The following is a 56,175-nucleotide window of genomic DNA, read 5'->3' as shown; positions in this document are numbered from 1 at the left end:
CAAGCCCCTCCCCTACACCCAACAACGCAAGAAATTCGGCAATGTTCAGGGGCTTTTTGCGCCCGGCCCCCGGCAACTGGGAACAGTTGCTGGCCAGGGTAAGGCCCTGAGAATAGAAGTACTATTGTACAGAGAAGTAAGCACGACCCACAGAATTTCCACGCTATCTATGTGACCCCACCGGGCCAAGGGCTGAAACAAGGAGAACGCAGGCACACCCAGTACCGCGGGGTGGATTCCACAAGGCGGGGGAAGGCCCCGCCTTTGGCGATTCTTTCCCCGATTTCTCATCGGGGAGAAATCGGGCCCAGCGGAGCGTCCCCGGCGGGGGCGCTGGTCTGCGCCAAGGAAATCGGAGAAGGACAAGCCCTCCTCAGCCAGGCGGCTATCCGCCTTCTTCCCCGAGGGAGGCTTTCCCCGCGGAGCGCCCCACTTGACAAAATCGAACAAATGTATTATCATACTCCTAGAACATTGGTTCGACAAATTTCGAGGAAGAGTCGTTTATGGGACTGTATTTGTGAGATACTGGACACAAATACAACAAGGAGGATTGTCTATGGAGACCACATTTTACACCGTACCTGCCCGGAGAGTGACCATGAGCAGCGTCGCCCCGGCCTATGAGAATGCCCCCACCCGGGAGCTGGTGTGTCTGTCCCGGCAAGCCCCCGCCCACGCTGGCAAGACCGGACAGATCATCGACTTTACCGCCTGGAAGCAGGACCACGACCTGGACGTGGACCAGCCCCAGGAGGTCCTGGAACCCCAGGCTCCCCGCCCCGCTGGCCGGGCCTCTGGGCTGTGGTGGCTCATACAGCACGGGGAGTGGGTGGCCACCCTGTCGGTGATCGGGGCCATGCTGCTGCTGAGCCTCCGCATTCTGGTGGCATAATCACCAAAGTTGACAGAAAATAAAAAAATCAGGAAAAATGCCTTTACAATTGGGGTATGATTATGATATGCTATTCGAGCATTTTGATGCACACCCGTCAGCTTAGTTTCGGGACATTGCCCGCTTGTTACGCGGGGGATTCACCCGCCCGATACTCAGCGTCCGGGCAGAATACAAGAAAGGTGGAAACTACCCATGATTCGTAAGGACCAGAAGACTGCCGTCATCGAGGCCAACCGCACCCACGAGACCGATACCGGTTCTCCCGAGGTTCAGATCGCCATCCTCACCGCCCGCATCCAGGAGCTCACCGAGCACCTGAAGGTGCACATCCACGACAACCACAGCCGTCGTGGCCTGCTGAAGATGGTCGGTAAGCGCCGCAAGATGCTGGACTACCTGGCTAAGAAGGACATCGAGCGTTACCGCGCTATCATTGCCAAGCTGGGCATCCGTAAGTAAGTTTTTTCAAATAGGGCGGCGTGAACCTCACGCCGCCCTTGCCTCTATTCCCCGCCATCTGCTGGAGCCTATCCTTTTAGCAGTTGAACATGGGTCTCACCAATAGGAGGGGCCTGTGTTCAAGTGCTAAAGTGTGATCGCTCCAGCTGGGCCCAAAGAAAAGGAGTGTATCAACCGATGTCTACCATCATCAAGCACAAGGAATTTGTCAACCACAAGGTGTATGAGACTGTGGTGGCTGGCCGTCCCCTGAAGATCGAAGTGGGCAAGATGGCCGAGCTGGCCAACGCTGCCGCCATGGTCACCTACGGTGAGACCAGCGTTCTGGTGGCTGTCACCGCCTCCCCCCGTCCCCGGGACGGCATCGACTTCTTCCCCCTGTCTGTGGACTTCGAGGAGAAGCTGTACGCCGTGGGCCGCATCCCCGGCTCCTTCATGCGCCGGGAGGGTCAGCCCTCCCTGCCCGCCGTGCTGGCCAGCCGTCTGATCGACCGGCCCATCCGCCCCCTGTTCCCCACCGACCTGCGCAACGACGTGGTGGTCACCTGCACCGTCATGAGCGTGGACTACGACTGCTCTCCTGAGGTCACCGCCATGATCGGCGTGTCCGCCTGCCTGTCCTACTCCGACATTCCCTGGAACGGCCCCATCGGCTGCATGGAAGTGGGCTATGTGGACGGCCAGATCGTCATGAACCCCACCCGTGAGCAGAAGCACGCCTCCCAGATGGACGTGACTGTGGCCGCCACCATGGACAAGGTGGTCATGATCGAGGCCGGCGCCAAGGAGATTCCCGACGAGATCATGTACGAGGGCATTGTCAAGGCCCACGAAGAAATCCGCCGTCAGGTGGAGTTCATCAACGGCATTGTGGCCGAGATCGGCAAGCCCAAGTTCGAGTATCAGCACGCCTCCTTCAACCAGGAGCTGTTTGACGATATCGTGGCCAACTTCATGGACGAGGCCAAGGCCGCCATGGACACCGACGACAAGAACGTCCGGGAGCAGCGCTGGAACGCCATGATCGACCACTGGCACGAGAAGTATCTGGAGACCTATCCCGATATGGACCAGTACCTGGAGGAGTTCACCTACAAGTTCCAGAAGAAGATCGTCAAGGCCTGGCTGCTGGAAGGCCACCGTGTGGATGGCCGTGCCAAGAACGAGATCCGTCCTCTGGCCGCCGAAGTGGGCGTTCTGCCCCGTGTCCACGGTTCCGGCCTGTTCACCCGTGGTCAGACTCAGGTGCTGTCCGTGTGTACCCTGAACACCCTGGCCGCCTCCCAGAAGCTGGACACCATCTGGGAAGAGGAAGAGAAGCGCTACATGCACCACTACAACTTCCCCGGCTACTCTGTGGGCGAGGCCCGCGGCGCCCGTTCCACCAACCGCCGCGAGAAGGGCCACGGTGCTCTGGCTGAGCGCGCTCTGGAGCCCGTGATTCCCAGCGTGGAGGAGTTCCCCTACGCCATCCGTGTGGTCAGCGAGGTGCTGTCCTCCAACGGCTCCACCTCTCAGGGCTCCATCTGCGGCTCCACTCTGGCTCTGATGGACGCCGGCGTGCCCATCAAGACCCCCGTGGCCGGCATCTCCTGCGGCCTGATTCAGGACGACGACGGCTCCTTCACCACCTTCATCGACATCCAGGGCGTGGAGGACTTCCACGGCGAGATGGACTTCAAGGTGGCCGGTACCAAGAAGGGCATCACCGCCATCCAGATGGACCTGAAGAACGACGGTCTGTCCCACGCCATCATCAAGGAGGCCCTGGAGATCACCCGGGACGCCCGTTTCGCCATCCTGGACGAGATCATGCTGCCCTGCATCTCTGAGCCCCGCGCTGAGGTCAGCGAGAACGCCCCCAAGATGATCAAGATGAAGATCGACGCTGACAAGATTCGTGAGGTCATCGGTTCCGGCGGTAAGGTCATCCAGAAGATCTGTGCCGACACCGGCGCCAAGATCGACATCGAGGACGACGGCACCATCTTCATTGCCGGTGTGGACAAGGCTTCCTGCGAGGCCGCCAAGAAGACCATCGAGACCATCGTGTTCGTCCCCGAGGTGGGTGCTCTGTACTACGGCAAGGTGGTGCGCATCCTCCAGTTCGGCGCCTTCGTGGAGCTGGCTCCCGGCAAGGACGGCATGGTGCACATCTCCAAGCTGGCCAACCGCCGCGTGGAGAAGGTGGAGGACGTGGTGAACATCGGCGACATGATCTGGGTCAAGGTCACTGACATTGACGAGAAGGGCCGTGTGAACCTGTCCTACAAGGACGCTCTGCGGGAAATCGAGGCCAAGAAGGCCGCTGGCGAGCCCATTAAATAAAAAATTCCAAGGCGCTGTGGAGCAATTTCCACAGCGCCTTGAAATTTTTGAATGAATAACGAAGAATGAAAAATGAAGAATGCAGGCCCTTTAGCGTCTGCCAATCCCAGGCCCTTCCTCTGGGATGGAGCCATACGCCCATTCTTCGGTCTCTGCCTCAGATTAGAATCCGTGCCGCTTGCGGCACACCACAATTATTCATGATTCATTTATCATTATTCATTCCTCTGCGCTGGGCGCAGAGGAAAAATTTTTCTCCCCGAAATCTGCTGACAACGACACCCCGGTTTGCTATACTAGAGGTGGAAAGATGTCAACCCTGTGTTTATAGAGATAGGAGGTTTTTTCCTATGTGGATATCACCCCACGCAGAGGAGTTTTTCGGGTGCCTGGCTCCTCTGCTGGCCTCCAAGGAGGTCAATGCCATGCGGCAATGGCGGCACCACTTCTCCGTGACCTGCTATGAGCACTCCCTCTTTGTGGCCTACATGGCCTACCGCATCGCCCAGCGCTTCGGCTGGGACTGCCGGGCCGCCGCCCGGGCGGGACTGCTCCACGACCTGTACCTCTATGACCCCGCAGACCGCAACGCCCATCCCGGCAACCAGTGCCTGGACCACCCCGTGTTTGCCCTGCGCAATGCCCGGGCCCTGTGCCCCGACCTCAGCGACCGAGAGGCCAACGCCATCGTCTCCCACATGTTCCCCCTGGCGGTGCATCTGCCCCGCTCTCGGGTGGCCATTGCGGTAAACCTGGCGGATAAGCTGTGCGCCACCATCGAAGTGGCCCAGCTGTATCGCATCATTCCCCTGCGCCGTCGGCTGATGGCCCGGGTGGGTTGCTGCTGAGTTTTCCAGAAACTGTATTTTATCTGTGTTAAATTTTCCCCGGTCTGTTGCCCATTTCACAGGCCGGGGGGAAATTTGTATGCTTCTTTTGTGTAGAAGGAAGGATTTTGGACAAATTTCAATTTCCCTCTTCAAAAACCGGTGGATTCTGATATAATATTTTAGATGCATTTTGTCAGCGATTGTGGTGGGCGGGCAACGCCCCGTCCCGGCACTGGATGCCCCTACCATACATCACACACAGAGAGGAAGTACAACAATGATTTCTCACGGTAAAGATCTGAAAATCTTCTCCGGAAGCTCAAACCGTGCTCTGGCCGAGGCCATCTGCCAGGACCTGAGCATTCCCCTGGGCAGTGCCGAGGTGGGCGCCTTCTCCGATGGAGAGAACTTTGTCTCCATTCATGAGACCGTCCGTGGCTCCGACGTGTTCGTGGTTCAGTCCACCAGCTCCCCCGTCAATGACAACCTGATGGAGCTGCTGATCATGATCGACGCTCTCAAGCGCGCCTCTGCCGGCCGCATCACCGCCGTCATCCCCTACTTTGGCTACGCCCGTCAGGATCGTAAGACCAAGCCCCGTGACCCCATTTCCGCCAAGCTGGTGGCCAACCTGATCACCCGGGCCGGCGCCGACCGTGTGCTGACCATGGACCTGCACGCCAACCAGATTCAGGGCTTCTTTGACATCCCCGTGGACAATCTGCTGGGCTCTCCTGTGTTTGTGGACCACTTCCTGCGCCGCTTCGCCGCCGTCCACGACGAGACCATGGTGGTCTCCCCCGACGTGGGCTCTGTGGCCCGTGCCCGTGCCTTCGCGCAGAAGCTGGACATGCCCATGGCCATTGTGGACAAGCGCCGTCAGAAGGCCAACTCCTCCGAGGTGATGAACATCATCGGCGAGGTGAAGGACAAGCACGTCATCCTGCTGGACGACATGGTGGACACCGGCGGATCTCTGTGCCACGCCGCCCAGGCTCTGGTGGACATTGGCGGCGCCAAGTCCGTCACCGCTGCCGCCTCTCACGGCGTGCTCTCCGGCCCTGCCATTGAGCGCATCAATGCCTCTGTGCTGGACGAGGTGCTGTTCCTGGACACCATCCAGCCCCGGGAGGACATCGCCGAGGTGTGCCCCAAGATCAAGTATCTGTCCGTGGCTCACATGTTCGCCGAGGCCATTGCCCGCATCTACGAGGAGCGGTCTGTGTCCAAGCTGTTCCAGTAATCACGCTCATTTGGGGGCTGTTGCAGGCTGTGCCTGCAACAGCCCTTTTTCTTCTCTTTTGGGAAAGAGGGTTTGACCCTCTATCGGTTTCCCTGTTCCGGCTTGCCAGCCTGGTGGGGACGCTACCCGCTGGGGGTTCCTTTCTGCTGCCAGAAAGGAACCAAAGACCACCAAAGGCGGGGCCTTCCCCCGCCTTGTGGAATCCACCCCGCGGTACTGGATGGAGTGTGCACCTTTCTCTTTTCGGCCCTTGGACTGGTGGGGTCACATAGATGGCATGGCAATTCTTTTGTGAGTGCCAGCTTCTACGACAAATAATACTCCTATCCCCAGGGCCTAACCTTGGTATGCAACTGTTCCCAGTTGCCGGAAGCCAGGCTCCCGGCGGCGGGAACGCCGCTGCACCAAGGTAGGCCCGGATGTGAAAATCGCCCGGCCATAGGGCCAGCTACCCAGGGCAGCCTGGTGTGGTGGCAGTGACAGGGGCCACAGCAAGGGTGACGGGCCGAACACCAGCTTGACGCATTCCCAGCCTGGTACCCCAGGGGGGTACTTAGGGGGGAACGCCCTAAGCGATTCTTTCCCCGATTTCTCATCGTGGAGAAATCGGGCCCAGCGGAGCGTCCCCGGCTGGGGCGCTGGTCTCCGCCTGACAAATCGGAGAAGGACCCTTCTCCAAAAATGAAATAAGAAGGAGTTTTCCCCATGTTTTTTGGTAAAAAGCTGCCGGTGACCTGGCTGGTGGTGGGTCTGGGCAACCCCGGCGACAAATACGAAAACACCCGGCACAACGCCGGGTTTATGGCCATTGACCAGCTGGCCGACCGGGGAGACTTCCCGGTGCAGCGTCTGAAATTCCACGCCCTCACCCACCAGGCCACCATCTCCGGCCAGGGGGTGCTGGTGATGAAGCCCACCACCTACATGAACCTGTCCGGTGACGCGGTGGCGGAGGCCGCCGCCTTCTATAAAGTGTCCGAGGAGCATATTCTGGTGCTGTGTGACGACGTGTCCCTGCCGGTGGGTAAGCTGCGCATCCGCACCAGTGGCTCCGCCGGAGGCCACAACGGCCTGAAGAGCATTATCCAGCGCCTGGGCACCGACAAATTCCCCCGGGTGAAGATTGGCGTGGGGGGCAAGCCCCACCCTGACTACGACATGGCCGACTGGGTGCTGGGCAAGTTTGTGGGCCCGGACAAGACCGCCATGGACGAGGCCACCCTGCGGGCGGCCCAAGCGGTGGAGTGCTATCTCAAGGACGGGCCCCAGAAGGCCATGAATCAGTTCAACTAACTTTGGTGGAAAAAGGAGCCGCTATGAAGGAATTACTCCACATTCTCCAACAAGTGCCCCAGTTTCCCGCCCTGGTGCAGGCCCTGGAGACGGGCCAGTCCCCGGCGGCGGTGTCGGGGCTGTCCCGCATCCACCGGGCCCACTTTGCCGCCGGACTGGGCACCGCCCTGGACCGCCCGGTGGTGATGGTGTGCGCCGACGAGGACGAGGCCCAGGCCCTGGGCCGGGACATCACCGCCTTCACCGGCTGGAGCGTGACCCTGATTGGAAGCCGGGAATTCAACTTCTACAACGGCGCTGTGGCCTCCCACCAGGGGGAACACAGCCGCCTGGCCGCCTTCTACGCCATGGCCCAGGGGGAGTGCAAGGTCATCACCGCCACGGTGGAGGGCCTGCTACAGCGCACCCTCTCCCCTGAGGAGCTTCTGGAACATGTGGTGACCATCTGCTCCGGCGGCTCCTATGACCCCACCCAGCTGGCCGACGCCCTGTCTGCCCTGGGCTACACCCGGTGCGACCAGGTGGAGGGCGTGGGCCAGTTTGCCCTGCGTGGCGGCATTCTGGACGTGTTCTCCCCCGCCCAGGACCACCCGGTGCGGGTGGAGTTCTGGGACACCGACGTGGACTCCATGGGCCTGTTTGACCCCGCCACCCAGCGCCGGGTGGGCCATCTGGACAAGGCGGTGTTCCTCCCGGTGCGGGAGGTGCTGCCCCAGCGGCAGGAAGACGGGACCTGGCAGCAGGTGCCCGACCATCAGCTGCCCCAGCGCTATCCCGTGGCCCACACCGCCGTCCACCACCTGCCCCCCGACGCTGTGGTCTGCCTGTCCGAGTCCACCCGGGTCTCCGAACGGGGGAAAAACTGGCTGTGGCAGCTGGACGAGGACCTGAAAACCCTGGTGGAGAGCGGGGTGCAGTTGGGCAAACACGCCACCTTCGCCCTCACCTTCCCCCAGCTCATGGAGGAGCTCCAGCAGTTCCCCCTGTGCTTTTTGGACTCCTTCTCCACCTCCACCCTGCCCCTGCCTCCCAAGGCCCTGTTCAACGCCCAGGGCCGCCAGCTGTCCACCTTCGGGGCCAATCTGGACTCCGCCGCCGCCGACCTCACCCAACTGCAAAGCGCCAAGACGGGCACGGTGGTGCTGGTGGGCAGCGAGCAGCAGGCCCTGAATTTACAGGCTCTGCTGCGGGAGAAGAAAATCCGCTCTGCGGTGGACTTCCAGCTCCACGAGCTGCCCGCCCCCGGAGGCATCACCATCGCCGTGGGGGGGCTGTCCGCCGGCTTTGACTACATCGGCTGCCCCTTTGCGGTGCTCACCCAGGGCCAGAGCCAGGGCAAGCGAAAGGGAAAACGGCTGAAACACGCCGCCGACCGCCGCCGGGTGGACTCCTTCACCGACCTGACCCCCGGCGACCTGGTGGTCCACGAGCACCACGGCATTGGCCGCTTTGTGGGCATGACCAAAATGAAAGTGGACGGCATCGACAAGGACTACATCAAGCTGGCCTATGCCGGAACCGACACCCTCTACCTCCCCGCCACCCAGCTGGACTCCATCTCCAAGTATATCGGCGGCGGAGACGACACCCAGCACAAAAAGCTGTCCAAACTAGGCGGCACCGAGTGGGAACGGGCCAAATCCCGCACCCGGGCCGCGGTCAAGGACCTGGCCAAGGGGCTCATTCAGCTCTACGCCCAGCGGCAGCGGCAACCGGGGTATGCCTTTGCCCCGGATTCCGCCTGGCAGCGGGAATTTGAGGACGACTTCCCCTACCAGGAGACGGAGGACCAGCTGCGCTCCATCGCCGAGATCAAAAAGGACATGGAGGCCCCCCGGCCCATGGACCGCCTGCTGTGCGGGGACGTGGGTTATGGTAAAACCGAGGTGGCCCTGCGGGCCATCATGAAGTGCGTGCTGGACGGCAAGCAGGCGGCCATTCTGGTGCCCACCACCGTGCTGGCCCGGCAGCACTACCTCACCGCCAAGGCCCGGTTTGCCAAGTACCCGGTGGAGATTGAGGTGGTGTCCCGATTCCGCACCCAAACCCAGATGAAAAATGCCCTCATGGGGGTGGAGGACGGCTCGGTGGACATTCTCATCGGCACCCACCGCCTGCTGCAAAAGGACGTGCACTTTAAAAACCTGGGTCTGCTGGTGGTGGACGAGGAGCAGCGGTTTGGGGTGACCCACAAGGAGCGGCTGAAAGAGCTGGCCCGGCAGGTGGACGTGCTCACCCTCTCCGCCACCCCCATTCCCCGTACCCTCAACATGGCCCTGTCCGGCATCCGGGACATGTCCGCCATTGAGGAGCCCCCCTCCAACCGCCAGCCCGTGCAGACCTACGTGCTGGAGCACAACTGGTCGGTGCTGGCCGACGCCATGCGCCGGGAGCTGGAGCGTGGCGGCCAGGTGTACTACCTCCACAACCGGGTGGACACCATCCACGCCACGGCGGTGAAAATTCAGGATATGTTGGGCGAGGATGTCACTGTGGCGGTGGGCCACGGCAAGATGAGCCAGGAAGAGCTGTCCGATGTGATGACCCGCATGGGGGACGGCGAGGTGGACGTGCTGGTGTGCACTACCATCATCGAGACGGGCATTGACATTGCCAACGCCAACACCCTCATCATTGAGGACGCCGACAAGTTAGGGCTGGCCCAGCTCCACCAGATTCGAGGCCGGGTGGGCCGCTCCACCCGCAAGGCCTACGCCTATATGACCTACCGCACGGGGAAGGTGCTCAGCGAGATTGCCACCAAGCGGCTGTCCGCCATCCGGGAATATGCGGAGTTTGGCTCCGGCTTCCGCATTGCCATGCGGGACTTGGAGATTCGAGGGGCAGGCAACCTGTTGGGCCCCGAGCAGTCCGGCTTCCTCATGAGCGTTGGCTATGATTTGTATCTAAAACTGCTGGAAGAGGCGGTTTTGGCGGAAAAGGGAGAGGTTCCGGTGCAGGTGCGGGAGTGCACCGCCGACCTGTCCGTGCCCGCCTCCATCCCCGAGCGGTATGTGCCGTCGGCCCAGCAGCGCATGGACCTGTATCGCCGCATTGCCCGCATCCGCACCGAGGAGGACGGGGACGACGTCACCGACGAGCTCATTGACCGCTTTGGTGACCCGCCCCGTGGGGTCAACAACCTCATTTCCATTGCCCTGCTGCGCTCCCAGGCCGCCAAGTGCGGCATGGTGGATATCTCCCAGAAGGGGGCCACCCTGCGGTTTACCCTGGAGGAATTTGACCTCCAGGCCATCGCCAACCTGGGGGGCCAGTACCCCGCCCGGCTGCTGTTCACGCCGGGGCAGGACAAGGGCCTGCTGACCTTGAAGCTGAAACAGGGGGAGGACCCGCTGCGGGTGGCGCAGCAGCTGGTGGAGAAGTACACCGCTCCATTGCCCCAAAAAGAAGCATAAAGAACCCGGCGGGGATGATTTTCACATCATCCCCGCCGGGTTGTTATTTTTGGTGTTTTCTCAGCGCTGTTCCCGCTTCTTGCGCTCTGCGGTCACCAGGGCCAAGCCGCCGCAGGCGGTGAGGGCCACCACGGCAAAGGCCAGCAGATTGGCCTGGTCTCCGGTCTGGGGCACATCCTCCCCGTCCGGGGTCTGGCTGGGCTGGGCACTGGGCTGCTCGCTGGGCTCCTGGCTGGGCTGGGGCGTGGGCAGCTCGGGCAGTCGCTCCAGGGCGGCCAGCAGCGCCTCTGCCAGCTCATCCACCATGGCCTGGTCCTCCTGGGTCAGGCTGGTGTCGCCCAGGACCTGATAGGCCTGCTCCAGCAGCTGGTGGAGCTCCTGGAGGTCCTCCTGGTCATAGCCGCTGAGGTCCTGGCCCTCCACCTGGTCCACGGCAGCCTGAAGGCCGCTCAGGTCCACCTTGTCCTCCACCGGAATCTTGGCAAACTCCACCTGGATGGTGTGGTTGGCCTTCACATCGGTGAAGGTGTAGCGATGATCCTCCAGCTGGACGGCCTGGCCGTCCACCAGCACCTGGGCCACCTGATAGCCTGGCTCACAGGTGATGGTGTAGGTGATGCTCTGGCCCTCTACCACCTGGGTCTGGCCGGGGTTGCTGATGGAGCCGCCCACTCCAGCAGTGGCCTCAATGGTGTAGGTCACCGGCTCCGGCTGGGCCTCGGTGACAAACTCCTGCACCTGGGTGGTGGTGATGCCGTACTGGTCGTTGGTGACCCGGGCATACCAGCCGTACTGGGTCTCGGGCTGGAGGCCCTGCCAGGTGTGCTCCACGTCCCCGGTGCTCTGGGGATAGCTGGCGATGACCTGCTGGGTCTGCAGGTCCACGGTGAGGCGGTCGGTGGTCAAGGTCTTGTCGCTGGTGTCGAAGTCCACGTCCAGCTCGCTGATGTCGATATTCACCGCTCGGGTGCCCTCGCCGTAGCTGTCCAGCTTGGGGGTGTCGTAGTAGTTGAAGTCATCCCGGTAGGGAGAGTAGGAATTGAGGTAGATCTTGTCGTTTTTCAGGTCGAAGTACAGGAACTTGATGTACTCAGAGCCGCCCTCGGGGTCGGACTGGTAGTCGGTACAGATCTGGTACACCGTGCGCTCCTTGATGCCGTCCCCGTTGTCGTCGAAGCAATCGGTCTGGATGCTGGCCCCGTGATAGTGGCCGTTGAGCACCGCAATGACGTTGGGGTTCTGGGCCACCACCTGGTCCTGGAGCAGCTTTCCGGTGTAGTCCAGCAGGCTGTCCGCCTCCTTGACGTTGGTGTAGCGGTGGAGGGCGATGATGGCCTTGCGGTCGGAATACTGCTGGAGCACCTGGTTCATCCACTCAATTTCCTCGGTGTAGATGTCCCAACTCATGTAAAGGATGATGAGGTCCTGGCCGTTCTCGGTGAGCAGGTCATAGTGGCCCAGGTTGTTCTGGTAGGAGCCGCCATAGGTCTCCTGGTCGGCAAAGCGGTCCTCGCCGAAGTAGGTCCAGTAGTTGCCGTACCCCTCGGCGCCGGCGTACACGTCGTGGTTGCCGCCCAGCACGCCGTAGGGCATGCCCGCCTCGTCGAAGATCTGCATGGCCTCATCGGCGTTTTTCCACTGGCCCACCATGTCCACATCGTCCACAATGTCGCCGGTGTGGAGCACATAGCGGATTTTCCACTCCTGGGCGTTGTCCACAATCCACTGGTTCATGTTGGTGTAGTGGTAGGGGAAGCTCTCAGCATAGTACTGGGTGTCGGTCTCCCAGGCCAGGGCGAAGTCGTACTGCTCCGGCCGTCCGGTGCCGTCCCACTCAGACAGGCTCTGGGCCTCCAGGGCGGTGGCGGTGGAGATCTCCGGCTCCACACCCTGGGTGGCGCACTGCACCAGCAGCACGGCCTGGCCGTCCATCACATGGTCCTGGGCGGCAACGGACTTGGAAATGGTGCCGTCTGCTCCGGCCTGGCCCACCTGGTCCCAGCTCTGGGTAGTGTAGTTGTAGATGTACATGGTCACCGGGTGGGTCTGGTCGGCGTGGCTGGCGCTGCCGCTCCACTCCACGGCGAGGGTGTCGTCTGCAGCGGTGTCTCCGGTTTGGATGGTAAACAGCTGATAGGGGAAGGTGCCGTTGCCCTCGGGGTCGCCGTCGGCCACGGCAATGCTGCCATCCTCCAGGGAGAAGTTCTTACCCTCCAGGAAGGTCACGTCTGCCACCTGCTGGTCCAGCCAGACGCTGAGCTGGGCGGTGGTGGCGGTGATGCCGTCGTTGTTGGTGTCCGAGACGCTGGGGTCCACCTCCTGGGTGGTGAAGGTCACCTCAGCGGTGGACACATTGCCCGCCAGGTCCGAGGCCACCACCTTCAAGGTGTGCTCGCCCACGCTCAGCTCCCGGGGCACCAGGGTGGTGGGCAGGGTCAGGGGCTGGCCGTCCAGGCTCACCGCCAGGTGCTCCACCCCGTTGGCGTCGCTGGCCACAGTGCCCTCCTCCAGCCGCAGGGGCTGGTAGAGGACGCTGCCCTGGGCCACACCCAGGTCAAGGGCGGGAGCGGTGTTGTCCACCACCACGTTGGCGGTGGTCTGCTTGTCCCCAGAGGTGGCCACAATCTGGTGCACGCCGTCGGTGAGGGCGGTGGTGTCCAGCTGGGCGCCCACGGCGTTGACCTCAGCGGCGGGGATGCGGAAGGTGGCGTTGAGATAGGGCACCATGCCGGAGCTGTCGCCGATGGTGTGCCAGGCGTCCAGCTCGGTGCTGGGGTTGGTCTTGTCGTTGTCGGGTCCGATCTCCACCGGCAGGTAGCTGTTGCCGTTGGCCAGCACCAGCTGGAGGCCGGAGACCTCAAAGTCCTCGTGGTTCTCGTTTTTCACCACGTCGTAGATCTCCTCAAAGGGGGTACCGCTGTCGCCAGCCCAGATGGTGAGGGTCACGTCATAGGTCTGGGTCTCGGCGTTGTAGGTGAAATACTTGTTGTCCACGTGGATGGCCCGGGACAGGGGCAGCTCACACCAGGGGCTGAGAATGGTGATGATGTCCCGGCTGTCGTCGCCATAGGGGGCCGTCACCGCATTCTTGAAGTAGTTGTTCATGCCGCTGGTCTTGACCATGAAGTAGGCCCCGTCCTCCAGCACCATCTGGGTGTCCACCTCAGTGCCATCCACGGAAATGGTGGTGTTGGCGTTGTCTCCGCCGTCGTTGGCGGTGACGGTGCTCACCCCGGACAGCAGGGTGTCGTCGGCCACATTCAGCCGCACGCTGTCCCCGGTGTCGTTGAGGCGCTCAATGGCCACCGTCTCCTCCGCCGTCTCGCTCATGCCGTACAGGGTGTAGGCCCGGACCTTAAAGGTGACCGAGTCATGTCCAAAGAGCACGTCGGCGGGAATCTGCATCAGGAAGTGGCCCAGACGCCACTGGGTGGTCTGCTTGATGCTGGTCCACTGGGTATCGTCGTCCAGCTTGTAGAGAATTTCCGTGCCAATGAGGTAGGGCCGGTTCTTCAGCGCTTCGCTGCCACAGTGGTAGTCCCCCTCAAAGGCGTCCAGGCGGTCATCCCCGGTGGCGCCCACGAGCAGGTCCACGTCATACATCACCTTCAGCCAGTCCCCCTCCTGGATGGACGCGGGCACAGGCAGCCCCTCGCTCTCACACACGTTCAGGGTGGGAGCCTTGCCGTCATCGGCGGGGTAGTTGGGATAGCCCTGGAAGGGGAGCAGCTGGTCCAGCACCTGCCAGGGCTCTACCTGGCCCGGGGTGGCCTGGGAGACGGTGGCGGGAATGGAGGCGTTTTCCTCGCTGCTGCCGTGGGGGCAGGCATATTGCAGGGCGGTGCGGGCCGAGGAGAACTGGTCCGAGGCGGTGTTAAACCCTGCCACGGTGAAGGCGTCCTCCTCCGAGGTGCCCAGGCGAATCCACCGGGGGGCGCTGCCGTGGAGGCCGGAATAGTTGACCTGCACGATGTCCTTGCCCAGCTCCAGGTCGGTGCCGTAGAAGTTGTTAAACTGCTCCACGGTGGTGCCGTTGCTGGTCAGCCAGTACACCATGGTCTGGCCGGGCTGAATGGTGGTGGTGAAATCCCCCACCGTCCAGGTCTTGCCGGACTGGGCGGCGGTGCGGGTGGGGTAGTCGTAGTAGTACAGCACCTTGTAGTAGCCCAGATTGATGGGCTTGTCGGTCTGGTTGTACACCTCAAAGTAGGAGTACTGGCCGCCGTCGGGGGAGCCGGGATTGGCCGCCACCTCGGTGACCACCAGGGGGGCCGCCTGGGTGTCCTGGGGCACCACGGGGCTTACGTTGGTGGTCTGCTCCTGGGTCTGGGCGGACTTGCCGGGGCCGTAGCTGGCGGTGACATACCACTGCACCTGGTCGGCGTAGATCAGCTCGGCAGGGACCTGGCCCACAAAGCTCTGCCCATCTCCGGTGGCGGTCATGTCCACTTCCTTGTAGTTGGTGTAGGCGGTCTCCTGCTGCCCTGCCATCTGGCGGTAGTGGAGGGTCACTTTCATGGCAGAGGGGGTGCCCTCATAGGGGATCTGGGCGGTGACCGTCAGGCCGTCGCCGCCCACACCCTGGACGCTTGCAATGTCCGGCACCTGCTCCACCACGTGCACCTTCTCCGGGGGCACCTGCTCCGGGGAGACGCTGCCGGGGGTGGCGTCGGCCACGCCCAGGTTGGTGCACTCCCGGCCGGCGCCGGAGTAGCCGTACTGGATGGCCTGCTTGTCCGGGTTGCCCGTGGCGATCTCGTCGCCGTGGGCGTTGGACCAGGCGGAGACGAGGATGGAATCCTCATCCTTGCCCAGGAAATAGCCACGCTTGGCGCTGTTGTGGATGCCGCTGTAGGGAATGCGCACGATGTCCACATTCTCCACCAAATCGGTGCCATAGAACTGGTTGAACTCCTTCACCGTGCGGCCGCTGGTGCCCTCGCTCTGCCACAGCACCATGGTCTTCCCCGGCTGGATGTACAGATCCTGGCCCTGGGAGCCCCAATCGGCGGGCTTGAACACCTTGCCCGTGCCCAGACCAGCCTCATAGGCGTAGTAGAAGGTATACTCGCTGAGGTTGATGGCCTCATCGGAGTTGTTGTACACCTCGGTGTAGGTGTAGCGCTTGCCTGAGGCCTGGTCGGTGGAGACCTCGGTAATCAACAGTGGCGGGGCCTGGGTCCAGTCCACAGCCTCTGCCCCGGCCTGAGCCTGGGGTGTCTGGGCAAAGCCCGGGACGGCCTGGGACAGTGCCATGGAGGCGGCCAGAATGGACGCAGCCACAGCTCGCATGTTCGTTCTTGACATCAGTTTCTCTCTCCCTTCCTTTGTCCGCTTCACCAGGCATTATACTGAGCCCCCGGTGGGCTTTCTATCCAGGGTTTTAGAACTTTGTGTAAAGGTTTCGTGAGGTTCCATTTTTTTCCTGGTCATCAGAAAGGCGGAGATGGCAGACACCACAGGCACCGTCAAAATCACCCCAATGGAGCCGGAAATGCCCCGCAGCAGCTCAATTCCAATGGCGTACTGGTTCATAAACTCCAGATAGGGCATGTTATAGGAGTAGATGATGATGAGGGTGTTGATGGAGCCCCCGGCAAAGGCCAGAATCAGGGTGTTGGACATGGTGCCCATCATGTCCCGGCCCACGTGGATGCCGGAGCGGAACAGCCGCTGGAAGTCCAGCTCCGGGCTGTTGGCGTGGATCTCCGCAATGGTGGAGGCGATGGACATGCTCACGTCCATCACCGCCCCCAGAGAGGCAATCAAAATGCCGGAAAACAGGACGCCCGCCACATCCAGGCGGCTATTCTGGGCGATAAAGGCCAGAGTCTCCACATCGTCCACATTCAGCCCGGAGATGTGGCCCAGATACCCGAACAGGTAGGCGGTGGCCCCGGCGATGAGCACCCCGGTGACGGTGCCCAGCACCGAGCACAGGGTCTTATAGGAGCAGCCGCCAATGAGGGACATCACCACCACCGTCACGATCACCGAGGTGAGGGTGGCAGCCACAAAGGGGGACACCCCCACATACATCAGGGGCAGATAGAAAAAGAGAATGCACACGAAGGTGAACACCAGACCCACCGCAGAGCTGACCCCCTGCTTTCCGCCAATGAGGCAGAGAATGACCAGAAACAGGGCAATCAGCCCCCACAACACCATGCCACGGTCGTAATTGTACACGGTGGCCACCAGATTGCCCTCCGAGTCGGTGTTCACCAGGGCAATAACCCGCAGGCCCGGCACGCACTTGGCCCCGGATTGATTGGCATAGGGGCTGGTGGCCTCACAGGTCTGCCCCTTGTAGGCCCCGCTGGTGATGCGAAGTTCCACCGTCTGATTGCCCTGGAGCTCCACGTCGCTGTCGTTCAGGTTGCTGGACATCACCTCTTCCACCACCGCCTTGGCAAAGGTGGCCCCTCCCGTGGGGCGCAGGGCGGGCCGGTCCAACCTGCCGTTGAAGGCGATGAGCGCTCCCAAAAACATCACCACGATCACAGCCCCCACCAGCAGAAACCGCTGTTTTCTACTCTGTCCAACCATCTTCATCTCTCTGACTCCTTTTTCTTCAATTCACGGATGGTTTTTCATTTTAGAAGGTGGATATTCCCCTGTCAATCGTTCTTCCAAAGCCAAACAGAAACTTTACACCCCTCTTACATAGCGCCTCCCGTTCCCTGCCTGGGGGCAAAAAAAGTGGTGAAGGAATTTCATCCTTCACCACGTGTTTTACCAGCTCACTTGATTTAAAATCCCAGTGAGGTACGCAATGGCCACCCCGTAGTTGGTCATGGGCACCCCCTGCCCCTGGGCCTGGGCCAGGCGGGAGAGCACATAGGCCCGGTTGAACATGCACCCGCCGCAGTGGATGACCAGGTCATACCCGGTGAGGTCGTGGGGGAAGTCGTTGCCCGCCACCACGTCCACCTGGAGGCCCTGCCCCACCCGTTTCCGCAGCAAATTGGGAATCTTCACCCGTCCGATGTCCTCTTCCAGGGGCGCATGGGTGCACCCCTCGGCAATGAGCACCCGGCTGTGCTCATGAAGGGTCCCAATGGCCTTTGCCCCCTGGGCGAAGGCGTCAATGTCCCCCTTATCCGCCGCCATGAGGATGGAAAAGGAGGTGAGCAGGCTCTCCCCCGGCTTTTTCGCCGCCACCAGGGGGAAGCACTGGGAATCCGTGATGATGAGCTTGGGGGGCGCGCTCAGGGCCGCCAGCGCCCCGTCCAGGCCGTCAGCAGTGGTGCTCACCACGGTGCACTTCAAGTCCAGCAAATGCCGGATGGTGCGCACCTGGGGTAAAATCAGCCGCCCCTTGGGGGCCTGAATGTCCTGGGGCATCACCAGCAGCACCACGTCCCCAGCGCTGCACAGCCCCCGGGTCAAATCCTGCCGCCCGAAGTCCTCGGGCACCAGGGCGGTGAGGGCCGCTTGCAGCGCCTCAATGCCCTCCCCGGTGGCGGCGCTCACCGCCACCGCCCGCTGGGCAAGGTCCGGGGGCAGCTGGGCTGGGGCGGCCAAATCCCCCTTGGTCTGCACCACCAGGAAGGGGGTGTTCTTCTCTCGGAGCTGCTGGGCCCACTGCAAATCCTCTTGGCTGGGCTCTCCGGCAATCACCAGCAGGGCCACGTCCGCCCGGGTGAGGGTGTCCCGGGTGGCCTCCACCCGCAGCTGTCCCAGCTCTCCCTCGTCGTCATACCCGGCGGTGTCGATGAACAGCACCGGGCCAATGGGGTGGAGCTCCATGGCCTTTTTCACCGGGTCGGCGGTGGTGCCCGCCACGGGGGACACCAGGGCCACCTGCTGGCCGGTGAGGGCGTTGATGAGGCTGGATTTTCCCGCATTGCGCCGCCCGTACAGGGCGATGTGCAGCCGCTGGGCGGCGGGGGTCTCCTGTAATCCGCTCATGGCTTTGTCCCCCCTTAGAACCGGAAGTCCCGCATACCGCCCTCCATGTCGTGGAGGTGGCGGATGACGGTCTCCTTGACCTTGGGGTTGGTGATCTTGTCCACCTCTTTCTCAATGAGGGCCATGCCCTTGGCACGGGTCTCGGGGCTGGCGTAGTCCTCCAGGTACTCCTTGAGGGTCATCAGGGCGTTGGGGTGGCAGCAGTTGACGATTTGGCCGCTCTTACACAGGGACATGAACCGGTCCCCGGTGCGGCCCTCCCGGTAGCAGGCGGTGCAGAAGCTGGGGATATGGCCCATGTCTAAAAGCCAGCTCACCACCTGGTCCAGGGTGCGGGTGTCGCTGACCTCGAACTGGGAGGAGTCCTCCTCCTCTTCCTCGGCGTAGCCGCCCACGCTGGTGCGGCTGCCGCCGCTGATCTGGGACACGCCCAGCTCCAGCACCTTCTCCCGGCACTCCTTGCTCTCCCGGGTGGAGATGATGAGGCCAGTATAGGGCACGGCAATGCGCAGCACCGCCACGATCTTGGCAAACAGGTCATCGCTGATGCCGTTGTCGAACTGGTCGGGGTCGATGTCGTCGGCCCGGCGCAGACGGGGCACGCTGATGGTGTGGGGGCCCACGCCGTACACCGCCTCCAGGTGCTCGGCGTGCATGAGAAGGCCCACAAAGTCGTAGTCGTACAGGTTCAGGCCGAAGAGGACGCCGCAGCCCACGTCGTCAATGCCCCCCTCCATGGCCCGGTCCATGGCCTCGGTGTGGTAGGCGTAGTCACTCTTGGGCCCGGTGGGGTGCAGGTCCTCATACTGCTTCTGGTTGTAGGTCTCCTGGAAGAGAATGTAGGTGCCAATGCCCGCCTCTTTCAGCTTGCGGTAGTTCTCCACGGTGGTGGCGGCAATGTTCACATTCACCCGGCGGATGGCCCCGTTCTTGTGGTGGATGGAGTAGATGGTGTGGATGCTCTCCAGCAGGTACTCCATGGTGTTGTGCACCGGGTCCTCGCCGGTCTCCAGGGCCAGACGCTTGTGGCCCATGTCCTGGAGGGCCACCACCTCCCGGACAATCTCCTCCTGGGTGAGCTTTTTCCGGGGAATGTGCTTGTTCTGGCCGTGGTAGGGGCAGTATTTGCAGCCGTTGATGCAGTAGTTGGACAGGTACAGGGGGGCAAACATGACGATACGGTTGCCGTAGAACTTCTCCTTAATCCGGCGAGCCAGGTCGTACATCCGCTCCACCAGGTCGGGCTGATCGCACTTGAGGAGCACCGCCGCCTCCCGGTGGGTCAGGCCCTTGCAATTCTCGGCCTTTTCCAGCAACTGCTCCACCAGGGCCCGGTCATTGGCGTGTTCCTGAGCATAGGCCAGAGTGTCCCGGATTTCTCCATCGTGGATGAATTCCTGGGCGATATGGGATTTGGGATTGTACTGCATAGCTGATTCCTTCTTTCTCAAAAATCATCACAGGGGCACCCGCCCCAGGCTTCTGATCTGTTCCTCCAGCTGCTGGCGTTGGGCGGGAATGTCCGTGTCCGGCAGCTGGGCGGGATAGATTTCATACATGCGCTTGTAGCAGTTGGGGGTGATCTTCCGCATCACCACGTTGGCGCCCCCGGAAAACACCTGGCCGTTGTCCCCCCGCACGGTGAGGGCGGTGGTGGCGGGCAGGTTGGCGCTGGGCAGCATCAGCCGGGCCAGGGCCACACAGCGGCGGGTGAGCTCGGCATCTCCCGCCGTGCCATCCCGCAAGGGGGTATCTGGATGGGGCAAAAAGGGCCCGATGCCCGCCATGTCGCAGGGGATGGAGGCCAACAGCAGCAGGTCCTGGGCCAGGGTTTCCAGGGTCTGCCCCGGCAGGCCCACCATAAACCCGCTGCCCGTCTCATACCCCAGCCTCTTGAGGGTGCGCAGGCAGCCCACCCGCTTGTCCAGGCTGCTGTCCGGGTGGAGGCGGCGGTACAGGTCCGGGTCGGCGGTCTCGTGCTTGATGAGGTATCGGTCCGTCCCCGCCAGCTTCAAAAAGGCGTAGTCCTCCTCCCGCATCTCTCCGCACCCCAAGGTCACCGCCATATCGGTTTTGGCCTTGATGGCGGAGACGATTTGCCCCAGCATCAGGGGGGTATACCAGGGGTCCTCCCCGGACTGGAGCACAATGGTGCGGTAGCCCACGGCGTGGGCCTCACAGGCGGCCTGCACCACCTCCTCCGGGTCCATGCGGTAGCGGGTCAGATTTTGGCGGGGGGCCCGGAGACCGCAGTAGGTACACATGCGCCGACAGTGGTTGGAGATCTCCAGCAGGGCCCGGATGTGCACCGTATCTCCCACGGTCTCCGCCCGCACCTGGTCTGCCTGGGCGTAGATGGGGGAGAAATCCTCCAGCCCCAGCAGCTCCACCAGCTCCCCCTGGGTGAACTCAGCTCTCATGGCTCTGGGTGGCGGGGGCGTACAGGGCCTTGGCGGACACCCCGCCCAGCTGGCCCAGCTTCCCGGTGAGAGCGCTGATGACGTCGTTGGGGGCGTCCAGAATGACGCTGATGACGCTCACCCCCCGCTGACGGTAGGGCACCCCCATGCGGCCTACGATGTAGGTTCCATAGTCGTGGAGGAGATTGTTGATGTGGTCGGTGGCGGACAGGTCCTCCACAATGATGCCGATGACGGCCAGGCGTGTGTCCATAGGCGTTTATCTCCTTTTTTGCAATAAAAAATGCCTGCACAGACCCACTGTGCAGGCAAAAACAGGCGACAAAAGAGACTCCCCCGCTGTCTATTCGCGGGCGAGTATAAAACGGTATCTGTCGTCTTTCCCTTCGGGGGACACCCTTGGGGTCAGCACAGGATGGTTGGGGACCGTTGGCGGCGGGCGAGGGCCCAGCGCCGCAGGCGTTGTGTTCAGTATACCACAGTAGGGCGGGTTTGCAAGGGGGTTTTCCGCCCCCTGTGCCTCCGTTCTCCCTTTTGTAGGTGCGTTCTTCTCCACAGCCCAGGCTCAGGCTTGCCAGCCGGGGTTTGCTCCGCAGGGTGACTTTCTCCCCGATGAGAAAGTCACCAAAGAATCGCCAAAGGCGGGGCCTTCCCCCGCCTTGTGGAATCCACCCCGCGGTACGGGGTGTCCCTGCGTCCTCCTTTTTGCGGCCCTTGGCCTGGCGGGGTCACATAGATGGATCGGTAATTCTACCGAATATACCTGCTTCTCTGAAACATAATCCTTCTACTCCCAGGGCCTTACCCTGGTTGGCCGCTGTTCCCAGCGATCGGTAGCCTGGCTTCCGGCGGCGGGAACGCCGCTCTTCCAGAGTAGGCCCGGAGGTGGAAACCACCCAGCCATAGGGCCAGCTGCCCAGGGTAGCCTGGTGTGGTGGCACGGCTAGGCGCCACAGCAAGGGTGACGGGCCGAACTTAGGCTTGACGCATGGACAGCCTCGTACCCCAAGGGGGGTCCTTAGGGGGGAACGCCCTAAGCGGGTTTTGGTTCCTTTTGCCCGCTCAAAAGGAACCCCCAGCGGGTAGCGTCCCCACCAGGCTGGCAAGCCGGAACGAGGCCTTTTAGAAGAACAACTCCTCAGTCTGCTTCGCAGACAGCTCCCCTTACACAGGGGAGCCTTTGAGCCAGGCAGTCACCGGGAGCCTGGCTTCCGGCAACTGGGAACAGTTGCACACCAGGGTGAGGCCCTGGGGGTAGAAGTTTTATTTTCCGTAGAAGCTGGAACTTACAAAAGAATTGCCATGCCATCTATGTGACCCCACCGGGCCAAGGGCCGAAAACAGGAAGACGCAGGTCCAGCCTCGCACCCCAGGGGGGTCCTTAGGGGGGAACGCCCTAAGTGGCTTTTCGTCCATTTTGGCCACTCAAAATGGACCCCAGCGGAGCGTCCCCGGCTGGGGCGCTGGTTTCCGCCGGGGAAATCGGAGAACGGCAAGCCCAGCGGAGCACTCCCGGCTGGGGCAAGTGAAGAGTGAAGAGTGAAAAGTGAAGAAGTGCAGGGCTGCCGCCCTGCGCCACAAAGGGTTTGCCTTTTCTCCCATTTGGTGATACAATGTCCCCTAGACTGTGCCGGGCATTTCCCGGCACCTGAAAAAGGAGTTACAACATGATGACTATGAAAAAGCGCATCACGTCTTTGCTTTTGGCCGCCGGGATGACCTTCTCCCTGGCCGCCTGTTCCACCCCCGCCGCCGAGCCCACCGACTCCCCCGCTCCCTCTGAGGAGATCGTGGCCGACCTGTCCCGAGACATCCTGGACTTCTCCGCCGGGCTCAAGGGCGACGAGACCATGCTCACCGCCAACGGCGAGGTGATTCCCGCCGACCTGTACCTGTACTTCCTGGCGGTGAACTGCGCCTATCTCACCCAGATGTACCAGGCCGATGTGGCCGACTACGCCGACCAGCTCAAGGAGGACAGCAAGACCGTCACCGCCTACTACAAGATTCTGGAGGCCAAGTGCGAGGAGCTGGGCTGCCCCCTCACCGACGAGCAGCAGACCGAGCTCAACGAGACCCTCATGTCCGAGGGCCAGGAGAAGTACGACCAGCGCAAGACCATCAACGGCCTCAGCGACGAGACCATGAAGTTCGTCTACTCCATCAACTACTTCTATGACAACGTCCTCAACGCCACCATCGGCCAGCCCACCGAGGACGACCTGAACAACTACGTCTATCAGACCCGCCACATCCTCCTGAAGACCGTGGACACCGAGGGTACCCCCACCGTCCAGGAGGACGGCTCCTACGCCTACCCCAAGCTGGACGACGAGACCATCGCCGAGAAGAAGGCCCTGGCTGAGGACATTCTGGCCCAGCTCAACGCCAGCGACGACCCCTCCACCCTCTTCAATGACCTGATGAACGAGTACAGCGAGGACGAGGGCCTGGAGCAGAGCCCCGACGGCTACACCGCCACCCTGGGCCAGATGGTCTCCGCCTATGAGAAGGCCGCCCTGGAGCTGGACTACGGCCAGGTGTCCGGCATTGTGGAGTCTGAGTACGGCTACCACATCATCATCCGGGACAAGGTGGCCGACACCAGCGAGTACGTGGACAAGTGGCGTGAGTACAAGATGGGCCAGCAGGTGGACCAGTGGATCGCCGACGCCGACATCCAGTCCACCGAGACTCTGGACAACCTGGACGTGGCCGACTTCTACAACAAGTTCAACGCCTACCAGGTGGCTCTCAACGAGAAGTACACCGCCGCCCAGGAGACTCCCTCTCCCTCCGTCAACCCCTCCGCTGACCCTGAGGCCACCGGCTCGGTGGAGGACGAGGCTGTTGGTTAAATGAAGAACGAAGAATGAAGAATGCAGGCCCAAAACATTGCCGCATTTCTTGGTTTGCTATGCGTAGGGGAGGGGCTTGCCCCTCCCGCAGCTCCCCTGGCATTGCCCTGGGTTTTCGGGCCGGGCAAGCCCGGCCCCTACGGCGGTCTGCCGGGGACTGTGTTCCCTTATAAAATCCGTGCCGCAGGCACACCATACTTCTTCACTATTCATGATTCACTATTCATTCGTCCCCTTCCCCCCTCGCCATTTTTCCCTTGCACTCACTGTGTGCCCCTGATACAATGCACCCACAAAAGACGTGCAGCGGGCACAGAGAACAGAGAAATATAGACCAATCCGCGCAATTTTCGTGCGGATTGGTCTTTTTTTGTCCCCTCCTCCCCTGCACCCGAACAACAAAGGAGTGCATCGTTATGACCCAGTGGTACACCAAAAGCTCGGCCCAGGCCCTCCAGGAGCTGGACACCAACTCCAGCCGGGGCCTCACCTCCACCCAGGCCGCCCAGCGCCTCCAGCAATACGGCCCCAACCAGCTGGAAAAGCCCAAACCCACCCCCCTCATTCTGCGCTTTCTCCTCCAGCTCAAAGACCCCATGATTGTGGTGCTCCTCTTCGCCGCCGCCCTCTCCCTCATCTCCACCCACGGCGAGGACTGGATTGAGGCGGTAATCATCCTCCTCATTGTGGTGGTGAATGCGGTGATCTCCATTACCCAGGAGAACAGCGCCCACAAGGCCCTGGAGGCCTTGGAACAGATGTCCGCCCCCCTGGCCAGGGTGGTGCGGGACGGCCAGACCCTCCGCCTGGACACCCGCCAGCTGGTGCCCGGGGACATCATCCTGCTGGAGGCGGGGGACCTGGTGCCCGCCGATGGCCGCATTTTACACTGTGCCAACCTGAAGGTGGACGAGTCCGCCATCACCGGGGAGTCGGTTCCGGTGTCCAAGGAGTCGGGGGCGGTGCTGGCGGAGGACACCGAGGTGGGAGACCAGTCCAACATGGTCATCTCCTCCACCGTCATCACCAATGGCCGGGCCACCTGCGTGGTCACCGCCACCGGCATGGACACCCAGGTGGGGCGCATCGCCGGAATGCTCCTCAATCAGTCCGACCCCTCCACCCCCCTCCAGCGAAAAATGGGGGAAATCTCCTCCACCCTGTCCTTTGCCTGCCTGGGGGTGTGCGCGGTGATGTTCGGCATCGGCCTTCTCTACCACATCCCCCTGCTGGACATGTTCCTCACCGCCGTGGCCCTGGCGGTGGCCGCCATCCCCGAGGGCCTGCCCGCCATTGTCACCATTGTGCTGGCCCTGGGGGTGCAGCGGATGGTGCGCCACCACGCCATTGTGAAAAAGCTCCCGGCGGTGGAGACCTTGGGCTGCGCCGGGGTGATCTGCTCGGACAAGACGGGCACGTTGACCATGAACCGTATGACGGTGGTGCAGATTTGGACCGCCCGGGAGAAGCACCGCCTGGAGGCCCTCATTGTGGGGGCTCTGTGCAACGACGCCACCCTGAACCACGACTCGGATGGGGTGCCCCACCTGCTGGGAGACCCCACCGAGACCGCTCTGGTGGACGCCGCCCTGGAGGAGGGGCTGGACAAGGAGATTTTGGAACAGGAAATGCCACGGGTGGCGGAAATTCCCTTCGATTCTCAGCGGAAACTCATGACCACCGTCCACCCCCTGCGGGGTCGGTACCGGGTGATGGTGAAGGGGGCCCCGGATGTGCTCCTGTCCCGGTGCACCCACATCCTGGCCGGGGCCTCGGTGCCCCTGGACGTGCCCACCCTGCGGCAGGTGGAGAGCGCCAACGCCGCCATGGCCCAGAACGCCCTGCGGGTGCTGGGCTGCGCCTACAAGGATGTGGATGTCATCCCGCCGCCCCGGGACATGGAGGCCCTCTTGGAGCACGATCTCACCTTTGTGGGGCTCATGGGCCTCATTGACCCGCCCCGGGTGGAGGTAAAACAGGCGGTGGCCCAGTGCTTTCAAGCGGGGATTCGCCCGGTGATGATCACCGGAGACCACAAACTCACCGCCGTGGCCATCGCCAAGGAGCTGGGCATCTTTCGGGAGGGGGATATGGCCCTCACCGGGGCGGACCTGGACTTTATGCCCCAGGAGATGCTGGAGCAGGAGGCGGACAAATTCACCGTGTACGCCCGGGTGTCCCCGGAACACAAAATGCGCATTGTCCAGGCCCTGCAAAATAAGGGGTACGTGGTGGCCATGACCGGGGACGGGGTCAACGACGCCCCCGCTCTGAAAGCCGCCGACATCGGCTGCGCCATGGGCATCACCGGCACCGACGTGGCCAAAGGGGCCGCCGACATGATTCTCACCGACGACAACTTCGCCACCATCGTCCACGCCGTGGAGCAGGGCCGGGGCATCTACGCCAACATCAAAAAGTCCATCCACTACCTGCTCTCCTGCAACATCGGGGAGATTTTGACCCTGTTTCTGGCCACCCTCTTCCACTTCCACCAGGCCCCCCTGGTGCCGGTGCAGCTTCTCTGGCTCAATCTGGTCACCGACTCCCTCCCCGCCCTGGCCCTGGGCCTGGAGCCGGTGGAGGCGGACGTGATGGAGAAGCCACCCCGCAAGGCCCACGAGCCCCTGTTCACCCCCGCCTTTACCATCCGCCTTCTCTGGCAGGGGGCGCTGGTGGGGGCGCTGACCCTGCTGGCCTATTTTGTGGGGGAGTACGTGCTGGGCGACCCCACCACCGCCGATGCCACCGCCAACACCATGGCCTTTGCCACCCTCACCTTCTGCCAGCTGTTCCACGCCTTTGACGTGCGCAGTGAGCACCAGTCCCTGCTCTCCCTGGGGGTGTTCACCAACCCCGCCATGAACCAGGCCTTTGTGGTGGGCGCCGCCCTCCAGCTGGCCGTCCTCCTGCTGCCCCCCTTGATGGGGGTGTTTCACGTCACCTTTCTCACCTTCCAGCAATGGCTGGTCGTGGTGATTTTGTCCATAACTCCTGTTGTGGTGACAGAGGTGGAAAAGAGATTTTTTCACTCTTCGTCTAACGAATCCTCTCATTTCGCCTAATTTCCGTGGAAATCCACCAAGCATTTTTCTAATTTTTTCTATGAACTTTACAAAATTGTATTGTTGATTTTTTCACAATCTTCGGGTATAATCGGGGTAACTACGACATCCAAGAAGATCATTTTACATCATACTGGAGGTTACACATCATGAAAGAAGTATACGTGGTCAATTGCTGCCGCACCGCTGTCGGCTCCTTCGGCGGCTCCCTGAAGGACGTGCCCGCCGTGGACCTGGGCGCCACCGTGGTCAAGGAAGTTCTGAACCGTGGCGGCGTGAAGCCCGAGCAGGTGGACGAGGTCATGTTCGGCTGCATCCTCACGGCTGCCCAGGGCCAGAACCCCGCCCGTCAGGTGAGCGTGAAGGCCGGCATCCCCTACTCCGTCCCCGCTTACACCGTGGGCATGGTGTGCGGCTCCGGCATGAAGTCCGTCATCGAGGGCGCTCGCGCCATCCTGGCTGGCGACGCTGACGTGATCGTGGCTGGCGGCACCGAGAACATGTCCGCTGCTCCCTTCGCCCTGCCCAACGAGCGCTGGGGCGCCCGCATGGGTGACAAGAAGGTTGTGGATACCATGATCCGTGACGGTCTGTGGGACGCCTACAACAACTACCACATGGGCACCACCGCTGAGAACATCGCCGACGTGTGGGGCATCACCCGTGAGGAGATGGACGCCTTCGCCGTCAGCTCCCAGAACAAGACCGAGGCTGCTCAGGCCGCTGGCAAGTTCGTGGACGAGATCGTTCCCGTGATGGTGAAGAAGAAGAAGGAAATGGTGGAGTTCAAGGTGGACGAGTTCCCCAAGGCTGGCGTGACCATGGAGTCCGTGGGCAAGCTGCGTGGCGCTTTCCCCGTGGGTCCCGAGGGCGTGGAGGACGAGATCGTCCACACCTTTGAGGTCACTCAGGTCCACGAGGCCGATGCCAAGCAGCACGTTCAGCGCGTGACCGCTGCCAACGCCTCCGGCATCAACGACGGCGCTGCCGCCATCCTGCTGGCCTCCGGCGAGGCTGTGGAGAAGTACGGCCTGAAGCCCATGGCCAAGCTGGTCAGCTGGGGCCAGGGCGGCGTGGATCCCAAGATCATGGGCGTGGGCCCCGTGCCCGCTTCCCGTCAGGCCATGGCCAAGGCCGACCTGAAGATCGAGGACGTGGATCTGGTGGAGGCCAACGAGGCGTTCGCCGCTCAGTCCATCGCTGTGGCTCGTGAGCTGGGCTTCGACATGAGCAAGGTCAACGTCAACGGCGGCGCCATCTCCATCGGCCACCCCGTGGGCGCTTCCGGCGCTCGTATCATCGTCACTCTGCTCCACGAGATGCTCAAGCGCGACGAGGCCAAGCGCGGCCTGGCCACCCTGTGCATCGGCGGCGGCATGGGCGTTGCCACCATTTTTGAGAAGTGCTAATTTAAGTGCGTCTGAGCACCCGGGAGCAGGGAGCCTGGACCGGAGCGACAGGCAAAGCCCAGCAGCAGCCCACGGCTGTGCGGGTTTGCCTGGAGTCGCAGGGAAGGCGACCGTCGCGGAGGGTGTGAAGCGTATCTGTCCGTGAGGGTAGACGCACCATGCGTCCAACCCGAGCGTGATAACATCCAAGGACAAGGGTGTGGGGGGTCACCCCACACCCTTGTTTGAGTATTATCTCCTTTGATGGGTACCCCGTGGTAGGGGCCGTGGCTTGCCCGGCCCGTGGTTACCCTGGTATTGCCTTGGGGGATTCGGGAGGGGCAAGCCCCTCCCCTACGCCCAACAAATCCAAATCCGTGCCGCTGGAAGCGGCACACCATAATTCTTCATTATTCATTTTTCATTCTTCATTATTTTGGAGGTATCTTATGAGCTATCAGGAAGAATACCGTCAGAAGCTCACCACCGCTGAGGAAGCGGTGAAAGTGGTCAAGTCCGGGGACTGGGTGGACTATGGCTGGTGCACCAACACCGCCGAGGTGCTGGACCAGGCTCTGGCCGGACGCATGGGCGAGCTGTACGACGTGAAGGTGCGGGGCGGCATTCTGCTGCACATGCCCGCCATCGCCCAGATTGAGAATCCCGCCGAGCACTTCACCTGGAACTCCTGGCACATGGGCGGCACCGAGCGGAAGATGGCCAAGCTCGGTCTGGCCTACTACGCCCCCATCCGCTACTCCGAGCTGCCCGGCTACTACCGGGACTGCATTGACCCCATCGACGTGGCCATGTTCCAGGTGGCTCCCATGGACCAGCACGGCTACTTCAACTTCGGCCCCAACGCCTCCCACCTGTATGACATGTGCGCCCGGGCCAAGCACATCATCGTGGAGGTCAACGAGAATATGCCCCGCTGCCTGGGCGGCTACCACACCGGGGTGCACATCTCCCAGGTCAACGCCATTGTGGAGGGCCCCAATGGCCCCATCGGCACCATGCCTGGCCTGAGCGAGCCCTCCGAGATCGACCTGGCGGTGGCCCGTCAGATCGTGGCCGAGATCCCCAACGGAGCCTGTCTCCAGCTGGGCATCGGCTCCATGCCCGGCGCTGTGGGCCAGATGATCGCTCAGTCCGATTTGAAGGACCTGGGCGTGCACACGGAGATGTACGTGGACGCCTTTGTGGCCATGACCAAGGCTGGTAAGATCACCGGCGCCCGGAAGAACTTCGACCAGGGCCGCCAGACCTACGCCTTCGCCGCCGGTACTCAGGAGCTGTACGACTTCCTGGACAACAACCCCGAGTGCATGAGCGCACCCGTGGACTACACCAACGACATCGCCCGGATGTCCACCCTGGACAACTTCATCTCCATCAATGGCGCGGTGGACATCGACCTCTTCGGCCAGGTCTCCTCTGAGTCCTCCGGCATCCACCACATCAGCGGTGCCGGCGGTCAGCAGGACTTCGTGATGGGCGCTTACCTGTCCCGTGGCGGCAAGAGCTTCATCTGCTGCTCCTCCACCTTCAAGGATAAGGCCACCGGCGAGGTGAAGTCCCGCATCCGTCCCACCCTCATTGAGGGCTCCATTGCCACCTGCACCCGGAGCAACCTCCACTATGTGGTCACCGAGCAGGGCATGTTCAATGTCAAGGGCAAGACCACTTGGGAGCGTGCCGAGGGCCTGATTTCCGTGGCTGCTCCCCAGTTCCGGGACGAGCTGATTGCCGCTGCCGAGGCTATGCACATCTGGCGCAAGTCCAATAAGCGGTAAGTTCCCCTTTTCCCATTGCAAGGGCCTGTTGCAGCTGCAACAGGCCCTTGTCTTGCCCAATGGCTCCCCTGAGTCAGGGGAGCTGGCAGCCGTTAGGCTGACTGAAGGGTTGTTCTTCTAAAAGGCCTAGTTCAGACTTGCCAGCCTGGTGGGGACGCTTCCCGCTGGGGGTTTCTTTTGAGCGGGCAAAAGAAACCAAAACCCGCTTAGGGCGTTCCCCCCTAAGGACCTCCCTTTGGGTACGAGGCTGGGCCTGCGTCAAAACGAAATTCGGCCCGTCACCCTTGCTGTGGCCCCTGTTTGTGCCACCACACCAGGCTACCCTGGGCAGCTGGCCCTATCACCAGGTGGTTTCCATGTCCGGGCCTACCTTGGAGAAGCGGCGTTCCCGCCGCCGAGAGCCAGGCCCCCGACCGCTGGGAACAGCGGCACACTAGGGTAAGGCCCTGGCGGCAGAAGTACCACCTACAGAGGAGTAGGCACAATCCACAGAATGTCTACGCCATCTATGTGACATGACCTAGTCCAGGGACGAAACAAGGAGAACGCAGGGACATCCCGTACCGCGGGGTGGATTCCACAAGGCGGGGGAAGGCCCCGCCTTTGGCGATTCTTTCCCCTCTTTCTCATCGCTGAGAAAGGGGGCCCAGCGGAGCGTCCCCGGCTGGGGCGCTGGTTTCCGCCTGAGAAATCGGAGAAGTACAATCCCTCCGCCAGCCGGGCGGCTGACAGCTTCGCTTTTTACAAGGGAGGCGTTAAGCCCTTCCCTTTCCCCCATTTTTGGTGTACACTGTGGACAGTCTTACACAAGAAAGGAACCTACCATCATGTCTAAGAAAAAGAACAAGAAATCCAACCCCCACTCCGCCCCCCAGGCCAAGGCCAAGCCCACCCAGCCCGCCAAGAAGTCCAATCCCCTGGTGTGGGGCATCGGCGCCATTGTGGTGGTGGCCATCCTCATCATCGCCGCTGTGGTGCTGACCCAGAAGCCCTCCACCACCTCCGGGGCCCAGAACTCTGCCAATCCCACCGCCACCACCAGCGCCGACACCTACACGCCCCCCGCTCTGGAAGAGGACGTGACCTACACCGCCCGCATCGACGTGAAGGACTACGGCACCATCACCGTGGAGCTGGACCAGTCCGCCGCTCCCATCACCTGCGCCAACTTCGTGGAGCTGGCCAACAGCGGCTTCTATAACGGCCTGACCTTCCACCGCATCATGGACGGCTTTATGATTCAGGGCGGCGACCCCGAGGGCAACGGCACCGGCGGCTCCGAGCATGAGATCGTGGGCGAGTTCTCCTCCAACGGCTGGGACAACCCCCTGTCCCATAAGCGGGGCACCATCTCCATGGCCCGCTCCAACGACCCCAACTCCGCCTCCTCCCAGTTCTTCATCGTCCATGAGGACTCCACCTTCCTGGACCCCGACTACGCCGCTTTCGGTACCGTCACCGAGGGTATGGACGTGGTGGATGCCATCTGTAAGGACGCCCAGCCCACCGACGGCAACGGCACCATCCCCGCCTCGGAGCAGCCCGTCATCAACTCGGTGACCATCCTCACCAACAAGTAACATGACCCACGAGGAATACATGGAGGAGGCCCTGAAAGAGGCCCGAGCCTGCATCCCCCAGGGAGATGTGCCCGTAGGCTGCGTCATTGTCTCCCCAGAGGGGGACATCATCGGCCGGGGCCGCAACCGCCGGGAGGCGGACGGCCGGGCCACCGCCCATGCCGAGGTGGAGGCCATCAACATGGCCTGTGCCGCTGTGGGCTCCTGGCGGCTCACCGGGTGCACCCTGTACGTCACCCTGGAGCCCTGCCCCATGTGCGCCGGGGCCATCATCAACGCCCGCATCGCCTGTGTGCGCTACGGGGCAAAAGAGGACAAATCCGGGTGCTGCGGGTCGGTGCTCAACCTCTTCGAGGAGCGGTTTAACCACCACCCCCGCATCTACGGCGGCCTGCTAGAGAGGGAATGCCGGGGGATTTTGGAGGAGTTTTTTTCCACTCTCCGGTGACTTTACAAAGTCTTTGCATCATTTAATACTTTTGTAACAATTGTGCACAAACTTTTGTAATGACTGTTGCGTATCATAACACTTGCAAGAGATATCCTTTCTTTTTCATTCTATCCTCCATCCTTTTATAAAAACTCCGGGGCTTTGCAAGCGGCCCTGGAGTTTTTGTGTTTTACCCCCAAACTATGGCCTCTTTTTAGCGTCATTTCAGCTTTCTGGTTTATACTCAGAGGGACACAACTCGCTAGAAAGGTGGTCGTACCATGGCGACACAATTGGAACAAGCCCAGAGAGGCCAGCGCAAGGCCATGCTGGAGGTATATGAGGGCTGCAAACAGAAGGTATACTATGTCTCCCTGCTGCTCACCGGCCAGGAGGACGGGGCCAAGCAGGCCGCTGCCTATGCGGGCAAACAGGTGTGGGACAGCATGAAGCTCTACCCCATCTGTACCCAGGAGGACTTTACCCACCTGGCCATTCAAAAGGCGGTGGAGTCCTGCAAGCGCACCATCCTCAAGCACCAGCCCAAGTCCTTCCGCATTCCCCAAAACCGAAACTTCCTCATTTCCGGGGAACTGGTCACCTCGGGACAGCCCCAGGCGCTGCTCCAAGCCCTGCCCCCTCTGTCCCGGTTCCTTCTGGTGCTGCACACCGTAGGCGGCTACAACCAGCAGCAGCTGGCCACCGCCTTTAAGCTGGACGTTAAGACGGTGGCCATGGCCCTGGAGGCCCAGCGCACCAACGTGGAGCGTCTCATCCGGCACAGCCAGAGACCGGACACCACCTGGGAGGGATTCTTGGAGGCGTTGCAGCAGGAGGAGACCGGCACCACGGTGCCGGAATCGGTAGACCAGGCGGCCCAGGCGGCCATAGACGCCATTGCCTCCCCCCTGGAGAAGCAGCGGAAAAAGAAAACCATTGTATACAGCGCGGTAGCTGTGGTGGTATGCGCAGCCCTGGTGGGCGGCACGGTGGCCATCGCCCACTTCACCTCGGACGAGGACCCCGCCGCCACGGCCACCCCCACCACCACCGATGAGGACGCCTCTGCCACCGAGACCGCCACCAGCGACGAGACTACCGACACCTACACCCCCGCTGCTCTGGAGTCCGGTGTCACCTACACCGCCCAGATTGAGGTGGAGGACTACGGCACCATCACCGTGGAGCTGGACCAGGAGGCCGCCCCCATCACCTGCGCCAACTTTGTGGAGCTGGCCAACAGCGGCTTCTACAACGGCCTGACCTTCCACCGCATCATTGAGGGCTTTATGATGCAGGGCGGCGACCCCAACGGGGACGGCACCGGCGGCTCGGACAACAACATCGTGGGCGAGTTTACCAACAACGGCTATGAGAACAACCTCTCCCACACCCGCGGTGCCATCTCCATGGCCCGCTCCTCGGACTACAACTCCGCCAGCTCCCAGTTCTTCATTGTCCAGGAAGACAGCACCAATCTGGACGGGGACTATGCCGTGTTCGGCTATGTCACCCAGGGTATGGACGTGGTAGACGCCATCTGTGAGGCCGCCCAGCCCACCGACGACAACGGCACCATTTCCGCCGAGGACCAGCCGGTGATCACCTCCATCACCATTCTCACCGATCAGTAAGCAGCTATAAACCCCCGGAGCATACTCCGGGGGTTTTATACCTTTTCTCTTTTTCTATGTCTGCACATTGATAATTGCTTGGGTAGTGTCAAGAGTTTTGCGCAAATTGGTTTGCAGGCCCTGGCATGAATGAAGTCAGCCAGCAATGGAGACGTCCTTAATGGCAGTCTCCAGGTGCTTCATGTTCATGTACTTCTTGTTGCCCCACTGGGTGCCAGCTACATGGCGTAGCCGGGCATAGACCAGCATGAGAGCAGAGTTTCCGTCCGGGAAACTGCCCACCACATGGGTGCGGCGGCGGATTTCCCGGTTCAATCTTTCAATGACATTATTGGTACGGATGCGGGTCCAGTGTTTGCTGGGGAAATCGCAGTAGGTCAGCGTTTCCTCGATGCCATCCTCCACCTTCTTGGCGGCTTCCTTCAGCTTCATCGAGCGCAGTTCCTCCACCACAGCCTTAGCCTTTTCTCTAGCAGCTCTTTTGCTCTCTTGAGCATGGATCGCCTTGAGCATCTTAGCCACCAGCTTCACCTTGGAGCGAGGCGTTACAGAGAACACATTGCGGTAAAAATGGACGGTACAACGCTGGTACTTGGCTTTGGGGAACACTTCTCCCACAGCCTCCAGCATACCAAGACACTGGCTCCAACTACCAGCTTGACCCCGTCCAAGCCACGGCCACGCAGCCACTGGAAGAAGCTGACCCAACTGGCTTTGTCCTCTTTCATGCCCTCTGCAGCACCTAAAACCTCGCGGTATCCGTCTTCATTTACTGCAATCGCAACCAGAATGGCCACATTTTCAAACTATCCACCCCGAAACAAGTTGACAAGTTTTTTTAATCAAAAACAGCTACCCATTCATGGACATGGTCTTTTGTCTATGGTATAATACAAGTAAATTATGGAAGGGGATGATATTTTGGCAGGTTTTTGGGATTTTTTATCAACCCTTGTTAGTTCAAAAAAAGACAAGGATAGCAGTTCAGTTGTTGTAAAAAATTATATTAGCGGTAATAACAACCAAAAAAATAACACCACCAATAAAAGTAATGGTGGAAGGGGTACCGGAACCAGTAAATCCTTTAGACCCTCACAATCATCCCAAAATACAAAGAAGAATGTCTCCTCTAATACTCGCGTAACCTTGCAAAGTATACACCTTTATTCTACAGGTTCGAAAGGAAAGGTGTATACAGATAAGTTTTACAAATCAATCAATCATAACTTTGGTATTGAAGTGGTATTGAAGAACACGTCTAGCAGTACACAGACCATTCATTTAGGTCATTGTATTTATAACGAAAGTGGTAATGTCGTGTTCAAAGGAAACTTCACTCCGAAAATTAATCCCCACTCTACTTTGACACATAATATTTTTGTCGATGCAAAATCCTTTGCTAAAATGAAAAGTGGAAAATACAAATCACAATTTTGGATTAATAACACAAAAGTTCAAAAAGCCTTTTTTACAGTTGCTTACAAATAGCAATTTGATATGAAAGGAGAATTATTATGCAGATACCTTTAAACGTGCCATCGCAGCCAAAGCGGCCTCCGCTTGAACTATGTAAAATTAGTCTATACTCTACTGGAGCAAGAGGGAAAGTCTTTACTAGTCATTTCTATAAAGCTTTGAATCATAATTTCGGCGTCGAAATGGTTCTACGAAATAATACATCGACATCCCAAACTGTTAAGATTGGAGGATGTGTGTATGATGTTCAGGGAAATACCGTTGTCAAGTGGGGAACCACTAAGCAGATTGGTGCCCATAGTTCATCTACGCAAGATTTTTATGTGCGTGAAGAAACCTTTTCTGAATTAAAAGAAGGAAAATACAAAATACAGTTTTGGATCAATAACAAAAAGGTTCAAAAGGACTTTTTCACTATTACATTTAAATAACTAGAACACATTCAAAAATCATGGGCAGAAAACACGAATTGTTTTTCTGCCCATGATTTCACTTGTTATTGAAGCAAGCTGCTCGACGGTGTCAATGAGTATTTCTTCCTCGATGGCAGCCTCCAGATGCTTGCTTAGCACTTGCGTAAATCTTGCTTAGATTTATGTATTTGCTGAGTTTTAAGCAAAAAAATCAGGAGCGGAACACCTAGCGGTGCGCCACTCCCTACAAAAGCATTACTGCTTTTCAATGGTGCTAATATTATATGCGTTATTGGTCAAATTGTCAACAATTTTTTGGAGGAATTCATATGTACCGCAAATTTTTGTATTTGCAGCAAAGTATTCCTTATGTCGTACCACTCGTCCGTGTAGAAAATCAGACAATTCTTCATATCGCTTTTGCCTAGGAACGGGATTCATTAAACTATCATACACATAGAGCAGCACCACAATATCATGGGTAAATGCTGATCTCATGTTGTTATTACGGGAGCTCTTCGAGATACCTCCCATGTTCTTCAGCCACTGAACCACTTCATAGGCTACTTGCTTTGTGGCATCCAGTTTTCTCGAAAGATTGTTGATAAGACAATTGCTATGTGCCGCAGCATTTCGCAAATCCCGAACGGTATTCATCAGTTTATGGTCCACAATCTTTACCCCATATCGGTTCCGATAAAAATGGCACAGATGGAGCAGAGTACCAAATGAAATTACTTCTACAAATACCCATATTGGAAAATCTGGCTCATACTTTTCAATCAGGTCATGACAGTAGTAGCTGGATTTGTGGCTCTCCACTTGTTTGCGCACCTTTTCATTGGCACATAAGAAGTCTTTGACCAGCTGATATCCATCTTCCCCTGGATTTTCTGTTACCAGATGGACCAGTCGTACTTTAATGGCATGTTCGATATCCAGGCACATTTTCATGATCAAGTATCTTAGATGCATATCTATGGTGGATAGTTCCTTTAAATGTGCAAAATCCAAGCCAATATATTGTCCCTGTCTTCTTCCCTCTTGGCATTTGGAGTAATTCTCTCGATAGGCTGCAACCTTCATGTAGTAGCTGTGCTTGGCTAAAAAAGTTCTTGCCTCATCCTCTGTGATTTCATTGAATGTAATGCCCTTTGTTTTCATATGCTGGATTTGCTCATCTATGGATAACATCCGCTTCATTCTTACATCACCAATTCATGAAATATGGTCCATTGTATCATATTTCGTCCCATTATAAAAGCTTCTAACAAAAAACTTCCACACCCTTTGGAAAAGGTGTGGAAGTTTTTCTTGTTTTATCGTTCTTCTCTAAAGTAGTTGAGGCCCAGGGCCGCAGGCTGTCCGCTGTTCTTGCTCTTCTTCACCGAGGTGGCAATGAGCACCAGAGCGGTGATGAGAAAGGGCAAGGCCTGGTACAGCTGAGAGGGCACCCCGGCCAGCCAACCCAGAGGGCCGGGGAAGGCCATGGCCAGAGAGGGGCCGGACACCCGCAGGGTGTTGAAGAAGCCGAACACCACGGTGCCCACCATGGCGAAGGCGGGGCTCCAGTTGGCGAAGATGACCAGGGCCACGGCGATCCAGCCATAGCCGTTGATCCAGCAGCTGGAGGAGAGAGAGCCGTTCATGTTCAGGCCCATATAGTAGCCGCCAATGCCCATGATGCCGGAGCCCAGCATAATGTGCAGGTACTTATAGCGGCGCACGTTGATGCCCACGGAGTCGGCGGCGGCGGGGTTTTCACCCACGGCCCGCAGCCTCAGCCCGGTGCGGGTGTACTTCAAATACCACCACATCACCAGGGCGATGACCACACCCAGGTACACCAGGACGTTGTGGTCAAAGAGCACCTCGCCCAGCACCGGGATGTTGGACAGCCCCGGAATGGGCAGGTCGGCAAAGCCGTTTTGAATGTTGGAGTAGTTGTTCATGGCGGGCCAACTCACCGCCTTCACGCCGTTGCCCACGAAGAAGAACACACCCAGGCCAAAGGTGGTGATGGTCAGACCGGTGATGTTCTGGTTGGCCTGGAAGGTGACGGTGAGCACGGCGAAGATGAGGCCGCACAGGGCGGCGGTGAGGAAGGCCACCAGCACGCCCACCACCATGGAGTTGGCGTAACAGCCCAGGATATAGCCGAAGATGGCGCCCACGGCCATGGTGCCCTCCACGCCCAGGTTCAGGCTGCCCGACTTCTCAATGGTGATCTCTCCCACGGTGCCGTAGAGCAAGGGGATGTTATACACAATGATGTTGTGGAGGAATGTGGTGACAATGTTCAGCTTATCATCCATGGCGCTCCACCTCCTTTTTGGCGATGACCACGCGGAAGCGTGTGAAGAAGTCCGCCGCCAGCACCAGGAACAGAATGACGCCCTGGAGCATGTCGGCAAAGCTGGAATCCACCGAGGCAAAGGTGGCAGCAGCGGCGGTGGAGCCGTATTGCAGCACGCCGATGAGGGCGGACACCAGGAAGATGCCCACGGTGCTCAGTTTGGCCAGCCAGGCCACAATGATGCCGGTCCAGCCCACATCGTCGGTGATGGAGGCGGACAGGATGCCGGCAGTGCCCACCTTGAAGGCGGCGGCCAGGCCGATGAGGCAGGCGGAGAGGAACACGGTGCGCAGCACGATGGTGCTCACCTTCATGCCTGCATACCGGGCAGTGCCCATGGAGTCGCCCACCACGGCGATCTCATAGCCCTGCTTGGTGCGCTTGAGGTAGACGTACACCAGCACGCCGAGAGCCAGCGTAATGAGCACGCAGATGTTCAGCCCGAACTTGCCCAGCATAATCCGGGGGAAGGACACGATGGAGGTGAAGCTGGCGAAGGTGGGACGGGCGGACTCTGCGCTCAGGAAGAAGTTCCAATCCGCCTTGGTCTCCCCCAGGAAGGTGAGGAAGTACAGGGCGATGTAGTTGAGCATCAGGGTGAGCAGGGTCTCGTTGGTGCCGAACTTCACCTTGAGGGCGGCCACAAACAGGCCCAGCAGTCCGGCGGCCAGCATGGCGGCCAGACACATCAGCAGCAGCACCACCGGAGTGGGCAGCACGGGCCCGGCCTGAAAGGCCACCGCAGCGGCGGCAATGGCGCCCACAATGAACTGGCCCTCGCCGCCGATGTTCCAAAAGCGCATCTTAAAGGCCAGAGACAGGCCCAAGGCGGTGAGAATCAGAGGCACCAGGATTTTCAGGTAGTTTTCCGCCGCCTTATAGGCGATCTTGTTGCCCACCATACCCATGGTGAACATTTTGAAGTAGTATTCCAGGGGGTTGACGCCCATGGCCAGCAGCACCAGGCCGCCCAGCACCAGGGCCAACGCCACCGCTCCCACAATGAGGAGGATTTTTTTGAGCAGCGGGCAGTCGTCCCGCTTGACGATGTGCACACGCATGGCTTACTTCTCCTCCCCTTCCTCTTGGAATAAGCTGTCGGCGGCGTAGCCGGCGGGCTTGTCCTCGTACTTGTGGGTCAGGTCCAGGCTGCCCGTCATCATCAGGCCCAGCTCCTCCTTGGTAGTCTTGTGGGCGTGGACCACGCCCATGACCTTGCCGTGACACAGCACCAGGATTTTATCGCACAGGGCCATCATCACGTCCAAATCCTCGCCCACGAAGAGGATGCCCACGCCGCTCTTCTTCTGCTCATTGAGGATGTTGTAGATGGCATAGGAGGAGTGGATGTCCAGGCCACGCACCGGGTAGGCGGTGACGATGACGTTGGGGCCCGCCTTGATCTCACGGCCCAGCAGCACCTTCTGCACGTTGCCGCCGGAGAGCCGACGCACCGGGGTCTCGGTGGAGGGGGTGACCACACCCAGCTCCTCAATCACCCGCTGGGCGTCCTCCCTACCCGCCTTCCGGTCCACAAAGGGGCCTTTGGCATCGTTGTAGTTCTTCAAGATCATGTTGTCCGTGATGGACATGGAGGGGGCCAGGCCCATGCCCAGACGGTCCTCGGGGATGAAGGACATGGAGATGCCCTTGGCCAGAATCTCCTTGGGGCTCAGGCCCACGATGTTCTCACCCTTGTGAATCATCTTGCCCGACTCAATGGGGCGCAGGCCGGCGATGGCCTCGCACAGCTCCTTCTGGCCGCATCCGGCGATGCCTGCCACGCCCAGCATCTCGCCGCCGCGGATGTAGAAGCTGACGTTGTCGATGGCCACGTTGCCCTCGTCGCTGCGGATGGTCAGGTCCCGAATCTCCAGCAGAGGCTTGAGCTTTTCCATCTTGGGCCGCTCAATGTTCAGGTCGATCTTGTGGCCCACCATCCACTCGGTGAGCTCCTGCTCGTTGGTCTCCTTGGTGTCCACGGTGGTGATATACTCACCCTTGCGGAGGATGGCCACCCGGTCGGAGATGTCCATCACCTCATTGAGCTTGTGGGTGATGATGATGATGGAGTGGCCCTCGTCCCGCATGCGGCGGAGCACCCCGAAGAGCTTTTCAATCTCCTGGACGGTGAGCACGGCGGTGGGCTCGTCCAGAATGATGACCTTGGCGCCGTAGTAGAGCACCTTGATGATCTCCAGGGTCTGCTTTTCGGACACCGCCATGTTGCACACCTGCTTGCGGGGGTCCAGGTCGAAGCCGAACTTTTTGGCCATCTCCTCAATCTTGCGGTAGCGGTCTTTTTTCAGCACAAAGCCCGCCTCCTGGGCCCCCATCCAGATGTTATCGGCGGCGGAGAACACATCCACCAGCTTGAAGTGCTGGTGGACCATGCCGATGCCCAGCCGCTTGGCGTCCTGGGGGGAGGAAATGGTCACGGGCTGGCCGTCCACCAGAATGGTGCCGCTGTCGGGGGTATAGATGCCGGACAGCATGTTCATCAGGGTGGTCTTGCCGGAACCGTTCTCTCCCAACAGGGAGAGAATCTCTCCTTTTCGGAGATTCAGGTTGACGTTGTGGTTGGCCACCACCGGACCGAAGGTCTTGGTGATGCCACGAAGTTCCACGGCATATTCTTCTGCCATGCAATCTGCCTCCTTTTGCAGGGCGTAGCCCTGCACTTCTTCACTATTCACTCTTCACTATTCACTTGCCTCTCCCTCTGGGAGAGGTGGCAGCCCGTCAGGGCTGACGGAGAGGGTTTGCCCTTCTCTTTTCTTCTTGCATTGCCTTGCCAGCCTGGCAAGGACGCTCCGCTGGGCCCCATTTCTCAGCGATGAGAAATGGGGGAAAGAATCGCCCAGGGCGTTCCCCCCTAGGTACCTCCCCGGGGTACCAGGCTGGAACTGCGTCAAGTTGCTGTTCGGCCCGTCTGTCTGGTCTCAGCCCTGTTTCTGCTTTCAGCCCAGGCCACCCTGGGCAGCTGGCCCTATGGCTGAGTGGTTCCATTCTCCGGGCCTACTCTGGTGGTGCGGTGTCTCAGCCACCGCCGGGAGTCTAGCTTCCCATACCTGCCAGCCCAAAGCCTCCCTCCCGGAGAGAGCCTTTTGCCGTACCCTCCAGTCACAGCCTCTCATAAAATCCGTGCCGCAATGCGGCACACCATACTTCTTCACTCTTCACGATTCATTATTCACTAACTTGTTTTTCCCCGGAAAAACAGACATCCGGGCCTGCCGGGAATGTCCGGCCGGCCCGGATGAATCGGGTCTTGCTGGGAGAGGGTTGGGACTTAGCCCACCTGCACGCCCTCCACAAAGTAGTTCATGGTACCGGTAATGACGGAGTCCTCCACGCTCTTACCGCCAGCGGGCACGATCTCCTTGCCGTCGTTGGTCTTCAGAGCGGAGTCGGTCTGGGTGATGGTGACGGAGCCGTCGTCATTCTTGGTGTAGGACAGCTTCACGCCGGAGAACACGTCCCACTCGCCCGTGGCCAGCAGCTCGATGATGGCGTCCAGGTAAGCCTGGGTGTCGGGGGCGCAGTTGTCGCTGAGCTCAGACACGCCCACCAGGCCCTTGACCAGACCCTCATAGTAGGCGGGGCCGCCCATGGCGGTGACGAAGTTCTCAGCGCCGCCACAGGTCATGGCGGTGTCGATGGCCTGCTTGTAGTACACGTCCCAGTTCCACACAGCGGCGGTGAGGTGGGCCTTGGGGGCGTCCACGGTCATGTCGGAGTTGTAGCCGCAGCCAAACACGCCGGCCTTCTCAGCGGCGATCTGGGGCTGAGCGGAGTCACAGTGCTGGGCGATAATGCCGCAGTCATAGCTGTTGATGAGCTCCTCGGCAAAGGCGTACTCGTTCTGCTCGTCGGTCCAAGCGCCCAGCTCCTTGACGTACACGGTGGCGTTGGGGTTCACGGACTGCACGCCCAGGGCGAAGCCGTTGATGCCGGAGCAGGTCTCAGCGTACTGGGTGCCAAAGGCGGAGACGTAGCCCACATGATTGTTGCCGGTCTCCAGGCTCTTCAAACCAGCGGCCACGCCGGTGAGGTAGCGGGCCTGGTAGATGCGGCCGAAGTAGTTGTTGAAGTTGGTCTCGTTGGACAGGTAGCCGGTGGCGTGGGAGAAGATCACCTCGGGGTACTCCTCGGCCTTGGCGTTCATGGCGTTGAGGTAGTTAAAGGAGATACCAAAGATGATATCACAGCCCTCACCCACCAGGGTGTCCACAGCGGCGGCCACCTTGTCGTCCTCCTCGGGCACCTCGTCCACGATGACCAGCTGGCTGTCAGAGTCCAGGCCCAGCTCGTCCATGGCGGTGGTGATGCCCTTGTGGTGGGCGTAGGTGTAACCGGCGGTGTCGGTCTTCTTGTTGATATAGATGGCGCCGACCTTAAAGTCGCTGTCGGCAGTGCCGGAGTTGGAGCTCTTGGGGTCGCTGTTTCCGCCGCAGGCGGCCAGGCTCAGCGCCATAACGCCAGCCATCACCAGGGCAAGGATGCGCTTTTTCATACGTTTCGTTCCTCCTTCAAATATCCCGTTTGATTCCTACTATATTTACAAAAAAGGGTATTCCCTTTTCTGAAATCGTGGTTTCTCCGTGAAAGGGCGTAGGGGAGGGGCTTGCCCCTCCCGCAGGGGTCTGGGCAACAGCGGGCCGGGCAAGCCACGGCCCCTACCACAGCCGTTTAATCGCAGAAGGTAATGCCCTTCGAGCTCATGGCCTTGATGCGGGCCAGAGACTCCACCCGCACCCCCATGGAGCGGATGAGATCGCCCCCGGGCTGGAAGGCCTTCTCCACCGCAATACCAGCTCCCACCAGAGTGGCGCCGGAATCCCGCACCAGCTTGATGAGGCCCTGGAGGGCCGCGCCGTTGGCCAAAAAGTCGTCGATGAGGAGCACCCGGTCCCCGGGGCCCAAAAACTTCTTGGACACGATGATATCATACACCCGGCCATGGGTGAAGGACTCCACCTGGGCGGAGTACACCTCCCCGGCGATGTTCTTGGTTTTATTCTTCTTGGCAAAGAGCACGGGAACGCCAAACTGCTGGGCCACCACACAGGCAATGCCAATGCCGGAGGCCTCGATGGTGAGGATTTTCGTCACGTGGTCGTCGGCAAACAGCCGTGCCCACTCCTTGCCCATCTCCGCAAAGAGTCCCACGTCCATCTGGTGGTTGAGGAAGCTGTCCACCTTTAATACGTCTTCGCCCTCCATGACCCCGTCTTCCAGAATGCGCTGTTCCAACCGTTTCACCGCTCTTCGCTCCTCTCTCTTCTCTTGTCCATTTCCCGGGAATTCACCCCGGAACAAACATAAGATACCTGATATTTTAACAAAAAAACTTCCGCTGTTCCATTCTATTTTTTGCACATATCTTGCTTGTTGTCAAGTGTTATTTCTGGTACAATATTTACACTTTAGAAGGGTAATCAACAAATTGTAGAAAAGGTCCCAAATTCGCCCAATGATACGAGAGAGAAAGGGGTACGAAGCCGATGAAAGTGAAACAATTCCTGACCGAATATGCCCTGCTCACCCTGGGCACCGCCCTGGTGGCCATGGGCACCTACTTCTTCAAGTTTCCCAATCACTTTTCCACCGGAGGCGTGACGGGCATCGCCGTCATTCTCTCCTCCATCTTCCCCTCCATCAGCTCCTCCCTGTTCGCCTCGGTCATCAACGTGGCCTTCCTCCTGCTGGGCTTCGGCGTGCTCAACCGGGGCTTCGGCGTGCGCACCGTGTACTGCTCCCTTCTCTTCTCCGGCATGCTGGCTGGGCTGGAGTGGCTGGTGCCTCTGTCCGGCCCCCTCACCGATGAGAAGCTGCTGGAGCTGTTCTTCGGCGTCATCCTCCCCGCCCTGGGCTCCGCCATCCTCTTCAACACCCAGGGCTCCACCGGCGGCACCGATATCCTGGCCATGATACTGAAAAAATTTACCAGCTTGGACATCGGCATGGCCCTGCTCTATGTGGACGTACTGATCGCCGGGTCCACCCTCATTTTGATTGACATTGAGACAGGCCTGTTCTCCCTGCTGGGCCTGGTGTTGAAGTCCGTGCTGGTGGACTCGGTGATTGAGTCCTTGAACCGGAAGAAGAGCTTTATTCTGGTGACCTCCTGCCCGGAAGAGGTGTGCGACTTCATCACCCACACCCTCCACCGCTCCGCCACCTTCTGGAAGGGGGAGGGCGCCTACTCCCATCAGGACAAGTGGGTGGTGCTCACCGCCCTGTCCCGGGCCCAGGCGGTGGCTCTGCGCCGCCACCTGAAGAGTGTGGACCCCCATGCCTTCATGCTCATCACCAACTCCAGCGAGATCTTCGGCAAGGGCTTCCTCCGCGCCTGACCTTCACAAGTGCCATTCCCCATCCCAGACTCCGACAGAATTTTTCCACAGCTTCGTGCTACAATGTGGAAAAATACAGGGAAACCTGCGTTTCCCCAGGAGGCAGATGAGGAATGGCACTTTTTTTAAAGGATAAACGGCAGGTGCTCAACCTGCCCGTGGATAGCATCCACCCCAACCCCAACCAGCCCCGGAGTATCTTCTCCCAGGCGGAGCTGCAAGAGCTGTCCGACTCCATTGTCCAGCTGGGTATCTTACAGCCCCTGTCGGTGCGGAAGGTGGGCAATGAGTGGGAGCTCATCTCCGGGGAGCGGCGGCTGCGGGCGGCCCAGATGGCGGGGATGACCATGGTGCCCTGCCTGGTGGTGCAGACGGATGAGGAGACCTCCTCCCTGCTGGCCCTGGTGGAGAACATCCAGCGGCGCAACCTGGACGTGTGGGAAGAGGCCATCGCCCTGCGCCGCCTCATCACCCTCCACCACATGTCCCAGGACGAGGTGGCCCGGCGGGTGGGCAAGAGCCAGTCGGCGGTGGCCAACAAGCTGCGGCTTCTCAAGCTGCCCCCTGACGTCATCGACATTCTCCGCCAGGCCCAGCTCACCGAGCGCCACGCCCGGGCGCTGCTCAAGCTGGACAACGGAGACGACCAGCGCAAGGCCGCCCAGTACATCGTCCGCAACAACCTCACGGTGGCCCAGTCCGAGGCGTACATCTCCAAGCTGTGCCAGGACACCAAAACCAAGCAGCCCCCCTCCCCTATTTTGCGCATTAAGGATGTGCGGTTATTCTTCAACACCCTGCGCCGCTCGGTGAACCTCATGGAGGCGGCAGGGCTGCACACCCAGTGCACCAAGGAGGAAGTGGAGGATGGGGTGAAGGTGACCATTCACATTCAGAAACCTGCGGAATAAGAGGACACGCCGTCCCGGCTCGGGGCGGCGTTCCTTTTTATTATAATGAATAATGATAAATGAAGAATGAAAAATTGTGGTGTGCCGCCAGCGGCACGGATTTTAGTAAAGGCACAGACTGATAGTCTGTCCTTCTCCAATGTCTTAGGCGCAGACCTGCGCCCCCGCCGGGGACGCTCCGCTGGGCCCGATTTCTCCCCGATGAGAAATCGGGGAAAGAATCGCTTAGGGCGTTCCCCCCTAAGAACCTCCCTGGGGTACTGGTTGAAACGTGCGCCTTCCTCTCTCCGGCCCTGGACCGTTCAGGTCACATAGATGGCGTAGACATTCTGTGGGTGGTGCCTGCTTCTCTGTAGGATGGTACTTCTACCGCCAGGGCCTTCCCCTGGTGAGCCGCTGTTCCCAGCTATCGAAAGCCAGACTCCCGGCGGCGGGAACGCCGCTTCTCTATGGTAGGCCCTGGAAATGGAAGCGTGTACTACCAGAGGAGTCAACACGAACTGTAGAACGGCAAGCCATCTATGTAACCCCACCCGGACCAGGGCCGCAAAGAGGAGGACGCAGGTGCATTCCGTACCGCGGGGTGGATTCCACAAGGCGGGGGAAGGCCCCGCCTTTGGTGGGTCTTTGGTGACTTTCTGCCCAGTCAGAAAGTTACCCTGCGGAGCAAACCTGGCTGGCAAGCCTGTATTTGGAAAAATAGAACAACAGACTACCTCAGTCACCCGACTGAGATAGTCCAATTTGTTTCACGTGAAACACCTATTTTTTCTTACACTGTGGTGGTTGAAAAAATCCTCACAAAACGGTATAATCAAACTCAGTTCTGTTTATCCTTTGAATGAAAAAAGGCGGGTTGTGTTATGTCAAAAACCATTGCCATTGTTAACCAAAAAGGCGGTGTCGGAAAGACCACCACCTGTGTCAATCTGGCCGCGGCTCTGGGTCAACAGGGCCACAAGGTGCTGGTGTGCGACTTCGACCCCCAGGGCAACGCCACCTCCGGGTTCGGTGTGGACAAGTCCCACTCCCCCAGTGTGTACGACGTGCTGCTGGGCAACGCCCCCATGTCCAAGGCCATTGTGTCCACCACCTGGGCGGACGTGGTGCCCTCCAACAAGGCCCTGTCCGGCGCCACCGTGGAGCTCATCGGCATGGACCGTCGGGAGTACCGGCTCAAGGACGCCCTGGAGGAAGTGAAGGACAACTACGACTATATCTTCATCGACTGTCCCCCTTCCCTGGAGCTGCTCACCCTGGACTCCCTGTGCGCCGCCGACACCCTGCTGGTGCCCGTCCAGTGCGAGTACTACGCCCTGGAAGGTCTCAGCGATCTGATGTACACCGTGCGTCTGGCCAAGCGCTCCCTGAACCCCAACCTGGATTTGGAGGGCGTGGTGCTCACCATGTACGACGGGCGCACCAACCTGTCCATGCAGGTGGCGGAGGAGGTCAAGCGGTACTTCCCCGGCAAGGTGTACGCCAGTGTCATCCCCCGCAATGTGCGCCTGTCCGAGGCCCCCAGCCACGGCAAGCCGGTGCTGGCCTACGACAAGTGGTCCCGAGGCGCCGAGGCCTACGAGGCCCTGGCGGAGGAGTTTCACAACAAGAACAAAGCCTGATGTTTCACGTGAAACATCCCACTGAAATAGAAAGGAAGGGATAGCCACATGGCAAAAGTCAAAGGCGGCTTAGGCCGGGGCCTGGGCGCCCTCATGGGGGACGCCGCCCTCCAGACCCAAGAGGCGGGCTCGGTACAGCTGCCCATCTCTCAGGTGGAGCCGGGCCTGAACCAGCCCCGGAAGCGGTTTGACGAGGAGTCCCTGGCCGACCTGGCGGACTCCATCCGGGAGCACGGCATCATCCAGCCCCTCACCGTCCGCCGTCTCTCCACCGGATACTATCAGATCATCGCCGGGGAACGCCGGTGGCGGGCCGCCAAGCAGGCTGGCCTCACCGAGGTGCCGGTGGTCATCATCGAGGCCGACGACCGCAAGGTGATGGAGCTGGGCCTCATTGAGAACCTCCAGCGGGAGGACCTGAACCCCATGGAAGAAGCGGAGGGGTATCTGGTGCTGCTCACCGACTACGGCCTGACCCAGGAGGAGGTGGCCCGGCGGATGGGCAAGTCCCGCCCCGCCATTGCCAACGCCCTGCGTCTCACCTCCCTCCCCCCTGCCGTCCGGGAACAGCTGGCCCAGGGCATCCTGTCCGCCGGGCATGGCCGGGCAGTGCTCATGGTGGAGGGCGAGCAGGCCCAGACCGCCTTTGGCGCCTGGATTGCCGAACAGGGGCTGTCGGTGCGTCAGGCGGAGGCCGCCGCCAAGCACTTCACCCTGGAGCCCAAGGTGAAGAAGGAGAAGCCCACCAACGAGAACCAGATGTATATTGACCAGGCCCAGCAGCAGCTGGCCAGCCATCTGGGCCGCAAGGTGAAGATTACCAGCGGCAAAAAGAAGGGCCGTCTGGAGCTGGAGTTCTACAATGTGGACGATCTGAATAACCTGCTGGAGCAGCTGGGCCAGCTGCCGCAGGCAATGAAGAACGAAGAATGAAAAATGAAGAATGCAAGCCCTGAGGGTGCTCTGTCAGCCAGTTTTCTGGTATTACTCTGAGAAATTCGGGAGGGGCAAGCCCCTCCCCTACCGCCCCAAAATGTAATCCGTGCCGCACAGCGGCACACCATAATTATTCATTATTCACTATTCATTTTTCATTTATATTCTCCCAGAAACACGAATAAAGGAGCCAGTATTATGTTAGACATCAAGTTTATCCGGGAAAACCCCGAGGTTGTCAAAGAGAACATCAAGAAGAAGTTCCAGGACGCCAAGCTGCCCCTGGTGGACCAGGTCATTGAGCTGGACCGCCAGAACCGGGACGCCATGACCGAGGCCAACAACCTGCGCGCCTCCCGCAACTCCCTGTCCAAGCAGATCGGCATGCTCATGGGCCAGGCCAAGAAGGACCCCTCCAAGCTGGAGGAGGCCGAGGCCGTCAAGGCCCAGGTGAAGGCCAACGCCGACCGCCTGGCCGAGCTGGAGGAGCTGGAGGGCAAGCTGGCGGTGGAGATTCGCTCCATCCTGCTGAAGATCCCCAACATCATTGACCCCTCCGTGCCCATCGGCGAGAGCGACGAGTTCAACGTGGAGGTGGAGCGGTTCGGCGAGCCCGCCACCCCCGACTTCGAGGTGCCCTACCACACCGCCATCATGGAGTCCTTTGACGGCATTGACCTGGACTCCGCTGGCCGCGTGTCCGGCAACGGCTTCTATTACCTCATGGGCGACATTGCCCGCCTGCACTCCGCTGTGCTGGCCTACGCCCGGGACTTCATGATCAACAAGGGCTTCACCTACTGCGTGCCCCCCTTCATGATCCACGGCAACGTGGTGGAGGGCGTCATGAGCCAGACCGAGATGGACGCCATGATGTACAAGATTGAGGGCGAGGACCTGTACCTCATCGGCACCAGCGAGCACTCCATGATTGGCAAGTTCATCGACCAGATCATCCCCGAGTCCTCCCTGCCCTACACCCTCACCTCCTACTCCCCCTGCTTCCGCAAGGAGAAGGGCGCCCACGGCATTGAGGAGCGCGGCGTGTACCGCATCCACCAGTTCGAGAAGCAGGAGATGGTGGTGGTGTGCAAGCCTGAGGAGTCCATGGAGTGGTACGAGAAAATGTGGCGCTACTCCGTGGAGCTGTTCCGCTCCCTGGACATCCCCGTCCGTCAGCTGGAGTGCTGCTCCGGCGACCTGGCCGACCTGAAGGTGAAGTCCTGCGACATCGAGGCCTGGTCCCCCCGTCAGCAGAAGTACTTCGAGGTGTGCTCCTGCTCCAACCTGGGCGACGCTCAGGCCCGCCGCCTGAAGATGCGGGTCAAGGGGGAGAACGGCATGTACCTGCCCCACACCCTGAACAACACCGTGGTGGCTCCTCCCCGGATGCTCATCGCCTTCCTGGAAAACAACCTCCAGGCCGACGGCTCCGTCACCATCCCCGAGCCTCTGCGCCCCTACATGGGCGGCACCGCCGTGCTCACCCCCAAGCACTGAGATACAATACGAGGTAACTACAGATGAAAGCCTTTATTCGGGAATTCAAGACCTTCTTGAACCGGGGCAACGTGCTGGACCTGGCGGTGGGCGTCATCATCGGCGGCGCCTTCAAGTCCATCACCGACTCCCTCACCAACGACATTCTCATGCCCCTGCTGGGGCTGCTGGTCAATCGGGTGTCCTTCTCCGATCTGACCCTCACCCTGGGCTCCGCCACCATTGCCTACGGCAGCTTCATTGAGGCGGTGCTCAACTTCATCATCATGGCCTTCGCCGTGTTCTGCATCGTCAAGGCCTTCAACCGCCTCCACCGGAAAAAGGAGGAGGCCGCCCCCGCTCCCAAGCCCTCCCAGGAGGAGCTGCTGCTCACCGAGATCCGCGATCTGCTGAAGGAGGGCAAGTAATGGAGGAGCAAGAACCCAGCTACACCCCCGCCTCCTTTGAAAAGCGGGTGGCGGCCTGGATTGGCATTGGGTACATGCTCATGCTCATTGCCCTGATCACCTACACCATCGCCACCGCCCGCACCCTCCCCGGCACCGCCCCCCTGCTGGTGGTGCCCGTGGGAATTGGCGTGCCCTTCATCGCCGTCCACCGCCAGCGCCAGGGTACCGCCCCCGGCGGCCTGGTGGGCACCATTCTCATCTGTGTAGTGTGCCTGGTGGCGGTGGTGCTGGGGCTTTGGCTGGGCGTGCCCGCCCTCATCGCCAACGTCACCACACCCCTGTAAAGGAGCACGCGCCCATGGAATCTCTCATTTCCACCGGCCTTGCCCAGCTGGACCTCCCCGCCTACCCGGCGGATGCGGCGGCCAAGCTGGCAAAGTATGGTAATTTATTAATGGAACAAAATCAGGTGATGAACCTCACCGCCATCACCCAGCCCTTTGACGTGGCCACCCTGCACATGCTGGACTGTGCGCCCCTTTTAAACTGTGGGCGGCTGGAGCATGCCAAGCTCATTGACGTGGGCACCGGGGCGGGCTTCCCCGGCATGGTGCTGAAAACCCTCTGCCCTACCCTGTCCCTCACTCTGCTGGACGGGCTGCAAAAGCGGCTTTCCTGGCTGGAGACGGTGGCGGAGGAGCTGGATCTGGAGGGGGTCACCACCCTCCACGCCCGGGCCGAGGAGGCGGGGCAAGACCCCGACCTCCGGGAGCAGTTTGACTTTGCCACCGCCCGGGCGGTGGCGGACCTGAGGCTCCTGTGCGAGATGTGCCTGCCCTTTGTGAAGGTGGGGGGCCGTTTCCTGGCCATGAAGGGCCCGGAGTGCCAGGAGGAGCTGGACCGGGCGGCCCGTGCCATCCCCACCCTGGGCGGCGTGCTCAAAGGCTGCTACGACTACCGGATTCCCCACACGGACATCACCCACCGGGTGGTGGTGGTGGAGAAGGTGGCCCCCTGCCCCGCCAAGTATCCGAGGCGTTGGGCGAAGATGCAGAAGACGCCCTTATAAATGAAGAACGAAAAATGAAGAATGAAGAATGCAGGACCTGGGGTGCGGCGCACCCCAGGAAGCTGCACTTTCATTCAATTTGTTTACAAAAAACTTGCGGTATGAGACAATTCATGATATGATTTTCTTGTTGTGGAGGAGGCTAAGGCATGGGAACATCGGTAATGGTCACATCTGGAAAGGGCGGAACGGGTAAAACCGCCCTCACTGCCGGCGTCGCCTCATGTCTGGCCGCCTTAGGCCGTCGGGTGCTGTGCATTGACGTGGACGTGGGTCTGCGCAATCTGGACATTGCCCTGGGCATGTCCGACCGGGCCGTGATGGACTTCTCCGACGTGATGGAGCATCGCTGTCCCCTGCTCACCGCAGCGGCAGAGCACCCCCAAATTCGAGGTCTCTTTCTCCTCACCGCCCCCCTGTCCCTCATCAACCTGGATTTGAAGGGCTTTCGGGACGTGATTGACGAGGCCCGGGACTACTACGACTTCATCTTTCTGGACTCTCCGGCAGGACTGGGAGACGGATTCCAGCTGGCCATGTACGCCGCGGACCGTGCCATTGTGGTCTCTGCCACCGAGCCCGCCGCCCTGCGGGATGCCCAGCGGGCGGTGACCAAGCTCATGGGCCAGATTGAGGATATCCACCTGGTGGTCAACCGGGTAGAGCCCCGCATGATCGGCAAGCTGCGCACCACCATTGACGTCGCCATGGACACCGCCGGACTGCCCCTGCTGGGCATGGTGCCGGAGGACCCCCAAGTTACCCTGGCGGCGGCTCAGAGTGTCCCTCTGGTGTTGAAGACCTACAAGGGCGCTGCACCAGCTTATCTCAATATTGCCAAACGCCTGCTTGGCCAGCGGGTGCCCCTGTTGCACATCCGCTGAGCCCCCACAAGAAAGGAAGGATTCCCATGAACATTGCTCTGATGAGTCACGACAACAAAAAGGAGCTGATGGTGCAGTTCTGCATCGCCTACTGCGGCATCCTCTCCAAACATACCGTGTGCGCCACCAGCCGCACCGGCCGCCTGGTGGCTGAGGCCACCGGACTGCCCGTCCAGCTGTTTATGGCCCATGCTCACGGCGGCGCCCAACAGATCGGCGCCCGCATCGCCTACAACGAAATTGACATGGTGCTGTTTTTCAATGACCCCAATGCGGAGGATCTGGACCAGGACCTGCACTATATCACCCGCCTGTGCGACCAGAACAATGTGCCCATTGCCACCAACGCCGCCACCGCCGAGATGCTCATCCACGGCCTGGCCCGGGGCGACCTGAACTGGCGTGAGCTGATCAAACCCTCTACCCCGCTCAAAGTGTAAACTCATGTTCGGAGGTGTTGCCTCGGCAACACCTCTTTCCTTTGCGAAACGTCTCCTTTTCCCGTGGTAGGGGAGGGGCTTGCCCCTCCCGTCCCTGGTTGCGCCTGATTGCGGGAGGGGCAAGCCCCTCCCCTACGGCATGCTATGGGACCCCAGGCAGGACACGTTCCCCCCTATTCTAGCTGTAAGGAGTCCGATTCACATGGCAAAACAAAAACCCCGCACCCTCTCTGGGTTTATGGAACTGCTCCCCCAGCGTCAGGTGCAGTTTGACCGCATGGTGGAGCTGCTGCGCCGCTCCTATTCCCTCTACGGCTTCACCCCCCTGGACACCCCCGTCATCGAGGCCAGCGAGGTGCTGCTGGCCAAGGCCGGCGGCGAGACCGAGAAGCAGATTTACCGCTTTTTAAAGGGCGACACCGACCTGTCTCTCCGCTTTGACCTCACTGTGCCCCTGGCCAAGTACGTGGCCCTCCACTATGGAGATCTGGCCTTCCCCTTCCGCCGCTTCCAGATCGGCAAGGTGTACCGGGGCGAGCGCGCCCAGCGGGGCCGCTTCCGTGAATTCTATCAGGCGGACATCGACATCATTGGCGACGGCAAGCTGGACATCGTCAACGAGGCGGAAATCCCCTCCATCATCTATCAGACCTTCACCTCTCTGGGCCTCAAGCGGTTCCAGATTCGGGTGAACAACCGGAAGATTCTCAACGGCTTCTATGCCATGCTGGGCCTCACCGAGAAGTCCGGGGACATCATGCGCACCGTGGACAAGCTGGAGAAGATCGGCCCTGAGAAGGTGGCCGCCCTCCTCACCGGCGAGGACATCGGCATCACGAGTGAGCAGGCCGACGAGATTCTCAAGTTCATCGCCATCCAGGGCGACAACGACCAGGTGCTCACCGCTCTGGAGGGCTACCGTGGTCGCCACGAGCTGTTCGACCAGGGCCTGGACGAGCTTACCACTGTCGTCAAGTACCTCTCCGCCTTCGGCGTGCCCCAGACCCACTTTGCCGTGGATCTGACCATTGCCCGTGGCCTGGACTACTACACCGGCACCGTGTACGAGACCACCATGCTGGACCATCCGGAGATCGGCTCCATCTGCTCCGGCGGCCGCTACGACAACCTGGCCGAGTACTACACCGACAAGCAGCTGCCCGGCGTGGGCATCTCCATTGGCCTGACCCGCCTGTTCTTTGTCCTGGAGGACCAGGGCTACCTCAACGAGGAGATGGTCACTGCCCCCGCCGACGTGCTCATCCTGCCCATGACCGAGGACCTGGCCCCCGCCATCTCCTTTGCCACCCAGCTGCGCCAGGCGGGCGTGCGGGCCCAGCTGTACACCGAGCAGAAGAAGTTCAAGCAGAAGATGACCTACGCCGACAAGATCGGCGTGCCCTATGTGGCCTTCCTGGGGGACGACGAGATCTCCAAGAATGCCGTGTCCGTCAAGGACATGACCACCGGCCAGCAGGAGACCCTGCCCGTGGACCAGGCGGTGGACACCATTGCCAACGACCTGGCCGAACGGGTGGCTGGCATTGACCCCATCCAGGAACCTGAGCACTAATTGTAATATTTTATATCTATTATACATTTTGGAGTTGATTTCACATGGTTCAATCCCGTACCCACACCTGTGGGGAACTGCGCATGGAGCAGGTCGGCCAGACCGTCACTCTGGCTGGCTTCCTAGAAAACGTCCGTGAGGTGGGCCAGAATCTGGCCTTTGTGGTGCTGCGTGACTTCTACGGCACCACCCAGGTGGTCATCGAGACCGCCGAGATGATGGCCATCGTCAAGGACCTGAACAAGGAGTCCACCCTCCAGGTCACCGGCGTTGTCCGGGAGCGCGACAGCAAGAACCCCAAGCTGCCCACCGGCGACATTGAGGTGGTGCCCTCCGCCATCACCGTGCTGGGCCGCTGCCGCCACAACGAGCTGCCCTTCCCGATTAGCCGCAGCCGGGAGGCGGACGAGACCCAGCGTCTGAAGTACCGCTATCTGGACCTGCGCAACCCTGAGGTGAAAAACAACATCATCCTGCGCTGCAACGTGGTGTCCGCCCTGCGCCAGGCCATGACCGCTGAGGGCTTTATGGAGATCACCACCCCCATTCTGACCGCCTCCTCCCCCGAGGGCGCCCGGGACTACCTGGTGCCCAGCCGCAAGCACCCCGGCAAGTTCTACGCGCTGCCCCAGGCGCCCCAGCAGTTCAAGCAGCTGCTCATGGCCTCCGGCTTTGACCGTTACTTCCAGATTGCCCCCTGCTTCCGGGACGAGGACGCCCGTGGCGACCGCTCCCCCGGCGAGTTCTACCAGCTGGATATGGAGATGGCCTTTGCCAACCAGGAGGACGTGTTCGCCGTTCTGGAGCGTGTGCTGCCCCCCATCTTCGCCAAGTACGGCACCTACCACGTGGCCTCTCAGGCCCCCTTCACCCGCATCCCCTTCCTGGAGGCCATGGACAAGTACGGCTCCGACAAGCCCGACCTGCGCATTGACCTGACCCTCACCGACGCCACCGAAGTCCTGGCTGGCTGCGGCTTTGGTCCCTTCGAGGGCAACACCGTCAAGGCCATTGTGGTCACCGATTTTGTGGGCACCCGCAAGCAGATCGACGGTCTGTGCAACCAGGTGGAAGTGCAGTCCGGCGAGAAGGCCTACTGGTTCCGCTACGATGAGAAGGGCGAGATCGTGGGCGGCATCGCCAAGTTCGTCCAGCCCATCAAGGAGGCTGTGGTGGAGGCTCTGGGCCTCACCCCCGGCTGCTTTGTGGGTCTGACTGCAGGCAAACTGCTCACCGCCCAGAAGACCGCCGGTGTGCTCCGCTCCAAGCTGGGCAACTTCTGCCCCAACCACATGGATCGTGAGCGCTACGAGTTCTGCTGGATTGTGGACTTCCCCATGTACGAAATTGGCGAGGAGTCCGGGCTGCTGGAGTTCTGCCACAACCCCTTCTCCATGCCCAACGGCGGCCTGGAGATCCTGAAAAAGGCCGCTGCCGGCGAGGTGGACCCCCTGACCATCACCGCCTACCAGTACGACCTGGTGTGCAACGGCGTGGAGCTGTCCTCCGGCGCCGTGCGAAACCACGACCCCGAGATCATGCTGGAGGCCTTCCAGCTGGTGCGTCTGGGCGAGGACGACGTGAAGAGCAAGTTCCCCGCCATGTACAACGCCTTCACCTATGGCGCTCCCCCCCACGCAGGCATCGCCCCCGGTGTGGACCGCATGGTGATGCTGCTGGCCGGTGAGGACTCCATCCGGGAGATCATCCCCTTCCCCATGAACAAGAACGCCCAGGACCTGATGATGGGCGCCCCCTCCTTCGTGGACCCCAAGCAGCTGGACGAGCTGAACATCGTCTGCGTCAAGCAGGAAGAAGAATAAAAACCTTTGGCCGGAGAAAAGCAGGTGCTTTTCTCCGGCCAATTTGTTTTTACGAATCAAGAGAAATTGATCGTCTAACCGCCCAGGTTCCGGCTTGCCAGCCTGGTGGGGACGCTCCCCGCTGGGGGTTTCTTTTGAGCGGGCAAAAGAAACCAAAACCCGCTTAGGGCGTTCCCCCCTAAGTACCCCCCTTGGGGTACGAGGCTGGAACTGCGTCAATCCTATGGCCGGCCCTGGCCCTGGTGGGGTCACATAGATGGCCCGGCAAGTCTATGGAACGCATTTCCTTCTCTGTGAGACGGTGCCCCTGTTTCCAGGGCCTCACCCCGGTGTGCGGCGTTTCCACCGCCGGGAACCAGGCCCCCGTTAGCTGGAAACAGCGGCTCACCAGGGTAAGGCCCTGGCAGTAGAAGGACGCAGGAACAGAGAAGTGAATCCAAACCATAGAACGGCAAGCCATCTATGTGACCCCACCAGGCTAAGGGCCGAAACAAGGATAACGCAGGGACACCCCGTACCGCGGGGTGGATTCCACAAGGCGGGGGAAGGCCCCGCCTTTGGCGGTCTTTGGTGACTTTCTGGCGGCAGAAAGTCACCCCAGCGGAGCGCGCCTCCCCTCGCCAGGGGAGCAAACTTGCGCCTGAAAATGATCGAAGAGCAAAGCCTTTCTTTTTACCATGAACAAAGCCCGGAGCACATGCTCCGGGCCTTGTGTGCTTATTCAGGAAAAAAAGCCTCCCTTGTGTAAAGGGAGCTGGTGGCTTTTACGGGGCCCCCGCCAAAGCCCAGCGCAAGCGGGTTTGGTGGGGTGAGGAGGTGCGACGGCGTGAGCGAGACTTGCCCCGCCTCTCAGGGGCGAGGCGAGGGATACT

The 56,175-nt window shown here is 60.4% G+C and carries 40 protein-coding genes and 1 pseudogene; 28 read left to right on the top strand and 13 right to left on the bottom strand.

All coding sequences use genetic code 11. The annotated features are described in order from the left end of the window. Positions 1 to 559: 559 nt before the first annotated feature. From B5F12_RS07070 to mfd, 7 genes are all read left to right on the top strand, one after another. The gene (locus B5F12_RS07070) at positions 560 to 895 is read left to right on the top strand and encodes a hypothetical protein (RefSeq protein WP_087232408.1); all 336 of its coding nucleotides are present in this window, start codon (positions 560 to 562) and stop codon (positions 893 to 895) included. A 195-nt stretch (positions 896 to 1,090) separates the two neighbouring features. Then, the gene (rpsO, locus tag B5F12_RS07065) at positions 1,091 to 1,357 is read left to right on the top strand and encodes a 30S ribosomal protein S15 (protein ID WP_087232405.1); all 267 of its coding nucleotides are present in this window, start codon (positions 1,091 to 1,093) and stop codon (positions 1,355 to 1,357) included. 177 nt (positions 1,358 to 1,534) lie between these two features. Then, the gene (locus tag B5F12_RS07060; protein WP_087232402.1) at positions 1,535 to 3,685 is read left to right on the top strand and encodes a polyribonucleotide nucleotidyltransferase; all 2,151 of its coding nucleotides are present in this window, start codon (positions 1,535 to 1,537) and stop codon (positions 3,683 to 3,685) included. A gap of 350 nt (positions 3,686 to 4,035) precedes the next feature. Beyond that, positions 4,036 to 4,533, top strand: a complete 498-nt coding sequence (locus tag B5F12_RS07055; RefSeq protein WP_087232399.1) for an HD domain-containing protein — start codon at positions 4,036 to 4,038, stop codon at positions 4,531 to 4,533. A gap of 259 nt (positions 4,534 to 4,792) precedes the next feature. After that, positions 4,793 to 5,758, top strand: coding sequence for a ribose-phosphate pyrophosphokinase (locus B5F12_RS07050; protein WP_087232396.1), 966 nt, complete (start codon positions 4,793 to 4,795; stop codon positions 5,756 to 5,758). Between the two features lie 705 nt (positions 5,759 to 6,463). After that, on the top strand, positions 6,464 to 7,051 hold the full coding sequence (pth, locus tag B5F12_RS07045; protein ID WP_087232393.1) for an aminoacyl-tRNA hydrolase: 588 nt from the start codon (positions 6,464 to 6,466) through the stop codon (positions 7,049 to 7,051). A 23-nt stretch (positions 7,052 to 7,074) separates the two neighbouring features. Further along, the gene (mfd, locus tag B5F12_RS07040) at positions 7,075 to 10,467 is read left to right on the top strand and encodes a transcription-repair coupling factor (protein WP_087232390.1); all 3,393 of its coding nucleotides are present in this window, start codon (positions 7,075 to 7,077) and stop codon (positions 10,465 to 10,467) included. 60 nt (positions 10,468 to 10,527) lie between these two features. On the opposite strand, the gene B5F12_RS07035 is transcribed toward mfd, so the two are convergent. From B5F12_RS07035 to B5F12_RS07010, 6 genes are all read right to left on the bottom strand, one after another. Beyond that, positions 10,528 to 15,774, bottom strand: coding sequence for a metallophosphoesterase (locus B5F12_RS07035; protein ID WP_087232387.1), 5,247 nt, complete (start codon positions 15,772 to 15,774; stop codon positions 10,528 to 10,530). Between the two features lie 39 nt (positions 15,775 to 15,813). Further along, the gene (locus tag B5F12_RS07030; protein WP_204221501.1) at positions 15,814 to 17,022 is read right to left on the bottom strand and encodes a YibE/F family protein; all 1,209 of its coding nucleotides are present in this window, start codon (positions 17,020 to 17,022) and stop codon (positions 15,814 to 15,816) included. A gap of 180 nt (positions 17,023 to 17,202) precedes the next feature. Further along, positions 17,203 to 18,381 carry a [FeFe] hydrogenase H-cluster maturation GTPase HydF gene (gene hydF, locus B5F12_RS07025; protein ID WP_087232384.1) on the bottom strand — a complete coding sequence of 393 codons (1,179 nt, stop codon included), beginning with the start codon at positions 18,379 to 18,381 and terminating at the stop codon, positions 17,203 to 17,205. 14 nt (positions 18,382 to 18,395) lie between these two features. Beyond that, on the bottom strand, positions 18,396 to 19,811 hold the full coding sequence (gene hydG, locus B5F12_RS07020; protein ID WP_087232381.1) for a [FeFe] hydrogenase H-cluster radical SAM maturase HydG: 1,416 nt from the start codon (positions 19,809 to 19,811) through the stop codon (positions 18,396 to 18,398). A gap of 27 nt (positions 19,812 to 19,838) precedes the next feature. After that, a complete protein-coding gene (gene hydE, locus B5F12_RS07015) occupies positions 19,839 to 20,801 on the bottom strand; it encodes a [FeFe] hydrogenase H-cluster radical SAM maturase HydE (RefSeq protein ID WP_087232378.1) in 963 nt (320 codons plus the stop codon). Continuing rightward, positions 20,791 to 21,054 carry a TM1266 family iron-only hydrogenase system putative regulator gene (locus B5F12_RS07010; protein WP_087232376.1) on the bottom strand — a complete coding sequence of 88 codons (264 nt, stop codon included), beginning with the start codon at positions 21,052 to 21,054 and terminating at the stop codon, positions 20,791 to 20,793. The genes hydE and B5F12_RS07010 overlap by 11 nt, the downstream gene beginning before the upstream one ends. A 1,414-nt stretch (positions 21,055 to 22,468) precedes the next feature. Between B5F12_RS07010 and B5F12_RS07005 the strand changes: the two genes are divergently transcribed. The 7 genes from B5F12_RS07005 to B5F12_RS12330 all read left to right on the top strand — a co-directional run bounded on the left by B5F12_RS07005 (position 22,469) and on the right by B5F12_RS12330 (position 33,552). Beyond that, a complete protein-coding gene (locus B5F12_RS07005; RefSeq protein WP_087232373.1) occupies positions 22,469 to 23,659 on the top strand; it encodes a peptidylprolyl isomerase in 1,191 nt (396 codons plus the stop codon). 416 nt (positions 23,660 to 24,075) lie between these two features. Beyond that, positions 24,076 to 26,724 carry a calcium-translocating P-type ATPase, PMCA-type gene (locus B5F12_RS07000; protein WP_087232370.1) on the top strand — a complete coding sequence of 883 codons (2,649 nt, stop codon included), beginning with the start codon at positions 24,076 to 24,078 and terminating at the stop codon, positions 26,722 to 26,724. A 149-nt stretch (positions 26,725 to 26,873) separates the two neighbouring features. Next, positions 26,874 to 28,133: an acetyl-CoA C-acetyltransferase gene (locus B5F12_RS06995; RefSeq protein WP_087232367.1), complete on the top strand. Its 1,260-nt coding sequence runs from the start codon at positions 26,874 to 26,876 to the stop codon at positions 28,131 to 28,133. A gap of 428 nt (positions 28,134 to 28,561) precedes the next feature. Beyond that, on the top strand, positions 28,562 to 29,908 hold the full coding sequence (locus B5F12_RS06990; protein WP_087232364.1) for a butyryl-CoA:acetate CoA-transferase: 1,347 nt from the start codon (positions 28,562 to 28,564) through the stop codon (positions 29,906 to 29,908). Between the two features lie 827 nt (positions 29,909 to 30,735). Further along, positions 30,736 to 31,488, top strand: a complete 753-nt coding sequence (locus B5F12_RS06985; protein ID WP_087232360.1) for a peptidylprolyl isomerase — start codon at positions 30,736 to 30,738, stop codon at positions 31,486 to 31,488. A gap of 1 nt (position 31,489) precedes the next feature. Further along, the gene (locus B5F12_RS06980) at positions 31,490 to 31,936 is read left to right on the top strand and encodes a nucleoside deaminase (RefSeq protein ID WP_087232357.1); all 447 of its coding nucleotides are present in this window, start codon (positions 31,490 to 31,492) and stop codon (positions 31,934 to 31,936) included. Between the two features lie 263 nt (positions 31,937 to 32,199). Continuing rightward, entirely contained in the window at positions 32,200 to 33,552 is a 1,353-nt protein-coding gene (locus B5F12_RS12330) for a peptidylprolyl isomerase (RefSeq protein WP_343286315.1), read from the top strand. Between the two features lie 135 nt (positions 33,553 to 33,687). Here the strand turns inward: B5F12_RS12330 and B5F12_RS06970 are convergent. Beyond that, positions 33,688 to 34,367, bottom strand: a pseudogene (locus B5F12_RS06970) (IS256 family transposase); the annotation flags it as partial. 88 nt (positions 34,368 to 34,455) lie between these two features. On the opposite strand from B5F12_RS06970, the gene B5F12_RS11735 reads away from it, so the two are divergent. Continuing rightward, a complete protein-coding gene (locus tag B5F12_RS11735) occupies positions 34,456 to 35,040 on the top strand; it encodes a hypothetical protein (RefSeq protein ID WP_143482352.1) in 585 nt (194 codons plus the stop codon). Positions 35,041 to 35,066: 26 nt separating this feature from the next. Then, positions 35,067 to 35,459 carry a hypothetical protein gene (locus B5F12_RS11730; RefSeq protein WP_143482351.1) on the top strand — a complete coding sequence of 131 codons (393 nt, stop codon included), beginning with the start codon at positions 35,067 to 35,069 and terminating at the stop codon, positions 35,457 to 35,459. 237 nt (positions 35,460 to 35,696) lie between these two features. Here the strand turns inward: B5F12_RS11730 and B5F12_RS06960 are convergent, their stop codons facing one another. From B5F12_RS06960 to B5F12_RS06935, 6 genes are all read right to left on the bottom strand, one after another. Continuing rightward, positions 35,697 to 36,644: an Abi family protein gene (locus B5F12_RS06960; RefSeq protein ID WP_087232351.1), complete on the bottom strand. Its 948-nt coding sequence runs from the start codon at positions 36,642 to 36,644 to the stop codon at positions 35,697 to 35,699. A 116-nt stretch (positions 36,645 to 36,760) separates the two neighbouring features. Next, the gene (locus B5F12_RS06955; protein ID WP_087232348.1) at positions 36,761 to 37,756 is read right to left on the bottom strand and encodes an ABC transporter permease; all 996 of its coding nucleotides are present in this window, start codon (positions 37,754 to 37,756) and stop codon (positions 36,761 to 36,763) included. Next, the gene (locus tag B5F12_RS06950) at positions 37,749 to 38,858 is read right to left on the bottom strand and encodes an ABC transporter permease (protein ID WP_087232345.1); all 1,110 of its coding nucleotides are present in this window, start codon (positions 38,856 to 38,858) and stop codon (positions 37,749 to 37,751) included. Before B5F12_RS06950 ends, B5F12_RS06955 begins: the two co-directional genes overlap by 8 nt. Before the next feature lie 3 nt (positions 38,859 to 38,861). Then, a complete protein-coding gene (locus B5F12_RS06945; RefSeq protein WP_087232342.1) occupies positions 38,862 to 40,442 on the bottom strand; it encodes an ABC transporter ATP-binding protein in 1,581 nt (526 codons plus the stop codon). 647 nt (positions 40,443 to 41,089) lie between these two features. Then, positions 41,090 to 42,313 carry a BMP family ABC transporter substrate-binding protein gene (locus tag B5F12_RS06940; RefSeq protein WP_087232339.1) on the bottom strand — a complete coding sequence of 408 codons (1,224 nt, stop codon included), beginning with the start codon at positions 42,311 to 42,313 and terminating at the stop codon, positions 41,090 to 41,092. A gap of 176 nt (positions 42,314 to 42,489) precedes the next feature. Continuing rightward, positions 42,490 to 43,062 carry a xanthine phosphoribosyltransferase gene (locus tag B5F12_RS06935; protein WP_087232336.1) on the bottom strand — a complete coding sequence of 191 codons (573 nt, stop codon included), beginning with the start codon at positions 43,060 to 43,062 and terminating at the stop codon, positions 42,490 to 42,492. A gap of 242 nt (positions 43,063 to 43,304) precedes the next feature. Between B5F12_RS06935 and B5F12_RS06930 the strand changes: the two genes are divergently transcribed. The 12 genes from B5F12_RS06930 to aspS all read left to right on the top strand — a co-directional run bounded on the left by B5F12_RS06930 (position 43,305) and on the right by aspS (position 55,303). Then, on the top strand, positions 43,305 to 44,156 hold the full coding sequence (locus B5F12_RS06930) for a YitT family protein (RefSeq protein WP_087232333.1): 852 nt from the start codon (positions 43,305 to 43,307) through the stop codon (positions 44,154 to 44,156). Positions 44,157 to 44,269: 113 nt separating this feature from the next. Beyond that, positions 44,270 to 45,067 carry a ParB/RepB/Spo0J family partition protein gene (locus B5F12_RS06925; protein ID WP_087232331.1) on the top strand — a complete coding sequence of 266 codons (798 nt, stop codon included), beginning with the start codon at positions 44,270 to 44,272 and terminating at the stop codon, positions 45,065 to 45,067. An 863-nt stretch (positions 45,068 to 45,930) separates the two neighbouring features. After that, positions 45,931 to 46,689, top strand: a complete 759-nt coding sequence (locus tag B5F12_RS06920) for an AAA family ATPase (protein ID WP_087232328.1) — start codon at positions 45,931 to 45,933, stop codon at positions 46,687 to 46,689. Positions 46,690 to 46,737: 48 nt separating this feature from the next. Continuing rightward, complete coding sequence (locus B5F12_RS06915) at positions 46,738 to 47,622, top strand: ParB/RepB/Spo0J family partition protein (RefSeq protein WP_087232325.1); 885 nt, start codon at positions 46,738 to 46,740, stop codon at positions 47,620 to 47,622. A 201-nt stretch (positions 47,623 to 47,823) separates the two neighbouring features. Beyond that, on the top strand, positions 47,824 to 49,125 hold the full coding sequence (gene serS / locus B5F12_RS06910) for a serine--tRNA ligase (protein WP_087232322.1): 1,302 nt from the start codon (positions 47,824 to 47,826) through the stop codon (positions 49,123 to 49,125). 23 nt (positions 49,126 to 49,148) lie between these two features. Next, positions 49,149 to 49,532 (top strand): large-conductance mechanosensitive channel protein MscL, encoded by a 384-nt coding sequence (gene mscL, locus B5F12_RS06905; RefSeq protein WP_087232319.1) that lies wholly within the window; start codon positions 49,149 to 49,151, stop codon positions 49,530 to 49,532. Next, positions 49,532 to 49,858, top strand: coding sequence for a hypothetical protein (locus B5F12_RS06900; protein ID WP_087232316.1), 327 nt, complete (start codon positions 49,532 to 49,534; stop codon positions 49,856 to 49,858). The genes mscL and B5F12_RS06900 overlap by 1 nt, the downstream gene beginning before the upstream one ends. Before the next feature lie 14 nt (positions 49,859 to 49,872). Beyond that, on the top strand, positions 49,873 to 50,583 hold the full coding sequence (gene rsmG / locus B5F12_RS06895) for a 16S rRNA (guanine(527)-N(7))-methyltransferase RsmG (protein ID WP_087232313.1): 711 nt from the start codon (positions 49,873 to 49,875) through the stop codon (positions 50,581 to 50,583). Positions 50,584 to 50,732: 149 nt separating this feature from the next. Continuing rightward, a complete protein-coding gene (locus tag B5F12_RS06890) occupies positions 50,733 to 51,467 on the top strand; it encodes an AAA family ATPase (protein WP_087232310.1) in 735 nt (244 codons plus the stop codon). 26 nt (positions 51,468 to 51,493) lie between these two features. Further along, positions 51,494 to 51,907, top strand: a complete 414-nt coding sequence (locus tag B5F12_RS06885) for a methylglyoxal synthase (RefSeq protein ID WP_087232307.1) — start codon at positions 51,494 to 51,496, stop codon at positions 51,905 to 51,907. A 202-nt stretch (positions 51,908 to 52,109) separates the two neighbouring features. Then, entirely contained in the window at positions 52,110 to 53,480 is a 1,371-nt protein-coding gene (gene hisS, locus B5F12_RS06880) for a histidine--tRNA ligase (protein ID WP_087232305.1), read from the top strand. Between the two features lie 44 nt (positions 53,481 to 53,524). After that, positions 53,525 to 55,303 (top strand): aspartate--tRNA ligase, encoded by a 1,779-nt coding sequence (aspS, locus tag B5F12_RS06875; RefSeq protein WP_087232302.1) that lies wholly within the window; start codon positions 53,525 to 53,527, stop codon positions 55,301 to 55,303. Positions 55,304 to 56,175 lie beyond the last annotated feature (872 nt).

The sequence above is a fragment of the Pseudoflavonifractor sp. An176 genome (assembly GCF_002160435.1).
Classification (GTDB): Bacteria; Bacillota; Clostridia; order Oscillospirales; family Oscillospiraceae; genus Enterenecus; species Enterenecus faecium.
This window is presented reverse-complemented; position numbering and strand designations above follow the sequence as displayed.

Excerpts from the sequence above, each read along its gene's own strand:
- mscL (WP_087232319.1), top strand. The coding sequence starts at position 49,149 with ATGAAAGCCTTTATTCGGGAATTCAAGACCTTCTTGAACCGGGGCAAC.
- aspS (WP_087232302.1), top strand. The coding sequence starts at position 53,525 with ATGGTTCAATCCCGTACCCACACCTGTGGGGAACTGCGCATGGAGCAG.
- B5F12_RS07005 (WP_087232373.1), top strand. The coding sequence starts at position 22,469 with ATGATGACTATGAAAAAGCGCATCACGTCTTTGCTTTTGGCCGCCGGG.
- B5F12_RS06980 (WP_087232357.1), top strand. The coding sequence starts at position 31,490 with ATGACCCACGAGGAATACATGGAGGAGGCCCTGAAAGAGGCCCGAGCC.
- hydE (WP_087232378.1), bottom strand. The coding sequence starts at position 20,801 with ATGAGAGCTGAGTTCACCCAGGGGGAGCTGGTGGAGCTGCTGGGGCTG.
- B5F12_RS06930 (WP_087232333.1), top strand. The coding sequence starts at position 43,305 with ATGAAAGTGAAACAATTCCTGACCGAATATGCCCTGCTCACCCTGGGC.
- B5F12_RS06990 (WP_087232364.1), top strand. The coding sequence starts at position 28,562 with ATGAGCTATCAGGAAGAATACCGTCAGAAGCTCACCACCGCTGAGGAA.
- B5F12_RS06920 (WP_087232328.1), top strand. The coding sequence starts at position 45,931 with ATGTCAAAAACCATTGCCATTGTTAACCAAAAAGGCGGTGTCGGAAAG.
- B5F12_RS06925 (WP_087232331.1), top strand. The coding sequence starts at position 44,270 with ATGGCACTTTTTTTAAAGGATAAACGGCAGGTGCTCAACCTGCCCGTG.
- B5F12_RS11735 (WP_143482352.1), top strand. The coding sequence starts at position 34,456 with ATGGAAGGGGATGATATTTTGGCAGGTTTTTGGGATTTTTTATCAACC.
- B5F12_RS06915 (WP_087232325.1), top strand. The coding sequence starts at position 46,738 with ATGGCAAAAGTCAAAGGCGGCTTAGGCCGGGGCCTGGGCGCCCTCATG.
- B5F12_RS07010 (WP_087232376.1), bottom strand. The coding sequence starts at position 21,054 with ATGGACACACGCCTGGCCGTCATCGGCATCATTGTGGAGGACCTGTCC.
- B5F12_RS07060 (WP_087232402.1), top strand. The coding sequence starts at position 1,535 with ATGTCTACCATCATCAAGCACAAGGAATTTGTCAACCACAAGGTGTAT.
- B5F12_RS06985 (WP_087232360.1), top strand. The coding sequence starts at position 30,736 with ATGTCTAAGAAAAAGAACAAGAAATCCAACCCCCACTCCGCCCCCCAG.
- pth (WP_087232393.1), top strand. The coding sequence starts at position 6,464 with ATGTTTTTTGGTAAAAAGCTGCCGGTGACCTGGCTGGTGGTGGGTCTG.
- B5F12_RS06950 (WP_087232345.1), bottom strand. The coding sequence starts at position 38,858 with ATGCGTGTGCACATCGTCAAGCGGGACGACTGCCCGCTGCTCAAAAAA.
- B5F12_RS07055 (WP_087232399.1), top strand. The coding sequence starts at position 4,036 with ATGTGGATATCACCCCACGCAGAGGAGTTTTTCGGGTGCCTGGCTCCT.
- hydG (WP_087232381.1), bottom strand. The coding sequence starts at position 19,811 with ATGCAGTACAATCCCAAATCCCATATCGCCCAGGAATTCATCCACGAT.
- B5F12_RS07030 (WP_204221501.1), bottom strand. The coding sequence starts at position 17,022 with ATGAAGATGGTTGGACAGAGTAGAAAACAGCGGTTTCTGCTGGTGGGG.
- hisS (WP_087232305.1), top strand. The coding sequence starts at position 52,110 with ATGGCAAAACAAAAACCCCGCACCCTCTCTGGGTTTATGGAACTGCTC.
- B5F12_RS07035 (WP_087232387.1), bottom strand. The coding sequence starts at position 15,774 with ATGTCAAGAACGAACATGCGAGCTGTGGCTGCGTCCATTCTGGCCGCC.
- serS (WP_087232322.1), top strand. The coding sequence starts at position 47,824 with ATGTTAGACATCAAGTTTATCCGGGAAAACCCCGAGGTTGTCAAAGAG.
- B5F12_RS06885 (WP_087232307.1), top strand. The coding sequence starts at position 51,494 with ATGAACATTGCTCTGATGAGTCACGACAACAAAAAGGAGCTGATGGTG.
- B5F12_RS06900 (WP_087232316.1), top strand. The coding sequence starts at position 49,532 with ATGGAGGAGCAAGAACCCAGCTACACCCCCGCCTCCTTTGAAAAGCGG.
- B5F12_RS06960 (WP_087232351.1), bottom strand. The coding sequence starts at position 36,644 with ATGAAGCGGATGTTATCCATAGATGAGCAAATCCAGCATATGAAAACA.
- B5F12_RS06955 (WP_087232348.1), bottom strand. The coding sequence starts at position 37,756 with ATGGATGATAAGCTGAACATTGTCACCACATTCCTCCACAACATCATT.
- B5F12_RS11730 (WP_143482351.1), top strand. The coding sequence starts at position 35,067 with ATGCAGATACCTTTAAACGTGCCATCGCAGCCAAAGCGGCCTCCGCTT.
- rpsO (WP_087232405.1), top strand. The coding sequence starts at position 1,091 with ATGATTCGTAAGGACCAGAAGACTGCCGTCATCGAGGCCAACCGCACC.
- mfd (WP_087232390.1), top strand. The coding sequence starts at position 7,075 with ATGAAGGAATTACTCCACATTCTCCAACAAGTGCCCCAGTTTCCCGCC.
- B5F12_RS06945 (WP_087232342.1), bottom strand. The coding sequence starts at position 40,442 with ATGGCAGAAGAATATGCCGTGGAACTTCGTGGCATCACCAAGACCTTC.
- B5F12_RS07000 (WP_087232370.1), top strand. The coding sequence starts at position 24,076 with ATGACCCAGTGGTACACCAAAAGCTCGGCCCAGGCCCTCCAGGAGCTG.
- B5F12_RS06940 (WP_087232339.1), bottom strand. The coding sequence starts at position 42,313 with ATGAAAAAGCGCATCCTTGCCCTGGTGATGGCTGGCGTTATGGCGCTG.
- B5F12_RS07050 (WP_087232396.1), top strand. The coding sequence starts at position 4,793 with ATGATTTCTCACGGTAAAGATCTGAAAATCTTCTCCGGAAGCTCAAAC.
- rsmG (WP_087232313.1), top strand. The coding sequence starts at position 49,873 with ATGGAATCTCTCATTTCCACCGGCCTTGCCCAGCTGGACCTCCCCGCC.
- B5F12_RS06995 (WP_087232367.1), top strand. The coding sequence starts at position 26,874 with ATGAAAGAAGTATACGTGGTCAATTGCTGCCGCACCGCTGTCGGCTCC.
- B5F12_RS12330 (WP_343286315.1), top strand. The coding sequence starts at position 32,200 with ATGGCGACACAATTGGAACAAGCCCAGAGAGGCCAGCGCAAGGCCATG.
- B5F12_RS07070 (WP_087232408.1), top strand. The coding sequence starts at position 560 with ATGGAGACCACATTTTACACCGTACCTGCCCGGAGAGTGACCATGAGC.
- hydF (WP_087232384.1), bottom strand. The coding sequence starts at position 18,381 with ATGAGCGGATTACAGGAGACCCCCGCCGCCCAGCGGCTGCACATCGCC.
- B5F12_RS06890 (WP_087232310.1), top strand. The coding sequence starts at position 50,733 with ATGGGAACATCGGTAATGGTCACATCTGGAAAGGGCGGAACGGGTAAA.